This window comes from Halocynthiibacter sp. SDUM655004 (genome assembly GCF_026015885.1).
GTDB classification, from domain to species: domain Bacteria; phylum Pseudomonadota; class Alphaproteobacteria; order Rhodobacterales; family Rhodobacteraceae; genus Falsihalocynthiibacter; species Falsihalocynthiibacter halioticoli.
Genome location: NZ_JAPDUG010000001.1, coordinates 283,572 through 339,204 on the forward strand (window position 1 = coordinate 283,572; position 55,633 = coordinate 339,204).

Genomic DNA, 55,633 nt, shown 5'->3' on the forward strand with positions numbered 1-55,633 from the left:
TAGCGCGGCGCAGGCTTGATATTAGCTGATTGCGATCTGTTTCGGCTGGAATAAGCCCGACAAGAGAGATGCCATCAGCGTTCTGTAGAATCTCGATCAGGAACTCTGGCGCCTCAAGGCTGATGCCTTCGTCAACTGTTACGAAATCTGTAATTCGCGAAGAATCGACAACTTTTCCCGCCACAGAAATAGCGCGGAAACGTGTCGCTTCGGTTGGCGCGGTTCCGGAAAGACTGACCTGAAGACCGTCAGCTTCCACATGAATCCAGTCGATCTGTTCTTCGGCCAATGCCGCTTCTACAAGCGCAACGGACCGATCTTCGATTGTATTCACAGCGACCACCGCAGCCGCGACCGAAAGCACTGCAGCAATTAGGAACGCTGCAAAGGCAACCATTGTTTGTAAGGAACGCATATCAGCCGGTGTTTGTTTCTGAGTTGCCCTTGTTTAGGCGCTTCGGCAACGGGGTTCAATCACAGGAAAAGCGCAGCGGCGAAAAACAGCACAGGCAACAGCCCCGCGTCACGGTTGGAACGAAACACGCGCAGGCAGGAATCCGGTTCGTCGGCGTCAAACTGCTTCATCTGCCATGTCATGTGCCATCCAAATGCCCAAGGCCCGCCAAGCGCTATCACGAGTGAAAGGATGTTATTATGTCCTGCCATTGTGAGCACAATCGCAAACCCCATGAGCGCAACAGTCAACATGAGGAAATAACGAAGAGCCGGGAGCGTGTTATCTCCGAAGAGCCGTGCGGTGGATTTTACCCCAATAAGCGCGTCGTCTTCTTTGTCTTGGTGGGCATAGATCGTGTCGTAAAACAGTGTCCAAGTGATCCCTGCCAGAAAGAGCGTGATCGCTGCACCATCAAGATGTCCACGATGGGCGGCATACCCCAAGAGGATACCCCAATTGAAAGCGACGCCAAGGAACACCTGCGGCCACCATGTGAAGCGTTTGGCGAATGGATAAATCGCCACCGGCCCAAGTGCGATGATGCCGAGGATGATGGCGGGCAGTGGGAAAGTCAGGAGAATCGCAAAAGCCACCAGCGCCTGAACCACCATCCAGACAAGCGCCGCTTTAACAGAGACTTGACCAGATGGAATAGGGCGTGAGCGGGTGCGTTCGACCGAGCCATCTATGTTTCGGTCGGTGATGTCATTCCATGTACAGCCAGCGCCACGCATCAAAAACGCCCCGATGCCACAGCCCAAAACGATCCATAGATCGAGAAGGCGAGGTTCACCTGTTCCAAGCATCGCCAGCAAAACGCCCCAGACACAGGGTATATACAGAAGCCATGTACCAATCGGGCGGTCCACCCGCGAAAGCCGCAGATAGGGTCGCGTTGCCACAGGTGCAAACCGGTCCACCCAGTTCCCTGCGACGGCATCTTTGACGGTGCCGGAATTTGCGGGATTGGGCTCTGGAAGTTCGTCTGGCGCGGGCATAAGGTCTGTCCATGAAAGCAAAGATCAGACTGTATGTAGACCATGCGCTCGCTGCTGGGCAATCCATTCCTCTGACCAAGGAGCAGGCGCATTACCTTTTCGGCGTCATGCGACTTGCCGAAGGCGCGTTTGTCGCGCTGTTTAACGGGCGGGACGGTGAGTATATCGCGCGGGTTGCCGAAGCAGGAAAACGACGCGGCATTCTGGTTTGCGAGGCGCAAAGCAAACCGTTGCAAATGCCGCCGGATGTTTGGTTGTGCTTTGCGCCGATCAAAAAAGCGCGCACCGATTTTATTGTCGAGAAAGCCGCCGAAATGGGTGCTGCGCGGATTTGCCCTATGCAGACAGAATTTACCAATTCCGAACGCATCCGGCGCGACCGGCTACAGGCCCATGCCGTTGAAGCTGCCGAGCAATGCGGTGGCACTTATGTGCCCGAAGTGGCGGAGATTGAGCGGTTCGGGCGGATGCTGGATAATTGGCCTGATGATCGGCACATCCTCTTTTGCGATGAGGCGTTGGTTGGCGATAAGCTGGATTTTGAGAGCGCGGCCAAGGGCGGTAAATGGGCGATATTTATCGGCCCCGAAGGCGGTTTCTCTGATGCGGAGAGAACGAGATTGGGCGCACATCCTTTGGCTCGCTCAATCAGCCTTGGTCCGCGCATCCTAAGGGCGGACACCGCAGCGGTTGCGGCGCTCACACTTTGGCAAAAGCAATGTGGGGATTGGCAATGAGTTTTGTGCGCCCAGAAGTGAAACTGGTGCTGGCCCGCTATTCCGAAGTGATTTGGGCGGGGGCGGCGCTTGTTATTGCTCTTTGGCTTGTCTGGCTGGGTGGTATTCTCTTTGTGATGTTGTCATTGCCGTTTTTTGCCGCCGCGCTGGCCTTTGGGCTTTATGGCGTCCGCCGCGCACGGTTTCATAGCCGGCAATCTGCAGCGCCAAAATCCGAAGGCGTTGTCGATCTGATCGAACAGGAGCTGACGTTTTTTGACAGCGGGTATGGCGCAAAAATTGCCCTAAGTGATGTGACCCGAATTGAAATTCGCACCTGTGAGCCAGAAGACGGCGAAGAAGATATGTTCTGGATCATCTCGCAGAAACGCGCGCCGCGCGTGGAGATCCCAGCAAGCGCCGTTGGCGGAGACGAGGTTTTCGACGCGCTGGTTGCGTTTCCCGGAGCTGACTACGAAAACGTGATCACCGCCTCACAGCACAAAGGTGCAAAGCGTTTCCTTGTTTGGGAAGATGACGCCGCCCGCATCGCGCGGGAAAAGGTGGTTAAGTTGCATTGACAATAGCCGCGATAGAAATCACCTATTGAAGCCATTGATCTTTTACAAACGGATGCTCTCATGTCCATTCCACAGTCCGGCGGCGGCCCGATCGAAAATCACGCACAGCTTGCCGAATTGCTGGAGGCGGGCTGTAAACCAAAAGAGGATTGGCGCATCGGAACCGAGCACGAGAAGTTCGGTTTCTGTGAGGAAACGCAAAAACCACTTCCGTTTGAGGGCGAGCGTTCGATCTCTGCGGTTCTGACAGGGCTGCGCGACCAGTTTAATTGGGCGCCGATTGAAGAGTCGGGCAAACTCATTGGTTTGGAGAAAGACGGCGCGAACGTCAGTCTCGAGCCTGGCGGGCAGTTAGAGCTTTCCGGCGCGCCGCTACAAACAATTCACGAAACTTGCGACGAGGTGAACACCCACCTGCGTGAGGTTAAGGCGATTGCCGATAAAGTTGGCGTGAAATTCATCGGACTTGGGGCGGCTCCCGTGTGGAAACACGAGGATATGCCCGTGATGCCCAAAGGGCGCTATAAGCTGATGACGGATTACATGGATCGCGTGGGTACCATGGGCAAGTCCATGATGTACCGGACCTGCACCGTGCAAGTGAATCTCGATTTCGCGAGTGAAGTGGACATGACGCAAAAGCTGCGTGTTGCCTTGGCGTTGCAGCCTGTTGCGACGGCGCTTTTTGCAAACTCGCCGTTTTTCGAGAATAAGGTCAACGGCCATAAGTCTTGGCGTAGCCGAATTTGGCGCGACCTTGATCCGGCGCGGACAGGGACATTGCCGTTTGTGTTTGACGAAGGGTTCGGCTTTGAAGCGTGGGTGCAATATGCGCTCGATGTGCCGATGTATTTTGTTTACCGCGACGGAAAATACATCAACGCCTTGGGACAGAGCTTCCGCGACTTCCTGAAGGGCGAGCTTCCGGCGCTCCCCGGCGAGAAGCCGAACTTGAGCGATTGGGCCGATCACCTCACAACCATTTTCCCAGAGGCACGGATCAAGCAGTTCCTTGAAATGCGTGGCGCGGATGGTGGGCCGTGGCGGCGACTTTGTGCGCTTCCGGCGTTTTGGGTTGGTATGTGTTACGAGCAATCTTCGCTGGATGCAGCATGGGATTTGGCCAAAGGCTGGGATGCGGAAACACGCGAAGGTTTGCGGGTGGCAGCTTCGGTGGACGGTCTGCAAGGCAGTTTCAACGGTGTTCATCTGAGCGATGTGGCGCGCGAATGTGTGAATATTGCCGATGCGGGCCTAAAGCAGCGTGCGCGCAAAGGGGCGGGCGGCATGATCCCAGATGAGACACACTTCCTTAATGCGCTCAAAGACAGCATCGAAACTGGCCGTGTACCCGCTGATGAGTTGCTCGCGAAATACAATGGCGAGTGGGATCACGATCTTAGCTATATCTACGACGAGTACTGTTACTAAGCCGTAGTTTTCCCTTGCTTGAACGAGAGTTCCCGATTCAGTGTTGATGTCTAACCTATTAGGAAAGGACATTAATATGCGTGAATTCTTTATTAACTCGTTCGAGAAGCTTGTCGGCATCATCATTGTTTTGATGGTTATTGGCGTCGTTATCGGCGCGATTGGAACCATGTTTAGCGGTCAATCGGGCGCTTTTTTCGCTGGACTTGGTGTGCTGTTTTTTGGGGGCATTTATGTGGTTATGATGGGCGGCATTCTTTATCTGTCGCTGGGTATTTACCACAACACCATGCGTACCGCAGATGCGATTGAGCGTTTGGAAACCAAAGGTTAAAGGCTTTTGCTCTGTGCGGAGCGAAACTGCGCAGAGCCTATTTCTTCCCGATTTTTGGTTCTGTACCTGCGCGCAGGCGGTGAATGTTTTCCCAATGCCGCCAATAAATCAGGATCGCAAAAATCATCCCGAGGAAGAAGAGTTCTCCCTTTTGCAAGACAACCATCCACAGTGGCGAAAGCCCAGCTGCCATAAGTGCTGCGAGCGAAGAGTAACGAAGCGCGAATGCAAAGAAGAGCCATGTTGCGCAAGCGGCCAATCCGATTTGCCAGCTTAGTGCGAGCATAATTCCAAGGAACGTCGCAACGCCCTTGCCGCCTTTGAACCCAAGCCAAACAGGGAAACAATGCCCCAAAAACGCTGCCAGCGCGGCAATTTGCGCAGCACTTTCGCCCCAAAGCTCGCGGGCGATCAGAACCGCAATTGCCCCTTTGGCGGCATCAAAGAGTAGCGTCAGCGCCGCGGCTTTTTTGTTGCCCGTGCGCAAGACATTGGTTGCGCCGATGTTGCCTGAGCCGATCTCGCGCAGGTTTCCAAGGCCCATGACGCGGGCCAACAATACGCCCGAGGGGATACTCCCGAGGAGGTAGCCCACAATCGCGGCGAGCATGAAAACTTCTGTCGGCACTTCAAACAATGACATCAATCAGCTCCGTAAACCTGTTTTCCTGCAACGAATGTTGCACGGACTTTGCCCTGCATTCGCTGTCCGTCAAAGGGGGTATTTTTGGATTTTGACTTGAGCGAAAAGCGATCAAGCACGAATGGCGCATTCAGATCAAACAAAACGAGGTCTGCTGGGGCATTTTCTGCCAAGCGTCCGGAGGCAAGTCCGAGGCGATTGGCTGGGTTGAGCGAGAGCGCGGCCCAAAGGGTCGGCAGGTCGATCAACTCAGCATGAACAAGGCGAAGCGCGGCAGGCAGCAATGTTTCAAGCGCTACTGCACCGGATGCTGCCTCTTGGAAAGGGAGGCGCTTGCTTTCTTCGTCTTGCGGGGTGTGCATGGACGAGATGATGTCAATCAGACCAGAGGCCACGGCATCAACCATCGCGAGGCGGTCGTCTTCGCTGCGAAGGGGCGGTTTTACCTTAAAGAAGGTGCGGTAATCGCCTACGTCAAATTCGTTGAGCGTGAGGTGATGGATCGAAACACCAGCAGTTACATCAAGACCACTCTCCTTAGCGCGACGAAGTGCCGGCAGGGCGGCGGCGGTGGAGAGTGTATCGGCGTGGTAACGCGCGCCGGTAAGCTCAACCAGCGCGAGATCGCGCTCAAGTCCCATGCGCTCCGCCATCGGCGAAACCGCCGGCAATCCGCGCAGCGAGGCGAATTTGCCCGACGTGACCGCTGCGCCTTTTGATAGGATCGGATCCTGCGGATGAGCGATAACGAGCGCGCCAAGGCTTCTGGCATAGGTCAGCGCGCGGGAAAACACTTTGTTGTCGGTGATGACATTGTCGCAATCGGAAAATGCAATCGCACCTGCATCTCGCATAAAGCCGATCTCGACCATCTCTGCGCCATTGCGCCCCTTTGTTAGTGCCGCCATCGGCAACACGTTTACAGGAGCCGCCTCATTCGCGCGGCGCGCGACGAATTCGAGTGTTTCGGGACTGTCGAGCGCGGGGATTGTATCAGGCCGCGTTGCCATTGTCGTAACGCCGCCAGCGGCGGCTGCGGCGCCTGCGGTGCGGAAGCTTTCTTTATGGCGTTCACCCGGCTCCCCGATTTTCACGCCAATATCAACAATGCCCGGCGCAAGATGTTTGCCATCGCAGTCGATTGCTTCGATGCCCTCGGGAGGCTTCACGTCGCCAGAGTGGATCTCCGCAATCTTGCCGTTGCGGATCGTAAGTGCGCCGAGCGTTTCTGTCTTGGCATCAGGATCAATCAGGCGGGCGTTATGAAGGAAGAGATCGCTCATACCAAAACCTCCTTGGGCTCGGCTCGGAGGTTGCGGGCCAGAAGGTCCATCGCGGCCATGCGAACGGCTACGCCCATCTCGACCTGCTCCTGAATGACGCTGCGGTTGATGTCATCGGCAATTAGCCCGTCAATCTCGACGCCGCGATTCATCGGGCCGGGATGCATGACAATCGCGTCGTCCTTCGCGTAGGAAAGCTTTTCCGCATCAAGCCCGAAGCGATGGTAGTATTCGCGTTCGCTCGGAATAAAGCCGCCATCCATCCGTTCTTTCTGAAGGCGTAGCATCATCACAACGTCCACATCCGCCAAACCTTCGCGCATGTCATCATAAACCTCGACGCCGAATTCGGATATCTGGCTTGGCATAAGCGTTGGGGGACCAACAAGGCGCACGCGGTTTTCCATTTTGCCCAGCAGGATCAGGTTGCTGCGCGCCACGCGCGAATGTGCGATATCACCACAGATCGCCACAGAGAGCCGGTGCAGCCGCCCCTTTGCGCGGCGGATGGTGAGCGCATCCAGCAAAGCCTGTGTCGGGTGCTCGTGATAGCCGTCACCCGCGTTCAGCACGGCGCAGTTCACCTTCTCCGCCAACAGGTTTACCGCGCCCGAATGCGGATGGCGCACAACGAGCAAATCCGGGTGCATGGCGTTGAGCGTGAGCGCGGTATCAATCAGGGTCTCTCCCTTTTTGATGCTGCTTGCCTGCATCGCCATGTTCATCACATCCGCCCCGAGGCGCTTGCCTGCTAGTTCGAAGCTGGCCTGCGTGCGGGTGGAGTTTTCAAAGAACATGTTGATCTGTGTGAGGCCCGCGAGCGCGTCCGAGTGCTTGGACTTCGAGCGGTTTAGATCAACATAGCTGTCGGCCAAATCCAGCAACGTTGTGATTTCATCTGGGGCAAGGTGCTCGATCCCCAAAAGATGCTTGGCGCGGAATGACATGACAGGCCCTTTCGTCGATTTTCTTGCTTATAGAAACAGGATACCAAAGGCGCAAATTATTCTTTTGAAGCCGCGAGTACGGATTCAAGCCTTTACCCCGCTTTAGGGGCGGCATAGCTTTGGCGCATGGAGTCGCAATTGGGAATTCACGAGGCCAAGGCCTTGCTTGACTGGTACATCGAGTTGGGTGCTGATGAGGCCATTCTCGATGCGCCTGTAAATTGCTATGACCTTCCGAATGAACTGCCCAAAGCTGCCTCTGCGCGAAAGCCTGAACGATCGGGCAAACCTAAGGTTGCTGTTCCTGTTATTTCTCAACAGGAAGAAGCAAAGAACGCTTTTGATGCAGCCTGCAAACGCGCCAAAGAAATCGCCGAAAGTTGCGATACGGTTGAGGCGCTCAAATCGTCCATCGAGAGTTTTGATGGGTGCGACCTGAAAAAAGGTGCGCGCAACACGATTTTTGCGGATGGCAATCCGCAGGCGTCGGTGATGGTGATCGGAGAGGTCCCGACCCTCGAAGAAGACCGCGGTGGCGCACCGTTTATCGGGGCCGCAGGACAAATGCTCGACAAGATGTTCGCGGCAATCGGCCTGTTGCGCAGCTCGCCTGATCCGGAAACGGCGTTGTATGTCTCCACTGTGTTGCCATGGCGCACGCCACAGGATCGCCCGCCGAACATGCAAGAGATTGATATGCTGCGATGTTTTGCGAGGCGACACATCGAACTTGCCGATCCGAAAGTTGTTATTTTGATGGGGAATGTTCCGTGCCAGATTTTGTTGGGCAAGGGGAATATCAACCGCCAGCGTGGTCGATGGACCGAGTTAAACGGGCGACCGACATTGCCGATGTTGCATCCGGGGCGACTCCTGCGCACGCCAGCGGTCAAACGTGAAGCGTGGGCTGATTTGTTGGCCCTCCAAGCAAAACTGCGGGATTTGACCTAGGGAGGCAGTATGGCCGAACGTGAATTTATTCCGGTGCGGATTGCTATCCTCACAGTGTCCGACAGCCGCAGTCTCGCCGAAGATCGCTCAGGCCAGACCCTTGTAGATCGGCTGGAAAAGGCAGGTCATGTTCTCGCAGATCGCAAGATTCTCCCCGATGAGCGCGAAGAGATTGCCGATCAATTGCGCGCATGGTGTGCCGATCCGGCGGTAGATGTGGTAATATCAACTGGCGGTACAGGTCTTACAGGGCGCGATGTTACCGTTGAGGCGCATCACGACGTGTATGAGAAAACGATGGATGCCTTCGGAACAGTGTTCACGATTGTCTCGATGAACAAGATTGGCACCTCCGCCGTTCAGAGCCGTGCAACCGGCGGCGTAGCGCAGGGCACCTATCTCTTTGCTCTTCCCGGAAGTCCCGGGGCTTGCAAGGATGCATGGGATGAAATTTTGGTCAAACAGCTCGATTACCGGCACATGCCATGTAATTTCGTCGAAATTTTTCCGCGTTTGACCGAAAAAATGAGACGGAAATAGCGTTTCGGTTCGTATATACCAATAAGCGCCCAATGAACGGCGTGGTCATATGACAATAAAATGACGCGTAATCAATGCATTACGCAATCAAGGAGTTCAACGGATGCGATTTCTGGGCCGTAGTCTGACGGGTGTTTTCCTGCTGGCGGTAACACTGGGGCTTCTTGCATGGGGCGGAAATACCGTGGTTTCGGCATTTCAAAGCCGAAACGCACAGAGTGAAGCCCAGAGACCTGCGCGCGAGCGTGTCTTTTCCGCAAATGTTGTTGACCTCGTGGCCGCAGATCATACGCCGGTGTTCACCGCTTACGGCGAAGTGCGTAGCCGCCGAACGCTCGATTTGCGGGCATCTTCTGCGGGGCGAGTTGTATTCGTTGATCCAGCCTTTGAAGAAGGCGGGCGCGTTACGGCAGGGCAGTTGCTACTGCGCATTGACCCTGCGGATGCAGAAGACGAGCTGCGGCGTGTAGAAGCCGATATCAGCGAGGCAGAGGCAGAAATTCGTGCCGCGGAACTCGCGCTGACTTTGGCCAAAGATGATCTGAATGCAGCCATAGATCAGGCCGACCTGCGCGAAGTTGCATACAAAAGACAGACCGATTTGAAAGAACGCGGTGTGGGCACCGACGCCGCAGTTGAAACCGCCGCACTTGCCGCCGCCTCTGCGCGTCAGGCAGTTGTGTCCCGCCGTCAGGCGCTCGCGCAGGCCGAAGTACGTGTTGAAACTGCGAATGCGGCGCTCGCTCGTCATGCAATCACATTGACCGAGGCCGAACGGCGGTTGGAAGAAACCGAAATCCGTGCTGGCTTTGACGGAACACTTTCGGGCGTTTCCGTTGTTGAAGGCGGTATCGTGACCGCCAATGAACAGGTCGCGCAACTTATCGATCCGAAATCTCTTGAAGTCGCGTTCCGAGTCTCGACAAGTGAATATGCCCGCCTGCTTGATGGCGAAGGCAACCTTGTCGGCGCGCCGGTTTTTGTTGGGCTGGATGTGCTTGGCCTTGACCTTCAGACCGAGGGGAAAATTACGCGTGAAAGCGGAGCGGTTCAGACCGGTCAAAGCGGCCGTGTTCTGTATGCTGAAATGGCCGATCACAGCGGCTTCCGCCCAGGTGATTTTGTCGAGGTTAAGATTGATGAGCCGGAGCTTAAGAACGTTGCGCGCGTGCCGTCTTTGGCGTTGAACGCAAGCGGCGAAGTGCTCGTTTTAGGGCCGGAAGACCGGCTGCAGTCTGTTTCTGTAGAGGTGTTAAGGCGTCAGGATGATGAAGTCCTGATCCGTGCCGATGGCCACTATGGCGAACAAATTGTGGCGGAACGGTCTCCATTGCTTGGCGCGGGCATCAAGGTGCGCCCACTGGTGGCTGGTCAGGAGCAGAGCGCCGAAGGTACGAACGCCGAGGGAGCGCCGCCAGCCGCCGAGATGGTGACCCTGACAGATGAGCGGCGCGCAGCACTTGTCGCCTTTGTCGAGAGTAACCAACGTATGCCGCAGGAAGCACGCGAGCGTATTCTCGGGCAACTTGCGCAGCCTGAAGTTCCAGTGAACGTCGTTGATCGGCTTGAGCAGCGGATGGGAGGCTAACCATGCGCAATACCAACAAAATGGCGGGCGGAATCCTCTCGTATTTCACACGCCACGCAACCGCTGCGAACCTCTTGCTTGTGGTCCTTATCGTTGCGGGTCTTGCGGCGGTTCCAAACATGCGCGCGCAGTTTTTCCCCGATGTTGTTATCGACTCGGTTTCCGTTTCGGTCGATTGGGAAGGCGCAGGCGCGGAGGACGTGGATACTGCTATTGTCCAGCTTTTGGAGCCAGCTTTGCTTGGTGTCGAAGGCGTTGAATCTTCCTATTCCACATCACGCGAAGGCTCCGCGCAGATAAGCCTCGATTTCGAAGATGGCTGGGATATGTCGCGCGCGGCGGATGAGGTTCAGGCGGCCGTTGATTCCGTGTCTAACCTGCCTGAAGACGCTGAAGATCCGAACGTCCGCCGCGGTGCTTGGCGGGATCGTGTTACCGATGTCGTGATCGAAGGGCCTGTGGATGTCGAGCAGCTCGGTCGGCTCGCCGACGAGTTTGTTACGCGGTTGTTTTCCGTTGGTGTGACCCGCACAACGCTGCGAGGGTTCGCTGCGCCTGAGACAATTGTAGAGGTGCCGTCAACGTCGCTTATCAAGAATGATGTCTCGATGCAGGCGATCGCGACAGCGATTGCAGCCGAAGTTGATGCTGATCCAGCAGGGGATGTTGAAGGCGCAAACGCGCGCGTCAGAACGGGCGTCGCCAAGCGAAGCGCAGAAGAAATTGCCGATATTATCCTTCGCAGTGAGCCCGACGGAACACAGCTCCGCATCGGTGATGTTGCCTCGGTGACGCAGCAAGGCATCGACAGCGATCGCGCCTATTTTGTCGGAGAGAACCCAGCGATCTCCATTCGGATTGACCGCTCCGCAAGCGGGGATGCGATTGCGATTCAGCAGCAGGTTGAGGATGTCGCGGAAGAAATGCGCATCTCCTTGCCGAAGGACGTAAACATAACCCTAATTCGTACCCGTGCAGAGGCGATTACGGGCCGTCTTGCCCTATTGCTTGATAACGGCCTCATGGGGTTGGGGCTTGTTGTGATGCTGTTGTTCCTGTTTCTCAATGCACGTATTGCGCTTTGGGTTGCCGCGGGGATTCCGGTTGCGATGTTGGCTGCGATATCGCTGATGTATGCGGCGGGGCTCACGTTCAATATGATCTCGTTGTTTGCATTGATAATCACGCTTGGCATTGTGGTGGATGACGCGATTGTTGTTGGCGAACATGCCGATTTCCGTGCGCGTCGATTGGGCGAAAGCCCGTTGGTCGCTGCCGAGAACGCGGCTATTCGTATGGCGCCGCCCGTATTCTCCGCAACGGTTACAACCGTCATCGCGTTCTTTGGGCTCGTTGCAATTGGTGGTCGATTTGGCAGCTTGATCGCCGACATACCCTTTACTGTGATTGTGGTGTTGATTGCGTCACTTGTTGAATGTTTCCTTATCCTGCCAAACCACATGGCTCACGCGCTCCGCCACGCAGGTAAAAACAACTGGTACGACTGGCCCAATCGCGTGGTGAACCGTGGCTTTAGCTGGTTCCGTGACAACATATTCCGCCGATTCATGAGGCTCGTTGTCGTCGCGCGTTATCCGGTGATTGCAATGACGGTTGTGCTGTTGTCGATTCAGGCGGCGCATTTCATCAATGGCGACGTGCAGTGGCGTTTCTTTAACGCGCCGGAGCAGAGTTCTGTCTCGGGCAACTTCGCCATGGTCAACGGCGCGACGCGCGAAGATACGTTTGCGATGATGCAGGAGATGCAGCGCGCCGCAACGGATCTTGGTGCGCGTTATGAAGAAGAGTACGGCACCAATCCTATCGTCTACACCCTTGCTGAAATTGGCGGGAATACGGGGCGAGGCCTGTCGGGCGTGGACACGAAAGATAGCGATCTACTTGGCTCCATTGCGATTGAGTTGATAGATTCCGATTACCGCCCCTATAGCGCCTTTGCCTTTGTGGCCGCGCTTCAAGAAGAAGTGCGCCAACACCCGCTCGCCGAGGTTGTCAGCTTCCGTGGCTGGCGGTCTGGCCCCGGTGGGGATTCGCTTGATGTGCAGTTTTACGGCGCGGAAGCGCCAACGTTGAAAGCAACTGCAGAGGCGCTCAAAACCGCGCTGACGCAATTTCCAGAAGTCTCGGCCGTTGAGGATAGTCTGTCTTATGACAAGGAGGAGATGATCCTTGAACTCACCCCGCAGGGTCAGGCTATGGGCTTCTCGATTGATACACTTGGCCGCGTGCTGCGTGATCGGCTCAACGGGATTGAAGCCGCCACCTATCCAGACGGGCCGCGCAGCGCGAAAATCCGAGTTGAATTGCCAGAAGGCGAACTTTCAGCCGACTTCCTAGAACGCTCCTACATGAGAAGCGAAACGGGGGATTACCTAAAGCTTGCCGACATCGTTCGTGTCGATCAGCAGAGCGGATTTTCCACCGTTCGCCGAGAGAATGGCATACGGGTTGTTTCGGTAACGGGTGATATTTCCGAAGACGATCCCGACCGCGCCAGCGCGATCATGACACAGCTTGAAGAAGAGATCCTTCCGGAGTTGGAAAGCGAGTTTGGCGTCGGTTGGCGGCTTGCAGGATTGGCTGAGCAAGAACAGGAATTCCTGACCGATGCGCTTGTTGGTTTCGTGATGTGTCTAACCGGTATTTACCTCACATTGGCTTGGGTCTTTAGCAGTTGGACGCGGCCAATTGTTGTGATGGCCATTATTCCCTTCGGCCTTGTCGGGACGATTTACGGCCATCTTGTATGGGAAGTGCCGCTCTCTATGTTCTCTGTTGTCGGGCTGATCGGCATGACGGGTATCATTATCAACGACTCGATTGTTTTGATCACGACAATTGACGAATACGCCGAAGAGCGTGGCTTGTTCCCCGCTATCATTGATGGCGTGGCTGACCGTTTGCGTCCTGTTATGCTTACAACGCTGACAACGGTGCTTGGCCTCGCGCCTCTGTTGTTTGAATCCTCAAGTCAGGCGCAGTTCCTGAAGCCAACGGTTGTAACGCTTGTTTACGGACTTGGGTTCGGGATGGTATTGGTGTTGCTTGTTGTGCCCTCGCTTATCGCAATTCAGAGTGATTTCTCGGGACGGATTGCCTCGGCGCGCCGTGCATTCCGTTTCCCTGAGGGCGGGCGACTTGTGTCGTTTGTATCGACAGCGGTGGCGCTGTTCGCGTTGCTTGCATTTGCAGTAACAATGGGCGTTTCGATTGTTACCGGAGAATTCGCAGGGGTCTTGTTGGCGCTCATGCCGGGATTGGCCAATGCGCCGTTGATCGCAACAAGTTTCGCGCTTTTTGTCGGTCTGACGCTTTTGGCAACACTCATCGGCTTCTTCATCGGCGCGGTTCTGTTTGGCCGAAGCGAACCGCGAAGCGTTCAGGACTCTCCGACGCAGCCTTGAATGTCGATTACTTCCCGCGTGCCAAGAAGAGTGATCCTTACGTCTTGCCGTTGAATGGAAACGGGGCTGCCGGTCTCACTTTCAATCTCTGCAACAGCGTGGACGGTTTGGCCCTTCTGGGCGGTACTTGTGGGGCCGACCCAAAAGGATTGATCCGCGTGCTCAATAACCGCATGAACCTTACCGATGTCTTGGTTCATTTTAGTTGTTGTGTTGATGGAAATGCCGTTCTCTGTTGGCGAAATTCCACATTTTGTCGCTGATAATCCGGCCTGCCGCGCGCTTTTGGGCAAGTCCTTTAGCGCTGCGTTGATCTCTGCTGATTTTCGCGTGTTTTCTGGCTTCAATGGTTGCGAGATATCGAACTGCACCGGAACGCAAATGTCCTTGCAAACGCCAAGCTCGATAGTTCCTGCCAACTCTGCGGCTTGGCCTTTGTTGGTTGGCACTACAATGATCGGTAAAACCACGCGGTCGCGGTACACAAAAGATGTCAGGCCGTATTTCTCATCGATTTCCGGACGGGGCCATACGATAGAGGCGCCGCCTACATTTTTGCTCGCGGTCCAGTCGTATTCCATCGGAATGCCGGAATCCCCGGGAATTCGCCAATATGTAACCCACCCGGGCGCTAGATCGACCTTGAGGGCAGTAACATAAGTGCCGTCGGTATTCTTCCAGCCCGAGAGCGTACTGACTTTAATCACCTTGTCCGCGTCAAACCCACCCGCAATCGCAGGAGCGCTAATAAGCAGCGCGAGACACGTGTTTTTGAGCGTGCGCAAGGCAGAATTGGTGCGATTTCTGGGGTGTTTCATAGTGTTGCTCCTTGAGCCGAACAATAGAGATCAGCTTTGAAATAGGAAGTCACAATGCGATGAAGTGCTTGTGAAACAGAGTGGATCGCCTCTTGAAAACTTAAGCCATTGAGCGCACCATGACCCCATGGACATTGAAGACCATAGCCTTTGTGGAAAGCTTCTCATCGCCATGCCTGGCATGGGGGACACAAGGTTTGACCATAGCGTAATCTATCTTTGCGCCCATTCTGACGAAGGGTCGATGGGGTTGATCGTCAATAAACCCTCCCTTGATATCAAGATCGACACGCTGCTTGAGCAACTCGATATTCCAAAAGGGGAGCAGAGCTCTGATATTCGCGTACACTTTGGCGGCCCTGTCGAACATGGGCGCGGATTCGTGCTGCATTCGCGTGATTATGATGCCGGAGATTCCACGCTTCATGTGGATGATAGCTTTGGAATGACCGCAACGATCAGCATTCTTGAGGACATCGCCCAAGGACAGGGACCAAGAAATGCAATTCTTGCACTGGGTTATGCGGGGTGGGGTGCTGGGCAGCTTGAAGGTGAGATTCTAGCAAACGGATGGCTCACAGCCGATGCAGAGCCGGAATTGGTTTTTAATATGGAGAACGATGAAAAGTGGAGCGCCGCCCTTGAAACGCTTGGGGTAAGCCCGCTTGTTTTGTCTTCTACGTCCGGTAATGCCTAATACTTGACACGCGGCGCGGCGGCGCGACGAAGTCTGTCGTTAATGGCTTGGCCGAGGCCGTGTTCGGGGATCGGCGCAAAAGCAATCTTCTCGGCTTCCATTGCGTTCGCTTGGTGCAATATCTCAAACAGATTTGTTGCCGCCTCATGGAGGTCACCAGAAGCAGAAAGTGTGAGATCTGAGCCTTCACAGGGGCCAAACCCAACATAAATTTCGCCGTCTCGCTTCTTGTCGGCGTTAAGGCGAACCGGTGCGTTCGGCGCATAATGGCTGCTCAACTGGCCGGGTGCTGTTATTTCCCCGTTGGCGGCTGGTTCGGCCAGTGGTGCTCCAAGACATGCTTCAACCGCTTCGCGCGGCAACCCGCCGGGGCGCAGGAGCGTTGGGGCGTCGATACAGCCGATGATCGTACTTTCCAGACCGATCTCGCAGGGGCCACCGTCAAGGACGGCTTCAATCTCGCCGCTTAACCCTGCAAGCACATGATCCGCCGAGGTCGGGCTGACTTTGCCAGAGGGGTTGGCCGAGGGGCCGGCAACGGGCCCGTCAAATGCCGCAAGCAATTCGTGAGATAGTTCAGAACCAGGAATGCGAATGCCGACGCTATCAAGCCCCGACGTGACCAGTGGAGAAAGGCCGGAATTTTCGCGCAAAGGAACAACTAGCGTTAACGGGCCGGGCCAAAAAGCCTGTGCGATCTGCTTGGCCGCACCGTTGAACACGCCATATCGTTCGGCAATTTCGAGATTGGCCACATGCACGATCAGCGGGTTAAATTGCGGGCGACCCTTAGCGGCAAAAATACGCGCCACAGCATCAGAGTTGCGGGCATCTGCGCCGAGGCCGTAAACCGTTTCGGTTGGAAACGCGCAAAGCCCGCCAGCGCGCAAGACATCAAGAGCCTTGGCAATGCCGTCTTGCATAGGATTTAGGCGTTCAGTTGTAAGCATGCGGTCTCTGACGTGGCGTTTCTATTGCTGGACACCTACGATTTAGTAGGCTCGCTTTTGAAAAAGAGACATAGCGACATGCCCTTGCTTTGCCAAGTCGCGGAACGGAGACCGAATGACATACACAGCACCAACCAGAGAGATACAATTCATTCTTGATCATATCGTGGGGCTGGATCAGGTGCGCGAAACAGAGCGTTTTGCCGATGCAACCGCCGATGTTGTCGAAGCGATTCTCCAAGAGGCAGGCAAACTCAGCACCGAGGTTCTTGCGCCACTGAATCGCGTGGGAGACCTTGAGCCCGCAACATTGGAGAACGGTGTTGTGCGCTGTTCCACCGGTTTTGATAAAGGTTACGAAGCTATTGCAGAAGGCGGCTGGGTTGGCATGGCGGCCGATGCGGAATTTGGCGGCATGGCGCTGCCAATGACGGTTGCAACTGCGGTTAACGATATGCTGTCTGGATCGTGTTTGTCGTTGTCTCTCAACCCGTTGATGAGCATGGGGCAGATCGAGGCACTAGAGCATCATGCGAGCGATCACCTCAAGTCGGTTTACCTTCCCAAACTGATTTCGGGCGAGTGGAACGGAACAATGAACCTGACCGAGCCGCAGGCCGGATCGGACGTGGGCGCGTTGGCCTCGAAGGCCGTTGATAATGGCGATGGCACCTATGCGATCACAGGCCAAAAGATATTTATCAGCTGGGCCGACAACGACTTTACTGCGAACACCTGTCACCTCGTGTTGGCGCGTTTGCCGGATGGTGCCAAAGGAACGAAGGGCATCAGCCTATTTATGGTGCCGAAATACATCCCAGATGAAGACGGAAACCCAGGCAAGGCCAACAGCCTTCGGGTTGTGTCGCTAGAGCATAAAATGGGCCTGCATGGCTCTCCGACCGCGGTCATGGAATATGATGGCGCGACCGGTTGGATCGTGGGCGAAGAACACGCGGGCATGAAGGCGATGTTCACAATGATGAACAACGCGCGCCTCGGCGTTGGCGTTCAGGGTGTCGGAATTGCCGAAGCGGCGTATCAACATGCGCTGGCTTATGCGAACGAACGCAAACAAGGCCGCTCGCCGATTGAAAACGGAACAGGCACCATCATCGATCATGCCGATGTGCGCCGGATGCTTGCAACGATGAAGGCCCAGACCTTTGCCGCACGATCAATCGCGCTCTACTGCGCTGTGTCGATTGATATGGCCACCGCGACAGGTTCGGCAGATTGGCAAGCACGCGCGGCTCTGCTGACGCCGATTGCCAAAGCTTTCGGCACAGATGTGGGCATTGATGTTGCAAACCTTGGCGTACAGGTTCACGGCGGCATGGGCTTCATTGAGGAAACCGGCGCGGCCCAATTCGGGCGCGACGTGCGCGTGACGGCGATTTACGAAGGTACAAACGGCATTCAAGCGATGGACCTCGTTGCGCGCAAGATGATGGATGGCGGCGAGGCGGCATTCCGGCTTCTTGAGGATGTGCAGAAGTACTCCGAGAAGGCGCGCAGCCAGTTCCCCGAGCTAACGGAAAGCGTTTGGAGCGCTGCGGAATCCCTGCGCGAAACAACGGAATGGTTGGTGGCGCAGGATGATCTTGCGGACCGGTTTGCGGGGGCGGTGCCTTATCTGCGTGCCTTCGCGCTTGTTCTTGGCGGGTTTGCGCATCTGAATGCTGCATCTGTTGAAGGTGGCGATGGCGCGCGGACACGACTTGCACAGTTCTTTGTGAAGCGTTTGCTGCCAGAGCACGCGGCTCTGTTGCAACACGTCCGAGAGGGCGCGTCAGACCTTTATGCAATAACGCCCGAGGACCTCGCGCTTTGAGTTTGGACGATACGCTAGACCCAAGCGGTATTCGCTATCCATTTGAAACCCCGCCCGCCGAGGGAGAGGCGATCGAAGTCGCCGAGGGCGTGCATTGGATGCGGCTTCCTCTGCCGATGAAGCTGGATCACGTGAATGTTTATGCGCTGGATGATGGCGCTAGCTGGACGATCGTTGATACGGGTTTTGATACCAAACGCACGCGACGTATTTGGGAGAAGCTGCTGAGTGGTCCGCTTGCAAGTAAGCCTGTTGAGCGCGTGATCGTGACGCATCATCACCCAGACCATATCGGACTTGCAGGATGGTTTCAGACCGAATTCGGCGCGGAGCTTGTAACCACGCAAACAGCTTGGCTTTCTGCGCGAATGCTAACGCTGGATGAACAACTGCTGCCAACACCCGAAACGCTTACGTTTTGGACGCGTGCCGGCATGGATCCAGAGATATTGGCGAAGCGGGCCAAGGAACGGCCGTTCAACTTTGTGGATATGGTCGCGCCGCTGCCGCTTGGGTTCACACGCATCCGCGAAGGTAGCAAGCTCACAGCAGCGGGGCGAGACTGGACTGTTCGAATCGGTAACGGACATGCACCGGAGCATGCGTGTCTCTTTAGCGATAGTGACCACCTGGTTCTGGGCGGCGACCAACTATTGCCGTCGATCTCTCCGAACATCGGAGTCTACGCGACCGAACCAATGGCGGACCCTCTTCAGGAATGGTTGGATGCTTGCACGCATATGGCCAAGTTTGCGAGAACGGATCAGCTTGTTCTGGGCGGTCACAAATTGCCCTACACAGGGCTACCCACACGGCTTGGACAATTCGTGAAAAACCACGAGGGCGCGCTTGCAAGATTGCTCTCGCATCTTGAAACGCCGAAAACCGCGGTTGAGTGCTTTGATGTCCTCTTTAAACGCCCGATTGGCGAAGCAGAATACGGGCTGGCGCTGGTCGAAGCAGTGGCCCATGTTAATCACCTATATTTGAACGGAAATATCACGCGCACCCTCGAAGAGGATGGCGCTTGGAGGTGGCGCAAGGTAGGGTGACGCATGGATAACGAGATCAAGACAACAGCCGAAGCCCACGAAGGCGAGGCGATCCCCCGCGCGCATGTGGTTCATTGCGATCCACAACCCCGTCAAACCGCAGAGAAAGAGCCGCTCCCGAAGGGTATCGCGAAAACGCCGGTTGCCGAGAAATCTCCGGCGCAGTGGGCGTATGAACGGCTCATCCTCTATATCAAGAACTTCGAAGAGCAGCTTGATAACGAGCATGAGGTTGCCATGGCATTTGTCGGTGGCGATGCGGGTGTTTTGCGGATTGAGGGGCTTGGCTATTTTGACCCTGATATCATTACCTTTTATGGCAGTGACGCGAGCGGCGCAAAGACCCAGCTTATCCAACATGTGAGCCAACTTTCGGTTATGCTTCGTGCCTTGCCTAAAGCGCCAACAGCCAAAGCCCCGAACCGTATCGGCTTCCGGCTTGCTGCAGATTTGGAGCAATCTGCAACACGCGAGGAAACGTGAAATCTCTTAGGGTGACAGCCCGAGATGAATCGGTTATTTGGGCAGAAAGAGGAATGAGGAACGGCAATCATGGCTGAGTACAAACCAGGTGAAATGAACATCGAAGTTCAGGAAAAAACATTCAACGGCTTTATCAAGATGGTGAAATGGGGGACTATCCTCTGCATTCTCATCCTTATTTTCTTGGCGATCTTCAACACCTGATCGAGCGATACCGACATAGGGTAATGTGTGTAATGCGACGTTTTCTTCTTGCTCTCGCACTCCCGTTTTTGCTCGCCGCCTGTGGTGCGGGCGAGTCGGTTTGGGCCCCAGAAGAAGAAGTTCAGCGCGCGATTTATTCGCCTCCGAATGAACCAACCGCGCTTACACTTTATACCGTTATTTCAAATGGCGCGAACGAGGGGCAGCACAGTGCCCTTCTGATCAACGGCAGCCACAGGATTCTTTGGGATCCTGCTGGCTCGTGGCATCACCCGCGCCGACCCGAGCGCAATGATGTGCATTTTGGCATGACAGACCGCACGGTCGAATTCTACGAAGACTACCACGCACGTGAATCCTATCGGGTCGTCGTGCAAAAGAAGCTCGTTTCTCCTGACGTTGCGGAGAAAGCGCTTCAGCTTGCTCTTGCACAGGGGCCAGCGGGCAACGGTATGTGCTCCAACACCACAACCGAAATTCTGTCGCAGCTTGATGGCTTTGAAAGCGTCGGACGAACCTATTTCCCAAAAACGCTTATGAAGCGCTTCGGTGAGCTTGATGGTGTCACGACCTACACGGTTTATGACAACGATTCAGACGACAACAAAAGCGTTCTTGTCGTGCAGGGCGAGTCACCGCTTTAGGGCTGATCAAAGTAGGTAGAGCGCAAGATAGAGCGACGCGCCGCCAGCGAGGATTGCCGGAACAAGGCTTTTGGTGAAGTAACCAACAAGGATTGTGACAACCGCTGCAATTAGGCGCGCAGGGTCTGTTTCTCCGCCAGTGGCCGCAGGCCAGATCACAAGTGGTGCGACGAGCCCCGGAATAAGCGCAACGGGCGTATATCGTAAGTGGCGCAGCACCCATTCTGGCAGTTGGACCCCGCCGAGTAGCCCAAGAAAAGAGAAGCGGATCAGATAAGTGCCTGCTCCAAGCAGCACGATAATCAGCCAAATATTCGCGAGGGAATAGTTCATTCTGCTACTCCTTTCTGCTTTTGTCTGCGCTCCATCCAAAGTTCGGTCTGTGCGCCCGCAATCATTGCGAGGACGCCAGCAACCAGAAGTCCGGTTCCAGCAGGCAAGACACTCAAAACAAGCGACCCGACAACCGAGACAAAGGCAGTGATGATATGCGCAGGCGTGCGCAGCATCGGCGCGACCATAGCTATGAAAGTAATCGGAAGCGCAAAATCAATGGCATACTCAGGGGGAATTTGACTGCCGACAACAGCGCCTACCCAAGTAAAAACATACCAAAGCGGCGCCACAAGAACCATCGTCCCGCAGAAGTAGAGCAGGCGCTCGTTCACGGTCATTTTGGGTTCTTTTTCAAACTTCAGGATGCTGACGGCGTAGCTCTGGTCGAGCAGGATGTAGCTCACCAGCGCGCGCTTCCAAAGCGGCGCGGCTCCAAGATAGGGCACCATAGAAGCGGAATACATCGCCATCCGAAGATTCACGGTCAGCGCCGTTGCCAACACAATCAACGTGGGCGCGTCTTCTGCCATAAGCGAAACCGCCGCAAACTGTGAGGCGCCACCGATCACCAGAACGGAGAAGGCCATTGTCTCCAACACGCGCAGTCCGGCTTCTGTGGCGACGATACCAAACAGAATGGCAAACGGTCCGACCACCAACAAAAATGGGGCCGCGTCAATTGTACCGCGCCAAAAGACGGAATTACGTGTGGAAGTAGGCATTAAGTGCCTCTAAGCTGTTTGAAATTCGCCTCGACCCTATAGAGAGATTGCCCGTGTCAACAACCCCCAAAATTGTATCGACACTGATTGCGCCGGAACCGGAGAAAGCGGGGCTGACGCGGCGTGTGACAGGGCGGGATCATCATGGCGAAGAGGTCGAGATTGCTGTGGTCGAGGAGCGACCTTTGACGATCTATCTCAACAGCCAAGAGATCGTAACCGCTATGACAATTGGGGATTATCCCGAATATCTGGCTCTTGGTTTTTTGCGTAATCAGGGAATGTTGCAGCGCGAAGATGTGGTCACGAAAGTCGATTATGACGATGATCTAGAGGTTGTTGTCGTTCGGACAGAGCGCAAAACCGATTACGAGGAAAAGCTACGTAAAAAGACCCGCACCAGTGGTTGTGCGGTCGGGACTGTTTTTGGTGATATGATGGAGGGGCTGGATCAGATACGGCTCCCCGAAACGCCTGTCAAAACAAGTTGGCTCTATGCGTTGGCCGAAACGATCAACCGTATGCCGAGCCTTTATCTGGCGGCAGGGGCGATCCACGGTACTGTGCTGTGCCATGAGGATAAGCCTTTGGTTTATATGGAAGATGTTGGGCGTCATAACGCCGTTGATAAGATTGCGGGCTGGATGTTTGCCGAAGGGGCGGACCCTGCGGACAAGATCATGTATACAACCGGCCGCCTGACCAGCGAGATGGTGATCAAATGCGCCCAGATGGGCATCCCGACGCTCGTTTCACGCTCTGGCTTTACGGCTTGGGGCGTTGAGATCGCCAATACGCTTGGCTTGACGCTCATCGGTAGGATGCGGGGGCAGCGGTTTGTCTGTCTTTCGGGCGAGAACCGCCTGATCCGCGATGCAGAGGTGCGTGAAAAGCCGAAAGGCCCCAAGGCATGAAGGCTCCTGTTGGTGTAATCCTTGCTGGCGGTGAAGCGCGGCGAATGGGTGGCGGCGACAAAGGGCTATTGCCGCTCTCTGGTGTCTCGTTGCTCGATCATGTGATCGCACGTTTGTCACCGCAGGTGGCTGATCTTGCACTTAACGCTAATGGCGATGCTGCGCGGTTCTCGGGATTTGGATTGCCAATCTTGCCAGACTCTGTTGCCGGATTTGCGGGGCCGCTAGCAGGTGTGCTGGCCGGAATGGATTGGGCCGCAGAGCAAGGCGCAACGCATATTGTGACTGCGGCAGCAGACACGCCGTTTTTCCCATCCGATCTCGTTCCGCAATTGCTTCTTGCCTCTGAGACTGCGGATAAACCCATCGCAATGGCCGCGACCCCGAATGAGTCTGGCAAGCTGATGCGGCACCCCGTATTTGCACTTTGGCCCGTTGAGTTGCGCGATGATCTTCGGAACGCACTCGAAACAGGAGTGCGCAAAGTTGTGGCATGGGCCGAACCGCACGGCATCGCAACCGCGTCCTATTCGGCCACGCCATTTGACCCGTTTTTCAACGTCAACACCCCCGATGACCTAGCGCACGCGCAGCAATTGGCCGGAGAAGCCGAATGAGAGTTTTTGGTGTAACAGGCTGGAAAAACAACGGCAAAACCGGACTGATGGAGCGGCTCATTGCCGAAATCACGCGCCGTGGCTTTACCGTATCCACCACAAAACATGCGCATCATCGTTTTGACATCGACAAAGAGGGTAAGGATTCCTATCGCCACCGTGTTGCGGGGGCAAAGCAGGTATTGTTGTCGTCCAGTCAGCGTTGGGCATTGCTTGATGAGTTGCGCGGAGAGGAGGAGCCATATCTGGCAGAGCATCTTTCCCGCCTTGACCCAGTTGATCTTGTGTTGGTTGAGGGGTTTAAGGCGGCGCGCCATCCGAAGATTGAAGTGCATCGCGAGTCCGCAGCACGCGAACCGCTGATCGCGCTAGATGACCTCACGATCCGCGCAGTCGCAACTGATACCGCTGCGCCGGAAGGGCTTGGGCCCGATGTTCTTGTATTTGATCTCGATGATACGGCTGCAATTGCCGATTTCGTATTGGAACAGGTGGGGCTCGTCACGAAACCCAAACCAGATTTGCCGCCTTTGCGGGATGACTGCTTTGCGTTGCCGGATGGCGTGGAGTGGACACCGGTTGAGACCGCGCTTGCGACACTGCGTGATCGGCTGAAATGCGTTGTAAGAAGCGAAACCGTACCCGTTTCTGCGGCCTGTGGCCGTATTGCCGCGCAAGACATCTTGGCACCGCGGGATAATCCACCAACGGCAAATTCGGCTGTGGATGGATACGGGTTTGCAAACCCAACGGCGCAGGAGGCGTACCACCTTACCCTCGTTGATGGGCGTGCAGCAGCAGGCGCGCCCTATCAGAGCGTGGTTCCAGCGGGCCATGCAGTTCGAATATTAACGGGAGCGGCGCTGCCGGCAGGCGTTGATAGCGTCGTGATGCAGGAGGATGTGCAACTCGTTGGGAATGAGCTTCGGTTCTCCGGTCCGCTAAAACCTCGTGCGAATGCCCGAAAAGCTGGCGAGGACGTACGCAAAGGTTCGGTGATCGTGGCCGAGGGTGAGGAGATTACTCCGCAAGCCATTGCGCTTCTTTCGGCGACAGGATGTGATGAAGTTGAGGTCCGTGCGCTGCTTCGAGTTGGCGTTCTCTCAACCGGAGATGAGCTTGTTCCAGCGGGCGAAGCAGCCTCCCCAACCCAGACCTATGATGCCAATCGGCCGATGCTTTTGGAACTCGCCCGTGCATGGGGATTTGAGCCGGTTGATCTTGGCCATGTGCCTGACAATCGTGCTGCGCTTAAGACCGCTTTAGACCAAGGAGCCGAGAGTGCAGATGTGATTTTTACCTCGGGCGGTGCTTCGGCAGGGGATGAGGACCACGTAAGCGCGCTCTTGTCAGAGCAAGGAACATTGCATCATTGGCGTATCGCGCTCAAACCGGGGCGCCCGCTGGCGCTTGCGATGTGGGGCGGGGTGCCGGTATTCGGCCTTCCTGGAAATCCGGTAGCTGCTTTTGTGTGCGCATTAATTTTTGCGCGACCTTCGCTCGGTGTTCTGGCGGGCGCGCCTTGGCGTTCGCCATTGGCTTTCCAAGTTCCAGCCGATTTCACCAAGAAGAAAAAAGCTGGTCGACGTGAGTATTTGCGAGGGCGCTTGAATTCAGATGGTACTGTCTCGGCCTTTGAGTCAGAGGGGTCTGGCCGTATCTCGGGGTTGCACTGGGCGAACGGGTTGATTGAGGTCGAGGAAGATCGAACTCAGATCAGTGAGGGCGAATTGGTTCGTTTCTTGCCGTTCGCGGGCTTTGGGATTTAGTCGAACGTTCCTGTGACACGGCCAAGCAACATGAACGCGCGAGCGGTGCGCGTATCGGCCATTTCGGCAATATCCTGATCGCTCGCCTCAGCTTCAAACAGCGTGAAGGTCTGATCAAACTGGCGTAGAAAATGATGGACCGTATCGCGGAAAATCGGGTCTTGCCGCATGCGCCCTGCGGTCAGGGCAAGGCAGGAGCGATCACGGATGCCGCCAAGCGCCGCAACTGAGCGGCCGCGTTCGCCTTTGGCAAATTGCCGCCAGATTTCGGGGCGGGCGCGATCAGGGCGCAGGTCATCCATGTATATTCCGTCCTGCGACAACAGAGTGAGGATATCTTGCGCCGATTGGATCAGACGCGAGGCTTGCCTGTCTTTTAACGCGCGGCGTAGCGCGGCAAACCCTTCTGCGTCATCGGCGTTTTCGGGGAAGTTGACCGCACGGATAAAATCTTCGGTCGAAAGAGGCGGAGCGATGTCTTCGGCTCGGGTACCAAGCGCGAGGGCCGTCTGATCATCGACAATCTGTGTTGAAGTGGCGGGAGCAGACAGAGTTTTTGGTTGTTCGTTTTGGGGGCGGCTGGTTGCAAAAGTCGCGATTGCGGTTTCCGTCATTCGCTGGGCGGTTACGATTTGGTCCAGAGTGTCTTTGACGGATGGATCATTTGCAATCGCCGCTTCGGTTTGTTGGGCCACATAGCTTTGGCGCAGAGCATCAATCGCGGCCTGAAGACGGGCGGTTTCATCCCGTACGACCCGTGCGCTTCGGACAGCCAGCGCGCCGACCCAGATGACCGCGACGGGCAGGAAAATCGCCACCAAAACCATGACGAATTGCGCCGCTGTTAGTTCGGAGATTGCAAGCCCGTCGCCGGCAAACAAGATAAAGGAGCCAAGGCCCAAAAGCCAAACAGCAGACAATGCCAAAGCGATGACCTCCGCCCGATCCAAACCCGCCGAATCCCGCTTTTGCGGGGCGGCATTGTGTTCGACTGTTTGGTGATCGGGGGCCTTGGTCATCGGGCCGCACTCCGAATTTGCGCTATTTATAGGCGACGGTCAGAATTTCGAAATCCTTGGTGCCACCGGGTGCGCGGAACTCGATGCTATCGCCTTCTTCCTTACCGATCAGGGCGCGGGCGAGGGGCGATTTGATGTTGAGCTTGCCTTTTTCAAGGTTCGCTTCCGGTTCGCCGACGATTTGATATGTCTTTTCTTCTTCGGTGTCTTCGTCAACCAAAGTCACGGTCGCGCCGAACTTGATCGACCCCGAAAGCGAAGCAACGTCGATTACATCAGCAAGCGAAATGATCGCTTCGAGCTCTTTCACGCGTCCTTCGATAAAGCTCTGTTTTTCGCGGGCGGAATGATACTCGGCGTTTTCCGAAAGGTCGCCGTGCTCGCGCGCCTCGGCAATCGCCCGAATAATCGCAGGGCGTTCAACCATTTTCAGGTTTTTCAGTTCTTCGTCGAGTTCGTCAAAACCGGCTTTAGTTAGAGGTATCTTTTCCATAGTGCCTTGTGAAAATTGAAGTGGTTGGCAACATCCTGCTGTTAACTCAACCTTGGGGCACGAAGTCAATAGCAACCGCACCAATAGTCGCCGATTAACCGGAATTCCGCGTGTATTCGCTTATTTGGCCGCCACGTATCCAACGAACGCGGCGGCCAGCACGCGCGGCTAGTCGTATTCGACGACCTCAAACTCAATTCCATCATGGTCGTGGAAGTAAAACCGACGCCCCGGCTCGTAATCAGCGTGGCTTCCCGGAATCAATCCGGCCTGTTTGACACGTTCCTCAGCCGTGTCGAGGTCATCAACGACAACTGCGATGTGGTTCAATCCGTTGACGCGTTCGTAGTTGTCTTTGGAATGGGGAAGTGTTTGTTTTGGCTGGTATAGTGCGAGGTAGCTGTTATCGCCGCCAACATGGATCGAATAGCCGTCGTGAATAGAAGCGCCCTCCCAGCGGATTTTCCAACCAAAGAGTTCCCCAAGAAGCGCCGCAGTTTTCTGGGCATTAGAGACGGTAAGGTTTGTGTGTTCGAGAATTGCCTGTGACATTGTTTGGTCCTTTAAATTTTGAATGTTTGTCCTGTGTAATTCCTCAAGTTAACTTGAGGTCAAGGGCTGTTTTCGGAGTTCTGCCTCTGTTTTTCGGTTTAAATTCTGGTGAAACAGCAAACTAACGCGGTGTCGTGATTGACCCCTTTTGCCCATATCGGATAACGAGTGGAGCGGAGAGCGAGCTTTGATATGCGCAGGGCGCGAAAGGGTTAGGGATGACTTCACCTGAACGGGAATCGATGGAATACGATGTTGTGATTGTTGGGGCGGGGCCTGCTGGCCTCTCTGCGGCAATCCGGCTCAAACAGTTGGACGCTAACCTTGAGGTGGTTGTCCTTGAAAAAGGCAGCGAAGTTGGCGCGCATATTCTATCCGGTGCGGTGCTTGATCCTTCTGGTCTGGATGCTTTGATCCCTGATTGGAAAGAGAAGGGCGCACCGATCAACGTGCCAGTTCGCAAGGACAACTTCTTGTTCCTCGGGCCAGCAGGACATGTTCGCGTTCCGAATTTCCCGATGCCGCCATTGATGAGCAATCACGGCAATTACATCGTGTCTATGGCGAACGTCTGTCGCTGGATGGCTGAACAAGCTGAAGAGCTTGGTGTTGAGGTCTTCCCTGGCATGGCCTGTTCTGAATTGATCTATGGCGAGAACGGTGAGGTTGCGGGCGTTGTGGCCGGTGAATTCGGCAAGAACCCTGACGGTACACCAGGCCCGGGATATGAACCGGGCATGGAACTTCGCGGCAAATACGTGTTCCTCTCTGAAGGTGTGCGTGGGAGCTTGTCAAAAGAGGTGATCGCCAAGTTCGATCTGGGCAAAGATTCGGATGTCCAGAAATACGGTCTCGGCATGAAAGAGATCTGGGAGATCGACCCTGCGAAGCACAAAGAGGGCACTGTTACCCATACGATGGGCTGGCCTCTTGGCAAAAACGCTGGTGGTGGGTCATTCATTTATCACCTTGAAAACAATCAGGTCTTCGTCGGGTTCGTTGTGCACCTGAACTACAAGAACCCGTATCTTTTCCCTTACATGGAATTCCAGCGCTTTAAGCATCATCCCGAAATTGCCAAGCTGCTCGAAGGCGGCAAACGCGTTGCCTATGGCGCGCGCGCAATTTCCGAGGGGGGCTATCAATCCATGCCTAAAGCGGTGTTCCCGGGTGGGGCGCTCTTGGGCTGTTCGGTCGGGCTTGTGAACGTGCCGCGGATTAAGGGCAATCATAACGCCATGTTCTCTGGTAAGTTTGCTGCCGAGGCCGCCTATGAGGCGATCAAAGAGGGTCGTGCGGGTGATGAGCTTGGGGCCTATGAAACCGAATTGAAAACTGGTGTTGTCGCCAAAGATCTTAAGCGTGTGCGCAACGTGAAACCGCTTTGGTCCAAGCTCGGTCTTACGGCGTCGTTGGCGCTGGGCGGGTTTGATATGTGGACGAATAACCTCTTTGGTATTTCGCTCTTCGGAACGCTCAAACACGGTAAGTCAGACGCGGAATCAACAGGTTATGCCGCGGATTACAAAGAGATCGACTATCCGAAACCCGATGGCGTTTTGTCGTTTGATCGCCTAACCAACGTGAGTTTCTCGGCCACGAACCACGAGGAAGAGCAGCCCTGTCACTTGAAGCTGGCTGATCCAACGATCCCGATTAACGTGAACCTGCCGAAATATGACGAGCCAGCACAGCGGTATTGTCCCGCAGGTGTTTACGAGGTCATTCAGGAAGCCGGATCAGAGCCGCGTTTTCAGATCAACTTCCAGAACTGCGTGCATTGCAAAACCTGTGATATCAAGGACCCGAGCCAGAATATCACATGGGTTACGCCGCAGGGTGGCGATGGGCCGAATTATCCAAATATGTAACAAACACGTGCGGGGGAGGCTGAATGGCTGCCCCCGCATTGCGTTGGGGGCTGCAAGTGACTAGTTTACCTGCAACTGTATATTTATTGAGGCCTCACGTTTTGTCTAATTCCCTCTTGCGGTCGTTTGCCCTTTCCGCGCTGTGCCTGTTTCCGTCGCTTCCCGCGAGTTCCGAGGGGTTTGTTGGGGCCTACCTTGCTGGCCAAAGCGCGCGTTTCTCAGCAGATTTTGAAGCCTCCGCGCTTTACTACACGCGCGCACTGGCGCTTGACCCGACCAACGCTCACCTGATGAACGTGGCTAGTGCAGCCTATGTTTCCAAAGGGGACTTGGCCTCGGCGGTGCCAATTGCCCGCTCGCTCGATCAAACCGGAACTGATAATCTGATCGCGAACATTGTGCTTGCGTCCAACGATATCATTGAGGGCGATTACGCTGCGGTGACCAAACGCCTTGAGGCTGGCGGCGAAGTTGGCCCGATTGCAACAGAGTTGCTCGCGGCATGGGCGGCGATTGGCGAAGGCAAAATGTCTCGTGCGCTTGAGCTTTTTGACGAGATGGCATTAGAGCCCGGGCTTGGCGGTATTGCTGCATTCCACAAGGCGCTCGCGCTTGGCTCCGTTGGAGATTTTGAAGGCGCCGAAGCCATACTAAGCAACTCTCAAGGCACCAATCTTGAACACACGCGCCTGAGCCTCATTGCGCATTTGCAGGTTTTGAGCCAGCTCGAACGCAATCAGGACGCGCTTGATATCCTCAAGCTGTTCTATGGCGACGGCGATGTTGATCCGGAGTTCTCCGCAATCAAGGAAAAGCTGGAAGCGGGTGAAACTGTGCCGTTTACCGCTGCACGCAATCCAAGAGAGGGTGCCGCGCAGTCGTTCTTTACGTTGGCAGAGATTTTCGCACAGGAAGCCGCGCCCGATCATACGATCCTCTATTCCCGCGCGGCGGAGTTCCTTAACCCTGAGCATTTGCCTGCATTGCTTCTAACGGCGGGGCTTCTAGAGGAGCTTGAGCAATACGAGCTTGCCAATGCAGCCTATGCGAAAGTGCCCGAAGGCAGCGTTGTGTACCATGTTGCGGAAATGGGTCGTTCGGAGACTCTGCGCAAAGCAGGAAAGCCGGACGAAGCGATTGAGGTTCTGACAGCACTTGCTGATGAATATCCAACCTTGCCGTCCGTTAGTATCGCGCTTGGCGATCTATATCGAAGCGAGGAGCGTTACGCCGAAGCGGCCGAGGCTTATGATGCGGCTTTGGCGTTGTTCCCTGATGACCTGCCTGGAACGTGGTTCATCTATTATTCGCGCGGTATTTGTTACGAGCGGTTGGATGAATGGGAAAAGGCCGAGGCGGATTTCCGCAAGGCGCTGAGCTTTAACGAAAACCAGCCACAAGTCTTGAATTATCTTGGTTACTCCATGGTTGAGAAGAATATCAATCTTGATGAAGCGCTGGAGATGATCGAAACAGCCGTCGCAGCGCGCCCACGCGATGGGTACATCATCGATTCTCTTGCATGGGTTTACTACAAACTCGGCCGTTTCGAAGATGCTGTCGCCCCAATGGAAAAGGCTGCTGTGCTTGAGCCGCTCGACCCGATTGTGAGCGATCATCTTGGCGATGTTCTATGGATGGTCGGACGCAAGAACGAGGCTAGCTTCCAATGGCGCCGCGCTTTGTCGCTTGAGCCGGAAGAAGAGGAAGCCGATCGGATTCGCCGCAAGCTTGAGGTCGGACTTGACGTTGTGCTTGAAGAAGAAGCGCTTGAGACTGACAAAACCCAATAGCGCCGATGCTCGCCCCTGCTAAAATCAACCTGTCGCTTCATGTAACGGGCAAACGATCCGACGGGTATCATCTGCTTGATAGCCTTGTCGTATTTGCTGATGTCGGCGATCAGATCGACGTGCAGCCAGCGGACAACATCTCGCTTCGGATTGCCGGACCGGAGGCTGGCGGTTTGGAGGCGGAGGCTGACAATCTCGTTCTGCGTGCTGCAAGACTTATGCAGAACAAAGGACAGGGTGCCGCGATCACGCTTACGAAAAACCTGCCTGTTTCTTCGGGTATTGGTGGCGGATCAAGCGATGCGGCCACCACTATTTCTGCTTTGGCCGGACTCTGGGAATGTTCACTGCCCCGGCCCGAGGATGTGGTGGGGTTGGGTGCGGATGTTCCTGTTTGTTTGGCGCAACGCCCAGCTCGGATGACAGGGATCGGCGAAGGCGTTGAGCCAGTCGCCGACTTGCCGGATATGGCGGTTGTTTTGGTCAATCCGCGCGTTTCCGTTTCGACGCCTGCGGTATTTGCTGCTTTGGAACGTCGTGAGAATTCGGCGATGGATTATGTGCCCAGCGGTATGGGCTACAGCGCGTTTTGTGAGTGGCTTGCCGCGCAGCGCAATGATCTTGAAGCGCCTGCATGCAGCCTCGTGCCCGAGATTAACGATGTTCTCGCCGCGCTCGAGGGCGCAGATTTTGCGCGCATGTCGGGCTCTGGCGCAACGTGTTTTGGACTATTTGAGACCTTGGAGCAGGCAAGTGCCGCGGCGCAATCCATTTCCGCCGCGAAGCCAGATTGGTGGGTGAAAGCCGCCCGAGTTTTGCCCTAAAACTCGACGCCGATCTGCGCTTTGATGCCAGAACGGAAAGGATGTTTCACAAGCTCCATTTCTGTGACGAGATCAGCCGCTTCAATCAATTCGTCCTTGGCGTTGCGCCCCGTCAAAACGACGTGGGTCATTTCGGGCTTTTCGCTTTGAAGGAAGGCGACCACTTCGTTCACATCGATATAGTCATAGCGGATTGCGATGTTGATCTCGTCCAATAGCACCATCTTGTTTTCAGGGTCGCGGATAAGCTCTTTTGCTTTTTCCCATGCCGCAGTCGCCATCTCGATATCGCGCGACTTATCTTGGGTCTCCCATGTAAAGCCTTCGCCCATCGTGTGAAACTCGCAAACATCCGAGAACTTTCCAATGATCAGATCACGCTCGCCTGTGCTCATGCCGCCTTTGATAAACTGAACCACGGCGCATTTCATATCGTGCGCGATGCAGCGAAAAATCATCCCAAAGGCCGCGCTGGACTTACCTTTGCCCTTCCCAGTGTGGACAATAATCAGGCCCTTTTTATCGGTCTTGGTGGCCATGATCTTGTCACGGGCGGCCTTTTTCTTGGCCATCTTCATGGCGTGGCGATCTGTGTCTTCGCTCATGCTGCGCTCCCTTGGTTTCAACGCGATTTTGCGGTGCGTTGGCATGGGATGCAAGGGGAAAGCCGCGCGAGGTAAGGTTTCGTTAACCATGCGGCAGTAGCCTTCGAAGGTATAGAAGCGAGGTGCTGATGCGGCAGATTTTACTGGGACTGTTTGGCGTTTTATTGATTGCCGGTTGTGATAGCCCGCATCCCAAAATGATGGGTGTGAAGGCGCAGGAAATCACAGTTGAAGGCAGCACCTTCCGTGTCCGAACCAAAGGTGAGATCGCAGAGGCTATTCGCGTTGGTTTCGTACCGTTCTCGGAACATGCTCAGATACCGATGCGTGCCGTTGTTGCGATGGAAGAGGCAAGTGGATGTGACGTTGATCAGCGATCCGTAAAAGGCGATCCCGCACTCATCGTGGCGCGATTGAAATGCCCAAAATCCTAGTTTGGGGTGTTGCGAGCAAGCGTTTCAAGCAATGCACGTGCTGAATTGCTCCGCGGCATCCAAAGGCCTCGCTCAATTGCTTCGTTCAACCGCTCTGCGATTTCTTTTAAGGCGGGGGCGTTATGTTCTTCAATAAACGCGCGCACGTCCTCGTCCTCTAGAAACGCAGCGTGGACCGCATCGAAATGGTGGCCCTTAACTGCGCCCGTCGTTGCGGCAAAAGCGAACATGTAATCAACAGTTGCTGCCATCTCGAACGCGCCTTTATAGCCGTGGCGCATCACCCCTTCGATCCACTTTGGGTTAACCACACGGCTTCGCACGACACGGGCGATTTCCTCATCCAACGTGCGGATTACGGGCCGCTCCGGGCGGGAATGGTCGTTATGATAGATCGGGCGGTCTTGCCCTTGAAGGGTATTAATCGCGGCGGCTGCTCCGCCCTCGAATTGATAGTAATCATCGCTATCAAGCAGGTCGTGTTCGCGGTTGTCCTGGTTTTGTACAATCGCTTCGGCCTGTTTCAGACGGCTTTCAAACTGCGGACGAGCGCGTGTTCCCTCGGCGTTCTTGCCATACGCATAGCTGCCCCATTCAAGATAGGCCTCGGCTAGGTCTGATTTGTCAGCCCAGAGATGTTCGTCGATCATTGCCTGAAGCCCTGCACCATATGCGCCCGGTTTAGAGCCGAATACGCGGTAGGCACTTTGATCTCCCTCTGCCAAAAGGCGTGCACGGGCGGGGTTGAGGTCGGCCGGCTCATCGAGTTCCATCACGGCGCGCGCCGCACTATCAACAAGAGCAATCAACTGCGGGAACGCATCGCGGAAGAATCCCGAAACGCGAAGGGTCACGTCAACGCGCGGTCGACCAAGTACGCCTTGCGGCAAAACCTCGAAGCCTGTGACGCGGCGGTTTGCGGCGTCCCAAGTGGGCTTTACCCCCATGAGCGCGAGGGCTTGGGCAATGTCGTCGCCGCCCGTACGCATATTGGCGGTTCCCCATGCCGTAAGCAGTAGGGCGCGCGGCCAGTCGCCGTGGTCCTGTAGGTGTTTCTCAATGAGCAAGTTGGCCGATTTCCACCCGAGCGCCCAAGCGGTTGGCGTGGGCACCGCGCGGCTATCGACCGAGTAGAAATTGCGCCCCGTGGGAAGCGTATCAAGCCGCCCACGCGTTGGAGCGCCAGAAGGAGCAGGGGGCAAAAACTTGCCGTTCAGTGCGGTCAAAAGCCCGCTCATTTCCGCAGGGCCGCAAGCGGCGACGCTCGGGCGAACATTGGTTTTTATGCCCTCAAGAACAGTGGTGCTTTTGGGGCCGGGGCAGGCTGCCTCACCGTCAATCAAAGCAGAGGCAAGCAGCTCTATCCGCTCGACAGTGTCTCCAAAACTGCGCCAAGCATCAGCTAACACTGAACCTAGCGCATCGGGTTTCGCGCTGTCCCATGTCGCGGCCATGTCGCAATTGAGCGGATCAAACCCAAGCGCAAGGTCATCCGCAATCGCGCGTTGAAGCGATGCATCCGCTCCTGTTCCATCACCGCGCGGCACGCGGACCAATGCCTGAACCAGATCGCGCTCCAGTCGCCCCGTCGGGCTTTCGCCGAAGATATGAAGCCCATCGCGGATTTGCGCTTCTTTCAACTCACAGAGGAAAGCGTCGAGCTTGGCCAGATCACTTTCCTCATCCTCACCCGAAAGCCCCGCATCCTCGCCCAGTCCGGTGGCGCTGGTAAGGGTCAGAATTTCGCGCTTTAGATGTTTAATGCGGCGGGGATCAACGCCCGCTGCTTCATAATATTCATCCACCAAAGCTTCGAGATCACGCAGCGGCCCATAGGATTCCGCACGGGTGAGCGGCGGTGTCAGGTGATCAACAATAACGGCCTGCGCGCGGCGCTTGGCCTGTGTTCCTTCGCCAGGATCGTTGACGATAAAAGGATAGATATGCGGCGTGGGGCCAAAGACGGCTTCGGGGAAGCACTCCTGCGAAAGTGCAACTGATTTGCCAGGGAGCCATTCAAGGTTGCCGTGCTTGCCCATGTGAACAATTGCCTGCGCGCGGAAGGTATGGCGCAGCCAGAAATAGAACGCGAGGTAGTTGTGCGGCGGCACGAGGTCTGGCGAATGGTAGGTGTCTTCTGGGTCGATGTTATAACCGCGTGCGGGCTGCACACCGACAACAACATTCCCGAATGTCAGCACCGAGAGCTTGAACCGCCCGCAATCAACTTCGCCCGCCTCGTAAAATGGATCGGCCTCTGGCTTGCCCCAACGCTCTTCGATCTGCGCACGAACCTCATGGGGCAGCGCACCATAGGAAATCTGGTAGTCCGCCATTGAGAGATCGACGCCGCCAGTTCGCACGCGTCGATCTGTAAGCCAGTTCGTCGGTCCGGCAAGAATGCGTTGCATCAGGTCGTCACTGTCTTCTGGAAGATCGCGGGTTGAGTATCCGGCCTCTGTTAGCGCGTTAAGAGTATTACAGGTCGCGGCGGGGGCATCTAGGCCAACTCCATTCGCGAGCCGACCGTCCTTGTTCGGATAGTTGGCCAAAACCAGCGCCACGCGGCGGTCTTTTGCGGCGGTTTTGCGCAGGTCGGCCCAATTCGCGGCAAGGTCAGCGACGAAATCAATGCGGTCGCCTTGAGCGCGGTAACTGGCGATGGCGCATTCGGTAGCCTCATCGAAAAACGCTTCGCCCTTGAAGCTCACGGCGCGGGATAAGATGCGGCCGTCGACCTCTGGGAGGGCTACGTTCATCGCGATGTCACGCGCGGAAAGCCCGTTTGCGCCCTCGATCCACGAGGCTTCGCTGCTGGCGGAGAACACGATCTGAAACACGGGGGCTTCGTTTGCGGCGTCCATCTGGAAAGGATTGGTGGCCTGATCGTCGCCTTGATGAGGCGAGCCAACGGCAAAAGACGTGCCGTTCAGGATTACGGATGGCGGAGCTTCTGAGAACAGATGTTCGAGCGTTGCAACCGATACTGGGTCTTTGAGCGAGGCGACAAAAACAGGAAGTGGATTCAATCCGCGGCGTAGGAGCGCTTTGACAAGGCGGTTGACCGGATTTAGTCCCGCGCCCTGCACCAAAGCACGATAAAAAACGATCGGAACAACGGGAGCGTCCGCAAGCCAGTTTTCTTGCGCGGCCTCTAGGTTTGCGATCCCTGTACCGGGCCAATAGACGCCAGCACGAAGGAGCGCGCGGGCAGGCTCTGGCTTTTCCGCTCCTGTGAGCATCGCCTTGGCGTACTCAAGGAAATGGCTGGCGTTTTCCGGCCCTCCCTCGACCATATAGGCCCAAAGCGCTTGGTAATCTTCGTCTGAAACTGTGGAGAGTTCGCGCAACTCCGCGTCTGGCTTATCGTCACCGGGAAGCGCCACAAAGGCAACGCCCGCCGCGTGAAGATGTGCGGCGTACTGCGTGAGGCCATACTTCCAATATCCCGCCCCACCAAGGCAGCGCGCAATCACCAATTTACTCTTCGCGGCGCAATTTTCGATATGCAAATCCACAGACATCGGGTGCTGCAGATGCATGAGGCTCGCAAGCCGCAAGGTTGGCGGTGCGGCCATTTCGGAACGCGCTTCAGAGAGCGCGGCAAGTTCCGTGTCCGCGGCGGAGATAAACACGATATCCGCAGGGGTTTGCCCGAGGTCTACGGGCTCCGAGCCGTCAGAAATTGTGCCGGGTGTTGCCGCGAGAAGATGCATCAGAGAGGGCGTTCCATAAACAGGCTGAGCGGGTCATCCTCGTAGTCGCCGAAAGGGCCGCAATATGTAAACCCGTGTTTTTCATAAAGCTTATGTGCGGCAGTGAGGCTGTTTCCTGTCTCAAGCTTCAGCGTCTTCAAACCTTCGGCTCGCGCGGTTTCGATGAGTGCTTCCATAAGTTTATTTGCGACGCCACGGCCCCGCGCTTCGGAAGCGACGAACATCGATTTAACTTCGCCGTAGTCTCCCTTAAGCGCCACCGCACCGCAGCCGAGGGTATGTTCGCCGTCTTGCGCAACAAGAAACCGGATATCCTCGCCACAGAGAGCATCGACCGACAAGTAGTGGTTGGATTCCGCCGGAAACAACTCCTGCATCAGCGCATGGCTTGCTTCAAGCAATGCTTGCGCTTGCGGGGCGCGGGGATCACCGGTTTCGACCGTAATGCTCACGCTTGAAGAGCCTTTTCAATGGACGCGCGGTCAAGCCCGCTTTCGCCAATGACGACAAGTCGCGTTTCGCGAGGCGCTGCGCCGAAAGGCTGGTCAAAGTAGGTGTCCACTCGTGGGCCAACAGCCTGAAGCGTGAGGCGCATCGGCTTCCCTTCGACAGCGGCAAATCCTTTGAGACGCAAAATATTGTTCTGACGGATCACATCGGCGACTTGCTCGGCAAAAGCGTTCGGGTCTTTGATTTCGCCACGGGCAACAACAAAGCTCTCAAACTCGTCGTGACCATGCGCGTGCTCATGGTCGTGGTGATGATCGTCGTGGTCATCATGGTCGTGGTGATGGTGGTGGATTTCGTGGCGCGAAGACAGGTCGCTCTCCGCACCAATGCCCTGACCAAGCAGCACATCAACGGGCAAAGCGCCCATCGTGGATTTCACAACCTGAACCCCATCGCGGCTTTCGGTGCGAAGTTTGCCGACGAGCACGGAAGCGTCCTCCTCGCCCAACAGGTCAGCCTTGTTCACGACAATCATATCCGCACAGGCGATTTGGTCTTCGAACAGTTCCGAGAGAGGCGTCTCATGGTCGAGGTTTTCATCCAGTTTGCGCTGGGCATCGACGGCGGCAACGTTATGGGCAAATTGCCCGTCAGCAACGGCACGGCCGTCCACCACAGTCACAACGCCATCGACGGTAACTTTGGTGGCGATTTCGGGCCAATTAAATGCGCGCACGAGTGGTTGAGGCAACGCAAGGCCAGATGTTTCGATAACGATGTGGTCGGGTGCATTTTCACGGGCGAGGAGCTTTTCCATCGTCGGGATAAAATCCTCAGCAACAGTACAGCAGATACAGCCGTTAGACAGCTCCATCACGTCATCATCGGTGCATGTTTCGTCACCGCATCCCTTGAGGATATCACCATCCACACCAAGATCGCCGAATTCGTTGATGATAAGGGCAATGCGCTTGCCTTCGGCGTTTTGAAGCATGTGGCGGATCAGAGTGGTCTTCCCCGCTCCAAGAAAGCCGGTAACGACGGTGGCTGGAATTTTTTGTGGCATGATGGCCTCGTTTGTTAGGCGTGACGCTCAGGGCTTAGGCTCCGAGCGTTATTTTTAAACTGCGTGTTTGTGCCAAGCGTACCCCGCAACGCCACCAAGAACCACCCAAGTGGCACAGGCAACCGCGAGGGTTCGCGAGACGAAAAGAGCGGCAAGTTCGGGCGGGGCGACACCGGCATAGAAATCAAGATGCGGCGCGCCGATCACATGGGGCAGGGCGATGAATGCAGCGCCCGCAATTCCCCACCAGAGGTTGGCACCGAATGTAATCATGCCGATCCCGACAGCGGTTGCGATCACGGTTGTGATCCACCACATCTGGCGCAGGGTGACATCATCCGCAGGTGTGCCAGGAAGCTCTGGATAAAGTCCGGCTGCTGGCGCGAGTTGGATTACAACAAAGCCCACAAGCCCCCAGATAAGTCCCGTTCTTGCATTGACTTCGAGCCCAGCCATCTGCGCCGTTCCGAATGCCGCAGCAACGATCAGGCCAAATCCAGTGAACACAAGTACGTTCATCGCAACAGTCATTCCGTGCCGCGCAAGTTTTTCCGAAGTTGTCGGCGGCGCTTCCACCTCTTCTTCCTCTTCGGATGCGGTTACATCTTCACCGTCCACGATCAAAACACCGGCGTAATGCGATTTCGCACCGGTTTCGTATTCCTCACCCTCAAGAAGCAGAGGGGTGACGAGCCAAAACTGAAGCAGCGCGGAAATCAACCCTGCGATCAGACCAGCGTACAGCGCGCTGGAAAAAATTTGTTTGAACATCTGCTTAGTGGCAGGGGAACGCGACTGCGTGACGTGTGTCGTGTGCTGCGTCGTGCAGAACAGCAGACTGTGCAAAGCCAGCCGCGCCAATCAGCATTACACCCGCAAGAGCCGCCGCAAAGATCGGCAGGAATGCAAGGTTTGCTTTTTCCGCAGGAGCCGTGGCCGCTTGAGCTACTACTCTGGGTTCGTTCAGATCGTTCTTCATATGTCTCCTTTTCCCGTCACACCCGACGGTTGGCTAAACTCTACGCAAGGCTGGTCTCCTGGCTCGCGGGTCGCTGCGCTGTGTCGCCTTCCCGGATTGCTCCAGTGACATATGACACGCGCTCGCCGCATACAGTCGCGGGGGCGGCTGTGGCCTCTGGTCCCTGTTTGGGTCACCATCACCACATTCCCATTTATCCCCAACCGCTCAAGCGGCGCTATGGGGATACCATGCAAGGCTATGTGACGGTTTTTGCGCGGGTGGGTCAAGCTGCATTTGGCATCCCCGATGAAAATATGGCGGATGGCAGCGCAAACATGCATGGCAATTCACATTCTGCCTTGCAGGACCGTGAAAGAATGCCCCAACTACTCCCATGACACATCCAACACTCCGCCCTGCAACACATGATGATTCGGAGGCCATCCGCACTTGTATTGCTGACGCATTTACCAAGGCTCGCGCCGAGATTTCTGACTTTCCTGATGTCACCTTTGGCATCGAAGAGAGCATCGGGGCGGGGCTTGCATTTGTAGCCGAAGCGGAAGGCTGTGTTTGTGGCGCGCTGACTGTGCATGTCACCGACGATTACCTCAAAGTTGAGGTTGTCGCGGTGGACAGCGCCTATCGCGGTTTTGGCATTGGACGATTGCTCATGGAATTTGCAGTTCAAGAGGCCAAGCGCCGCGGCGTCAGGGAGCTTCGACTACGTACGCATATCTTGATGCCAGAGAATGTCGCTCTGTATCAGCATCTGGGTTGGGAAGTTACTTCGGAAGATGAAACCGGAGTTAATATGGCCTTTAAACTTTAAAATGCGGCCGTCAGACGCAATATCTTGTGGATAACTCCGCCGATTATAGCAGATAGTGGGGTAAACCGTTGACACACACCCCCTCTGGCCCAAACGATGGTGTATCTGGAGGAATCACTTAAAGGTGCGCGTTTGCAGTTTTCCAAACTCAAGCTGAACGGTTTCAAAAGCTTCGTTGACCCAACCGATCTTATCATCGCGGATGGGCTGACGGGGGTTGTCGGGCCGAACGGGTGCGGGAAATCCAACCTGCTTGAGGCGCTGCGATGGGTGATGGGCGAGACCCGCCCCAAAGCGATGCGCGGCGGCGGCATGGAAGATGTGATTTTTGCCGGAACCGCAACACGGCCTGCGCGCAACTTCGCCGAAGTGTCGCTCACCATTGATAACAGCGATCGCCTCGCGCCCTCGGGGTTCAATGATTCCGATACGCTTGATGTGGTGCGGCGGATTACGCGCGATGCGGGCTCTGCGTTCAAGGCCAACACCAAGGATGTGCGCGCCCGCGATATTCAGATGCTCTTTGCCGATGCCTCGACCGGCTCGCACTCTCCTGCGCTTGTCCGTCAGGGCCAGATTGCGGAGTTGATCAACGCCAAGCCCAAAGCGCGGCGGCGTATCCTCGAAGAAGCCGCAGGGATCTCGGGGCTTTACCAACGGCGGCACGAAGCCGAACTCAAACTTAAGGGCACGGAAACCAACCTGTCGCGGGTTGAAGATGTGGTTGAACAACTTGCCAGCCAGCTTGGTCAATTGGCGCGGCAAGCGCGTCAGGCAGCGCGTTATCGCTCCATTGGCGAGGAGTTGCGGCACGCAGAGGGGCTTCTGCTCTATCGCCGCTGGAAAGAGGCGGACGAGGCCCGCGCAACTGCGCAGGCTGATTTGACCGAGCGCACGAAGCTGGCAGGAGCCGCAGAGGGAGAAGCAAGAACAGCGGCGAAGGCTCGCGCCGCCGCCGAAGACCGTTTGCCTCCGTTGCGCGAAGAAGAAACCATCGCAGCCGCCGTTTTGACCCGATTGCAAAACCAGCGTGAAGCGCTGTCCGAGCAAGAGGCGCGCGCAATTGAAACAATTGAAACTCTAACGCGGCGTATTGAGCAACTTGCCCACGACAAATCCCGTGAGCAGGAGCTGAACAAGGACGCAGGCGAGACAATTGAGCGGCTTGAATGGGAGCAAAACCAGCTTGCCGCCGCTGCCGAAGGATACGCCGAAAAGCTCGAAGAAAGCGCCAACGCGGCCTCTGATGCCGCAAGTGTTTTGCAGGAACGCGAGGCCGCGATTGGGCAACTCACCGAGGATGTCGCACGGCTTGCGGCGCGTCACCAATCGGCGCGGCGGTTGGTTGAGGACAACCAGAAAACCCTTGATCGCAGCGAAGGAGAGGCCGCTCGGGCGCGGGAAGCTTCTGCCCTCGCCAAAGCCGCTCTGACCAAGGCCGCTCAAGACTTCACAACAGCAGAGCAAGCACAAGATGCGGCCGCATCAGCAGCGAAAGTTGCAGAAGAAACGCTGATTGCCTGTGACAATGCCCGAGCCACCGCACAGAGCCGCGAAGCAGAAGCCCGCGCAGAACGCAGCGAGGCGGAGGGTGAAGCAAATGCGTTGCGGGCTGAAGTTTCCGCGCTTGCCAAGCTCGTGGAGCGAGACACTGCTGAAGGCGGTCAGGTCTTGGACGAATTGCGCGTTGAGGGTGGCTATGAGAAGGCGCTTGGGGCTGCTCTCGCTGATGACTTGCGCGCGCCATCTGTTGGGCCTGAGGCTGTATCTGGCTGGGCGACGTTGCCGGGATATTCCGCGCCACAAGGATTGCCCGAGGGCGTTTTGGCGCTGACCAATCACGTTACCGTGCCTGAAGTTTTGGTTCGTCGTATGGGGCAAGTCGGGCTCGTTGATAAAGCCGACGGGCCGCGCCTTCAGCCCGAGTTGAAGCCCGGTCAGCGGCTTGTAAGCATTGAGGGCGATCTTTGGCGCTGGGATGGGTTTCGTGCGGGTGCTGAGGATGCGCCGAGTGCTGCTGCGCTTCGGTTGCAGCAACTTAACCGCCTCGTGGAACTTAAACGCGATCTGGAAGAAGCAAGCGCGCGCGGCGACGGCGCGAAACGGGCGCATGAGATGCTGTCCGAAGAACTTGCGCGCTGCACGCGTGAGGATCAGGAAGCCCGAGAAGCGCGTAAGAACGCTGACCGTGCCCTGACCGAAGCAGCGCGCGCCCTGTCGCGCGCGGAAGCTGACCGCAACATTGCCGAGGGTAAACTTGAGAGTTTGTCGATGGCCGTGTCCCGCCACGAAGAAGAGGCAATGGAAGCGCGTACGCGCGTGAAGGAAGCTGAAACCGCGCTTGCAGACCTGGGTGATCTGGACGCCGCCCGTGCTGAGGTCGAGGACGTGAAAATGACCGTCGAGGCCGCGCGGATGACAATGATGTCCAAGCGCTCCGCATACGAGGAATTGCGCCGTGAGGGCGATGCCCGCACAAAGCGTCGGCAGGAGATCACGAAAGAAATTAGCGGCTGGCGGCTTCGTTTGGAGAACGCTGAGAAGCGGATCGGCGAGCTTGAGGAACGCCGTGTTGCAAGCGAGGCCGAGTTGAAAGAGGCCAGTGCTGCACCTGAGGAAATCGCGGCCAAACGCGAAGAACTTGCCGGAGCGATCGACACCGCCGAAAAACGCCGCCAAGAGGCCGCGGATAAGCTGGCGATCGGAGAAACAGAGCTTCGTGAGGCGATCAATGCCGAGCGTGATGCAGAGCGCGCTGCCAGTGAGGCCCGCGAAAGCCGCGCACGCGCTGAAGCGCGCGCCGACGCGGCCCGTGAAACCGTTGCTTATGCCGCCGAGCGAATTTCCGAGGCGATGGAAACTACGCCACAAGACTTGCTTGCGACTCTGGATGCTGATCCAGAGAAAATGCCGTCGGCGGAGAGCATTGAGGCTGATGTAAACCGCCTTAAACGGCAGAGGGACTCGCTCGGTGCGGTGAACCTACGGGCCGAAGAGGACGCAAAAGAAATTCAGGAAGAGCACGACAACCTCGTGTCGGAGAAAGCGGATCTGGACGAGGCAATCCGCAAGTTGCGAACAGGCATTGCCAGCCTGAATAAAGAAGGCCGCGAGCGTTTGCTGACGGCGTTTGAACAAGTGAATAGCAACTTTACTCTGCTGTTCCGACACCTGTTCGGAGGCGGAGAGGCCAACCTTGTATTGGTCGAATCCGATGACCCGCTTGAAGCAGGACTTGAGATTATGTGCCAGCCACCGGGCAAGAAACTCAGCACATTGAGCCTGCTTTCTGGCGGTGAACAGACCCTGACGGCCATGGCGCTGATCTTTGCGGTTTTCCTCGCGAATCCAGCTCCGATCTGTGTTCTCGATGAGGTGGACGCGCCGCTTGATGATGCGAACGTCACCCGTTTTTGTGACCTGTTGGATGAAATGACCCGCCGCACAGAAACACGCTTCCTGATCATCACACACCATGCGGTGACGATGGCGCGGATGGATCGGCTCTTTGGTGTCACAATGGCCGAGCAGGGCGTAAGTCAGCTTGTGTCTGTGGACCTCAAAAAAGCCGAAGCGCTGGTCGCTTAGTCCTGTCTAAAGCCGGTTCAACAGGTCTGTTGTTGGCCACGCATCCGCAGGAAGGCCAAGGCGCTGTTGCTCTGCCTGAACTGCCGCGCGGGTTTTCGCACCAAGGATCCCGTCGATCTTCCCAACATCATGGCCCCGAGCCACAAGCTTTTTCTGAAGCGATTTCATTTGCGCATCGTTGAGGCTTGGGTCTGGGTTGCCGAGATCATAAATCGGTGCACCCTCAAGGCGTGTCGCGAAATAGGCGGCTGTGGTCACGTAGACAAAGCTCTTGTTCCACTCGAAATAGACGCGGAAATTTGGATAGGCGAGGAAAGCCGGCCCCTTGCGCCCCATCGGGAGGAGTACGCTGGCTTGTAGGTTGCCGTTTGGCAATGAACCGTGTTTGGCCTTAACCCCGCCAGCTTTCCACGCCGAAACGGGGGCGGTTTTGTCTAGGCCCGTTTTGCTCCAGTCCAGATTGCTTGGAACGCTGACCTCCTGAAGCCATGGCTCGCCCGCACGCCAGCCCAAAGATTTAAGCATGGTGCCACCAGAGAGAAGCGCATCAGGTGGGGATGTCTTGAGGCTTACTTGTCCGTCACCGTCACCATCGCGGCCGTTCTCGATAATATCTTCGGGAAGCATTTGGACCATGCCGATTTCGCCAGCCCATGCGCCTTTGGTTTTGGTCGGGCTGAAATCGCCGCGTTCATAAAGTTCCAGCGCCGCGAAGATTTGAGGGCGGAAAAGTTCGGGGCGGCGACAGTCATGGGCGAGTGTCACCAGCGAGTTAAGCGTGTTGAAATCGCCCTGCACCGCGCCATAGTCGGTTTCGAGCGCCCAGAAGGCCAGCAAAACGCCTCGCGACACACCTGTTTCTCGCTCGACCCGATCAAAGACCGAAGCGTATTTCTGGGCGTTTTTGCGGCCATGATCCATGCGGTTTTGGCTGATAACGGCGCGCGAAAACTCGGCGAAGGTTTTCTTGAAGATGCCCTGCGAGCGGTCTGCGCGGAGTGTGCGTGGGTCTTGCCGGACAGAGGCGAAGAATGCATCAACGTTGGCTTTGCTGTGGCCCTTGGCCATGGCTTCCTGTTTCAGTCCGCTGACAAACCCAGAGAAACTCCCGCCGCATTGCGCCTGTGCGGATGTCGTTAAGGTGGCCAGTGAAATAGCGAATGCAGCAAGCGAAATACGGAACGTCATGAAATCCTCCGGTCTGAAAATATCGTCACAGTATCAGGCCACGCAGGTGGGGCAAGCCTCAGAACAGCGCGAGGATGCCGCAAGCGCCCAACACGATCAGCCAGCTGCGCCAAAGCAACGAAACCGAAGCGTCGATTTCCTTCGCGCCGATGTCGCGTCTGCCGCTTTCATTCACGAAGGGGTAGTCGCGCAATTGGCCGTGATAGCTCCGTGGCCCCGAAAGTGCGATATTGAGCGAGATCGCCATGGCCGCTTCGGGCCAGCCCGCGTTTGGAGAACGATGCTTTGGGGCATCTTCGAGCAATGTGCCGATACCGTTGCGAAAGCCTTTTGATGCGAGGATCAGGAGCGCGGTAAGCCGTGCTGGAATGAAATTCAAAACATCGTCAAATCGTGCAGCAGCCCAGCCGAATTCTTCATGGCGCGGGGTTTTGTAGCCGATCATGCTGTCGGCGGTGTTGACGATTTTGTAGATCAACAAGCCGGGGAGGCCGAAGATCAGGAACCAGAACGCAGGCGCGACCACACCATCAGAGAAGTTTTCCGCGCCGCTTTCGATTGCTGCGCGCGAGATTTGCGGGCCGTCCATATCTTTGGTGTCCCGCCCGACAATACGTCCAACAGCGGCGCGCGCGGATGCGTTAGAGAGCCGCAAGCCCTGCGCAACGGCAGAGACGTGATCAATCAAACTGCGGTGCGCCAAAAGGATCGCGGCGATCACGATCTCGAAAACCTCACCGAATGGGAGTTCTGAAATAATAGCGCCAGTGATCCACGCGCCGACCACCAGTACGCCGAGCGTGACCGCGCCTTTGGTCTTGCGATTTTCGCCGGTGTTGAATTCGCCATCGGCCCAATCGATGAGCTTGCCCATCAAAACCGCCGGATGCGGGATTTTGGTCCAGATCGATTTGGGCTCGCCGAATGCGGCATCCAGCGCCAGAGCGAGAAACAACGGTGCGGCAAAACTCATAGCGCGGCCTCCAACTGGGTCCAGCGGTCACGGGGCGGAAGCCCGATACGCAGGAAGGTTTCGGAATACGGGAACACCCGCGTAAGAACTTTGCCACGGGCAAGCCTGTCTTGCCAAGCCGCAGCGTTGTCCACGGAATAGAGACGGAAAAGAGTGGTGCCGCCAACGGCCTTGGCGCCTTTGGCTTGCAACAGCTCGTCGAGCCGCGCGGCCTCTTGAGTGAGAATTTCGCGCGTGTCGGCGGCCCACGTTGGGTCATTGAGTGCCGCGATGCCAGTCGCCAGCGCAGGACCTGAGACTTGCCACGGGCCAATCATATCGCCGAGTTTCGCGATCAGCTCTGGATCTCCTATCGCAAAGCCAAGCCGTAGCCCCGCGAGTCCCCAGAATTTGCCGAAACTCTTGAGGACGAGCGTGCCGCTTTGCGCGGTCCGCGCGATGTGGCTGGCTTCTGGCATCGTCTCGCAGAAACTCTCGTCAATTATCGTCAGCTGCGTATCAGGGATTTCGGCGGCGGCGGTTAGCTCGCCTGTAGGATTGTTCGGGTGGACATGAACGCTCGCGTTTCCACCGTTTGGGCGCACCGTCCATCCGGCCATACGAAAGCTGGCGGCGTGTTCGTTATAGGTGTCCTGACGAATGGCAACTGTGCCCGATGTCGGCGCAAGATGGGGAATGCGCGCAATAAGGGCGCTGCACCCAGGCGCGGCAAGAACTGCAGCACTTTCGGGGATGTTCCAAAACTTGCGTGCAGCCGTTTCCAGTTGGGTAAACAATCCCTTGTCTGGTAGCGCGTTCCATAAGTCGGGCGCGAAGTTGGGCAGCGGATAGGGTGTCGGGTTGATGCCCGTCGAAAGGTCGAGCCACTCGGATTTTGCCCCGCCATAGCGCGCGCAAGCGGCATCAAGATTGCCGCCATGATCACGTGGCGCGGGCGATTGGCTCACGACTCGGACCCGTTTTTGGGCAGCGGTGGGTGGCGCGTAATGAAATGGCCTTTCACGCCTTCGGGCCATGTGCGGTAAGGCACTTGCCCCGTCTCGCTCGCTTGGTGAAGGGCGGCATAGTCAACAATAGCTGTAGCGGACTCTTCGTTCGGTTCGAATTTGCCGAGCGTGTAGGAAAGCTTCCCTTCGGCCTGAATTGCAATGTTGCACCCGTGTGAACAGCCCATAAGACAGCTGACCCGTCGCGTTTTAACGCGCCCTTCGGCGGTTTCTTCAACTTTGGCAGCCAACACTTCCCCATCGGTAAGCGCAGCACCGCTTTCGGCCCAGTCGTCGCGCTTGCAGGTGTCGCAAATTGTAATCCAAGTGGTCATGGCATTCCCTTTTTGCGTCATCTCAATCCGATTTTCGGGTTGAACGCAACCGGTCTTGCCATGCCTTTTCCTGCGTCACCTAAGCTTCAAAGCGGTCCCGATCATGGGGTTCGGTGAATTCAAGGATCGGGTTGATCGGGATAATCCGGTTCGGATTAATCGTGTCGTGGCTATAGTGATAGTGGCGAACGATGTGATCCAAATTGACGGTTTCGGCCACGCCCTCTGTTTGGAACAGATCGCGCGTGTAGCCCCAAAGATTGGGGTAATCGATGATCCGCTTTCGGTTGCATTTGAAATGCAGGTGATAAACAGGGTCAAACCGTACGAGCGTTGTAAACAGCCGCCAATCCGCTTCGGTTACGCGATCTCCCATCAGGTAGCGGGATTTTCCAAGGCGCTCTTCTGCCCAGTCGAGCGTTTCAAAAAGCGTGTGCACGGCCTCGTCATAGGCCTCTTGGCTGGTGGCAAAGCCGCTTTTGTAAACGCCATTGTTGATGCCGCTGTAGACGCGGGAGTTCACCTCTTCGATCTCGTCGCGCATCTCTTCCGGCCAATAATCTGCGGTGTTGCCGGTAATGTCGTCAAAAGCAGAGTTGAACATGCGGATGATTTCGCTGCTCTCGTTGCTGACGATTGTGTTTTGCTTCTTGTCCCAAAGAACAGGGACGGTCACACGCCCGCTCACGTCCGGCACGGCTTTGGTATAGACATCGCGCAGGAATGGCAGGCCAAAAAGATCATCGCCGGTTGTGCCATCGAAATCGGTGCTGAATGTCCAGCCCTCATCAAGCATATCGGGATGAACAACCGAAACGCTGATGTGATCTTCGAGGTTTTTGAGTGCTCGGAAAATCAAGGTGCGATGCGCCCAAGGGCAGGCATAGCTGACGTATAGATGATATCGCCCGCTTTCGGCCTTGAAACCTCCCTCGCCAGAAGGTCCGGCGCTGCCGTCTTTGGTGATCCAGTTTCGGAAGCCAGCGGTTGAGCGTTTGAACTTACCGCCAGTTGATTCCGTATCGTACCACGTTGCTTCCCATTTGCCGTCTACTAGCTGACCCATGTTGCCTCCTGAGTTACTGTTGGACCTTACATATGCGCGCTTTCGAAGAACATAACCTTCATCAGCGCGCAGCTTCTCTGCATGGTTGCACATGCGTCAGCTTTCGGCGAATCCGATTGCGTCGCTTTATCCCTTTGGTTAGGGTCTTCGCACGACGCCCGAACGGGCCAGAGAGGTTGGTTGTGAACGCTCGACCCAGACAGGGGAGCCGAAGCAACATCGTGTAGCGTAGAGTTCTACGGTTGCTTCCCTCTGCAATTCTAAAACTGGAGGACATCATGTCATATCTGAAATCATCTTTTGTTGCAGCGGCAGGCGCCATCGTTGCATCGCCTGTTCTTGCGCATCCTGGCCACGTTGCTGAATCGCATGGTCACACACATTGGCTGGCAATTGCGGCTGTTGGTGCGGCGGTTGTTGTGGGCTTTTGGGCCGTCACGCGACGCACAAAAGACGAGACGCTTAAGGCAGAAGCTGAAGCGAAGCCTTCCGACAAAGACGACCTTCAGGAAGCGTAATGGCCAAGACAGGCGTAATGATTTGTGGTCATGGCTCACGCAGCCAGGCCGCCGTCGACGAATTTGCGGTGCTGGCCGAGAAGCTTCCGCCGCTATTGCCGTCTGACTGGATGGTGGATTACGGCTATCTTGAGTTTGCTAATCCGGTGATCCGCGACGGGCTAGACCGCCTGCGCGAGGCTGGATGCGAAAAGATTGTGGCCGTTCCGGGGATGCTGTTTGCGGCAATGCACGCAAAGAACGATATCCCAACTGTACTCAATACTTATGCCGCCAAACATGGAATCGATGTGTCCTATGGCCGCGAGCTTGGGGTTGATCCCAAGATGATCGCCGCCGCAGGTGCGCGGGTTCAAGAAGCCGTGGACAAAGCGAATGCAGAGCATGGCGAACTGCCGCTTGAGGAAACCTGCCTCGTGGTCATTGGCCGCGGCGCGAGTGATCCGGACGCCAACGGTAACGTGAGCAAGATCGCACGGATGCTTTGGGAGGGTATGGGATTTGGCTGGTGCGAAGTTGGCTATTCCGGCGTGACCTTCCCGCTGGTGGAACCGTGCCTGAATCATGTTGCCAAGCTCGGCTACAAACGGGTCATCGTGTTTCCATACTTCCTGTTCACAGGTATTCTGATCGACCGGATCTACGGCTTCACAGATCAGGTCGCCGAAGCGCATCCTGATATTCAGTTTGTTAAAGCCGGATACCTTAACGATCACCCAAAGGTGCTTGAAACATTCGCCGAGCGTGTGACGGAGCAATTGGGCGAAGTGGTGCCGCCAACCTGCGGAACCTGCAAATATCGCACACAGGTTTTGGGCTTTGAGGCTGAGGTAGGCGCGGTTCAGGAAAGTCATCACCATCATGTTGAAGGGCAGGGCGCAAGCGCTCCTGGTTCGAACGTAGAGGACTGTGACCTGTGCGATAGTTTCTGCACGGGGGAGTGTCGGTTGGATATGGATCCCCACCACCATCACCACCACGATCACGACCACAGCCACGCGCATGGCCACGCACACGGCCACGATCATCTCCATGACCACGATCATGTGCATCCTGAGTATCCTCATGCGAAACACCCTCACGGGCCTGAAAGTGCGCGCAAGAAATGAGTGATCACCCGCATAAGCCGCCCCTGCGCTATATCCGCGAGCCACGCGAGATCTATCGTCAGAGCTTTGCGACGGTCTCGGAAGAGGCGCGTCTGGAGCGGTTCGATGCGGGGATGGCCGCGCTTGCCACGCGGGTCATTCATGCCTGCGGTATGATTGAGGTCGCCGACCGGTTGGCCTATTCGGAAAACGCCTTCGCAGCAGGGCGCGCCGCGCTTGAAGCTGGGGCGCCTGTTTTGTGTGATTGTGAAATGGTCGGCGCTGGGATCATCCGGCGCTACCTTCCCGCCAAGAACGAAGTGATTGTTACGCTAAACGATGCTTCCGTTCCCGAGCGGGCCAAAGAGATCGGCAATACACGCTCCGCAGCGGCGGTAGAGCTTTGGGCCGACCATTTGGAGGGCGCTGTCGTGGCCATCGGCAACGCGCCAACTGCACTGTTTCATTTGCTTGAATTGCTGGACCAAGGCGCGCCGAAGCCTGCTGTTATCCTCGGGTTTCCGGTTGGATTTGTCGGAGCTGCCGAGAGTAAGGCAGAGCTCGCCGCACGTCCGCGCGGTTGCGATTTCGTTGCGTTGCGCGGGCGCCGTGGTGGTTCTGCGATTGCTTCGGCTGCCGTTAATGCTCTGGCGGCAGGGCTTGTGGAAGTGTCGGACCGCTAGATAGGAGGGCGTCATGAAGGCTTGGTTACATGTTGTCGGTATCGGTGAAGACGGGCTTGAGGGGCTCACCCCCGCGACCCGCGCAGTTGTTGAAGCCGCAGAGGTCATTGTCGGTGGCGACCGCCATCACGAGCTTGCAGGCGAGAATAACGCCGAGCGCCTTGCGTGGCCCTCACCCTTTGATGCGTTGATTGATGTGCTCCACGCCCACAAAGGCAAGCGGGTAGTTGTTTTGGCAACGGGTGATCCGCTTTGGTATTCCGTTGGCGCGCGGATTGGTCGTGAAATCGATCCGTCCGAGATTATTTATCATCCGCAAGTGGGCGCGTTTCAGCTTGCCGCCGCGCGGATGGGGTGGAGCATGGCCGATCTTGAAACGCTTACGGTGCATGGCCGCCCCGTTGAGCAGATGATCGCCTTTATCCAGCCGGATCAACGCTTGCTCATCCTGACCACAGGCGCAGATACTCCCGCCCAGATTGCCAAGTTCCTGACCGAGCGCGGATTTGGCCGCAGCAAGATGGTCGTGCTGGCGGCAATGGGCGGTGAGAATGAGGAACGGTTCGAAGGGCTGGCGGAGAGTTGGGATCACGAGGTGCCAGCTTTCAACACTTTGGCTGTTGAATGCGTGGCCGCGCCTGATGCTGCGCTTTTGCCCCGTGTGCCAGGTCTTGAGGACGAGCTTTTCGTGCATGACGGCACCATGACGAAGCAGGAAGTTCGCGCTGTTACCGTTGCGAAGCTGATGCCGATGCGGGGCGCACTGCTTTGGGATATCGGCACGGGCTGTGGCTCTGTAGCCGTCGAGTGGATGCGCGCGGCGCGATACGCAAGAGCGGTCGGGATCGAGCCACGGGCCGATAGGCGCGCGATGGCGGCGGCGAATGCGCTTGCACTTGGTGTGCCCAAGCTGGAACTGATCGAAGGCACCGTCCCCGCTGCGCTCGAAGGGCTTGATGCGCCCGACGCGATTTTTATCGGCGGCGGCCTGAGCGAGGAAACTTTTGCGGCTTGTTGGACTGCATTGCGCCCGCTGGGACGGTTGGTCGTTAACGCGGTGACGCTCCAGAGCGAGGGGCTGCTCACGCGGCTCCATGGTGAATATGGCGGTACGCTTGTGAAAATCGCGATCAACCGCGCAGAAGCCCTCGGCCCCGAGGAGCTTGGCCACAAGGGCTGGAAACCGCTGATTCCAGTGACGCAGTTAAGTTTGGTCAAAAGATGAGCGGTGTTTTCTATGGCGTTGGGCTTGGTCCCGGTGCTCCCGATTTGATGACCCTGCGTGCGGCCAAACTGATTTCGGAAGCGCGCGTGATTGCATATCCGTCGCTTGAGGGTGGCGATAGTTTTGCCCGCTCGATCGCGGCAGAACACATACGCGACGGCATTCAAGAAATCCGCCTAGATATCCCCATGACCGTTGCTCGCGAACCCGCCCAAGCCGCCTATGATAAGGGCGCAGCAGAGATTTCGGCTGTGCTGGAAACGGGACAGGATGTGGTTTGCCTTTGCGAGGGTGATCCGTTTTTCTACGGCTCCTTCATGTATCTTTTTGCGCGCGTATCCAAACGGTTTGAAACGGTCGTCGTTCCTGGTGTTACGAGTGTGACGGCCTGTGCCGCTGTTTCGGCCTCTCCGCTTGCTGCACGAAACGAGCGGGTCACGATCCTTCCTGGCCCGCTCCCCGAAGAAGAGTTGCGCCACCGCATTGAGGGCGCCGAGAGCGTGGCCGTGATGAAAGTCGGGCGGCATCTGCCCAAGATACGCGCTGTAATTGACGAGTTGGGTTTGCTGGCGCAGGCCACATATGTCGAGCGTGCGAGCCTGCCTGATCAGGTCGTTTGCCCGCTCGCCGAAGCGCCAGACTCCGCTCCTTATTTTTCTATGATCTTGCTTACGAAAGGCGCCGACCCATGGCTCTGACGCCCCGCTCTAATCCGGTAGCTCCGGTGGTTATTTGTTTGTCGCGCTCCGGAGAGCCTGTGGCCCATCGTGTTGCGAAGAGCCTTGGCGCGAAACTGCATGGCCGCGAGGGCCGCGTTGATGTTGCCGATGCGTTTTTCGCCAATGCCTTGGACCACGTGCGCACTTTATTTGCGGCGGGAACGCCCGTTGTGGGTGTTTGTGCGAGCGGCATATTGATCCGCGCAGTTGCGCCGCTTTTGGCGGATAAAACGGTAGAGCCGCCTGTTGTTTCAGTGGCTGATGATGGTTCTGTTGTCGTGCCGCTTTTAGGGGGGCACCGAGGCGCGAACCGGCTGGCCAAGGAGATTGCAGAAGCGCTCGAAAGCAAAGCGGCGGTAACAACCGCTGGCGATGTTGCGCTTGGCGTCGCGCTTGATGCGCCGCCTGCGGGATATCGGCTTGCGAACCCTGAAGCGGCAAAGCCCGTAATGGCCGCGCTTTTGGCTGGTGGCGGAGCACGGCTCGAAGGCGAGGCGTTGTTTGACCTTGAGCATGACGCAAACGGGGATGTTGCGCTTGTTGTCACTGAGGCACCTGTAAAAGGCGACGACGCGCAACTTGTTTATCATCCGCAACGTTTCACACTTGGTGTCGGGTGCGCGCGGAACGCTGACCCTGAAGAGCTATGGGAGTTGGTGCAAAAAACACTGGCCGATGCTGGGATTGCTGAGGGCGCGATTGCCTCTGTGAACTCGATTGACCTTAAGGGCGACGAGCCTGCTATGAACGAGGTTGCAAAACGGCTTGGCGTGCCGTTGCGATTGTTCACAGCCGAGGAGTTGGAGGCCGAAGCCTCGCGCCTTGCGACCCCCTCGGACGTGGTTTTTGCCGAGGTCGGCTGCCACGGTGTAAGCGAAGGTGCCGCACTGGCTGCGGCGGGCGAAGATTCCATACTGACCGTTCCAAAACAAAAGACAGCAAACGCCACTTGCGCCATTGCGCGGACCGGCGAAGTTATCACCGAACAAAAAGGGCGCTCGCGCGGGCGGCTCTCGATTGTCGGCATAGGTCCAGGCCAGCATTCATGGCGTACACCAGAGGCGAGCCAGTTGATTGCGGAGGCCGAGGAACTCGTTGGTTATGGCCTTTATATTGATCTGCTGGGCCCGCTGGCGCACGGAAAAACGCGCTCTGACTTTCCGCTTGGCGGTGAAGAGGACCGCTGCCGCTATGCGCTAGAGCAAGCGGCGAAAGGCAAGAACGTCGCGCTTGTATGTTCGGGTGACGCGGGTATTTACGCGATGGGCGCTCTTGTGTTTGAGCTTCTGGATCGTGGCCCTGATGAGATGGGCGTTTCGGGTGCCGCACATCGGGTCGATGTGATTTCAACGCCGGGTGTTTCAGCGTTGCAAGGGGCTGCGGCACGCGCGGGCGCGCCTCTGGGGCATGACTTCTGTGCCATCTCGCTTTCCGATCTTCTGACGCCACGCGAGGACATTGTGAAGCGCCTTCATGCTGCGGCGGAAGGGGACTTCGTGATCGCATTCTACAACCCCGTTTCTATGCGTCGCCGCACGCTTTTGGCCGAGGCGCGGGATATTTTGTTGAAACACCGCCCTGCCGATACCCCTGTGATGCTTGCCAGTTCGCTTGGCCGTCCGGAGGAGCACGTGCGGTATCGCAAACTCTCCGAGCTTGAGGTGGATGAGGTCGATATGCTGACCGTTGTTTTGGTCGGCTCAAGCCACTCGAAACTCGCCCAGCTTGGTGAAGGGCCGCGCATGTACACGCCGCGTGGATATGCCCGCAAAATTGATGGCGACTTGGCAAGCTGACGCGTCCCAACCAATGAAGATTGAGAGAGCAATATGACCGTATTTTTTGTTGGTGCCGGACCGGGCGATCCAGAACTCCTGACGCTGAAGGCCGCTCGGATTATCGGGGAATGTCCGGTGTGTCTTTATGCAGGAAGCCTTGTGCCGCCGGAGGTTGTTGCTTGTGCCCCTGAAGGTGCCAAAGTGATGGATACCGCGCCGATGACGCTGGATGAAACTCATGCAGAAATATTGGCGGCGCATAAACGTGGCGAGGACATTGCGCGGGTACATTCAGGCGATCCGTCTCTCTATGGAGCAATCGCCGAGCAAATCAGACGCTTGCGCGAAGACGAGATTGACTATCAAGTCGTGCCCGGTGTTCCGGCCTATGCCGCAGCGGCAGCGGCATTGGGGCAGGAGTTGACCATCCCAGAGGTGGCGCAATCCATTGTTCTCACGCGCATGTCTATGCAAAGCACATCCATGCCTGAAGGTGAGACACTTGAGAATTTCGCCCGCACGGGTGCGACCTTGGCGATCCACCTTGCTGTGCGGAATATGCGCGAGATCGAGCGTGTTCTGACGCCGTATTATGGCGCTGATTGCCCTGTTGTGGTGGCCTATCGGGTTGGGTGGCAGGACGAGCTATTTCTGCGTGGAACCTTGGCAGATATTCGCAAGAAAGTCCGCGCCGAGAAGATTACACGCACGGCACTCATCCTAGTTGGTCCTGCGCTTGGTGGCGTGCGAGACTTCAAGGATTCCGCGTTGTACGACCCCGACAAACCCCATGTTTTACGGCCTGTTGCGGGCGTTGATCTTGTTGAAGATCACAACACATAAGCGCAACACATAGCGCAAAAACGCCTGTCACATAACGTTAACTTGACCGAAACCCCTCCGGTGTCATGCTAGAGTAGGATGCTGCTCGCGCATTGCGATTCTGGAGGGAACATGTCTGATTTTTTGCCCAAAGAGGTCCGTGAAGGCTTGGAACAAGCCCGCATGGCCGACCTCAAAAAGAAGAGCCGTCTGCGTGTGCAAACTGGTGAGCGGAGCGTGCCGATCTTGCGATTCTGGGAAAGCGGATTTGCGATTGAAGCGGAAAATGCGCCGAATATCCGTGGCCTTGTCGATGTATTCGATGGCGCACGGCATCTCTATCAATGCTTGATCGTTGCGTCGGAAACGCAGGACAGCGAGATTGTGTTTGATTTCAAAAGAGCGACCGCCGCTATGAAGGAAGCCGCTCTTGATTTCGCGCCACCAGACGATGCGCCGGTTGCCCTGATCGGGCGTTAACTACTGCAAATCTGAGAAAGCATTTTGAAGGCGCTCAACCGCGTCTTCAATCCGCGACGCAGGAAGGCCTAGGTTGAAGCGCACATGATGTTCGCCGCCTTTCCCGAAAACATGGCCAGGGGTAGCAGCGATCTTGGCATCTTGCGTTATGCGCTTTTTGACTTCAGCAGCACTCATACCGGTATCGGAAAAATCCACCCATGCAAGATAGGTGCCTTCGAGGTGCATCGGTTTGGCGCCCGGGATTTTTGCCACACCCTCTTCAAATATTTTGCGGTTTTCCCCTAGATATTTACAAAGCGCGTCTACCCATTTGCCGCCCTCTTCATTGTAGAGGGCTTGTGTGAGTTTTACGCCGAAAACATTCGGTGAAAGACCGAGGGACTTCTTTCGAGTAAAGAATTTGGTGCGGATATCTTCGTCGGGAATGATGACATGCCCGCAGTTCGCTCCAGCGACATTGAACGTTTTTGACGGTGCATTAAGCGTAATCAGCCGTGGCAGGGCGCCTTCGATCAAAGCGGTTGGGACATGTTTATACCCGTCATATACGAGGTCTTGGTGGATTTCGTCGGAGATAAGCAGTTGGTCGTGCCGCTTGGCAAAGGCCACAACTTCGCTCAGTTCCTCCTTG

General features: G+C 56.3%; 55 protein-coding genes and 1 riboswitch (2 of these 56 only partly in view). Of the genes, 31 read left to right on the forward strand and 24 right to left on the reverse strand.

What is annotated here, in order from left to right:
- A protein-coding gene (locus N9C89_RS01375; RefSeq protein WP_263952021.1) for an OmpA family protein crosses the window boundary here: on the reverse strand, positions 1-415 show its 5' portion. Its footprint begins 1,520 nt before the window's first position; only the first 415 of its 1,935 coding nucleotides appear in the window; it begins with the start codon at positions 413-415; its stop codon lies beyond the left edge, outside the window.
- 59 nt (positions 416-474) lie between these two features.
- Positions 475-1,455, reverse strand: coding sequence for a 4-hydroxybenzoate octaprenyltransferase (gene ubiA, locus N9C89_RS01380; RefSeq protein WP_263952023.1), 981 nt, complete (start codon positions 1,453-1,455; stop codon positions 475-477).
- Between the two features lie 11 nt (positions 1,456-1,466).
- Here ubiA and N9C89_RS01385 point away from each other — a divergent pair, with 11 nt between their 5' ends.
- The 4 genes from N9C89_RS01385 to N9C89_RS01400 all read left to right on the forward strand — a co-directional run bounded on the left by N9C89_RS01385 (position 1,467) and on the right by N9C89_RS01400 (position 4,517).
- On the forward strand, positions 1,467-2,192 hold the full coding sequence (locus N9C89_RS01385; RefSeq protein ID WP_263952024.1) for a 16S rRNA (uracil(1498)-N(3))-methyltransferase: 726 nt from the start codon (positions 1,467-1,469) through the stop codon (positions 2,190-2,192).
- Complete coding sequence (locus N9C89_RS01390; protein WP_263952025.1) at positions 2,189-2,752, forward strand: hypothetical protein; 564 nt, start codon at positions 2,189-2,191, stop codon at positions 2,750-2,752. The genes N9C89_RS01385 and N9C89_RS01390 overlap by 4 nt, the downstream gene beginning before the upstream one ends.
- 60 nt (positions 2,753-2,812) lie before the next feature.
- Entirely contained in the window at positions 2,813-4,183 is a 1,371-nt protein-coding gene (locus tag N9C89_RS01395; RefSeq protein ID WP_263952026.1) for a glutamate--cysteine ligase, read from the forward strand.
- A 76-nt stretch (positions 4,184-4,259) separates the two neighbouring features.
- Positions 4,260-4,517 (forward strand): hypothetical protein, encoded by a 258-nt coding sequence (locus N9C89_RS01400; RefSeq protein WP_263952027.1) that lies wholly within the window; start codon positions 4,260-4,262, stop codon positions 4,515-4,517.
- A gap of 37 nt (positions 4,518-4,554) precedes the next feature.
- On the opposite strand, the gene plsY is transcribed toward N9C89_RS01400, so the two are convergent.
- From plsY to N9C89_RS01415, 3 genes are read right to left on the reverse strand one after another with little or no spacing between them, the layout of a single operon-like run.
- Positions 4,555-5,160, reverse strand: a complete 606-nt coding sequence (gene plsY, locus N9C89_RS01405; RefSeq protein WP_263952029.1) for a glycerol-3-phosphate 1-O-acyltransferase PlsY — start codon at positions 5,158-5,160, stop codon at positions 4,555-4,557.
- Complete coding sequence (gene pyrC, locus N9C89_RS01410) at positions 5,160-6,443, reverse strand: dihydroorotase (protein WP_263952030.1); 1,284 nt, start codon at positions 6,441-6,443, stop codon at positions 5,160-5,162. Before pyrC ends, plsY begins: the two co-directional genes overlap by 1 nt.
- A complete protein-coding gene (locus tag N9C89_RS01415; RefSeq protein ID WP_263952031.1) occupies positions 6,440-7,390 on the reverse strand; it encodes an aspartate carbamoyltransferase catalytic subunit in 951 nt (316 codons plus the stop codon). The genes pyrC and N9C89_RS01415 overlap by 4 nt, the downstream gene beginning before the upstream one ends.
- Before the next feature lie 138 nt (positions 7,391-7,528).
- Between N9C89_RS01415 and N9C89_RS01420 the strand changes: the two genes are divergently transcribed.
- The 4 genes from N9C89_RS01420 (at position 7,529) to N9C89_RS01435 (ending at position 13,894) form a co-directional block, all read left to right on the forward strand.
- On the forward strand, positions 7,529-8,341 hold the full coding sequence (locus N9C89_RS01420; protein ID WP_317134918.1) for a uracil-DNA glycosylase: 813 nt from the start codon (positions 7,529-7,531) through the stop codon (positions 8,339-8,341).
- 9 nt (positions 8,342-8,350) lie between these two features.
- Positions 8,351-8,881 carry a molybdenum cofactor biosynthesis protein B gene (gene moaB, locus N9C89_RS01425; protein WP_263952033.1) on the forward strand — a complete coding sequence of 177 codons (531 nt, stop codon included), beginning with the start codon at positions 8,351-8,353 and terminating at the stop codon, positions 8,879-8,881.
- A gap of 103 nt (positions 8,882-8,984) precedes the next feature.
- Positions 8,985-10,469, forward strand: coding sequence for an efflux RND transporter periplasmic adaptor subunit (locus N9C89_RS01430; RefSeq protein WP_263952034.1), 1,485 nt, complete (start codon positions 8,985-8,987; stop codon positions 10,467-10,469).
- A gap of 2 nt (positions 10,470-10,471) precedes the next feature.
- Entirely contained in the window at positions 10,472-13,894 is a 3,423-nt protein-coding gene (locus N9C89_RS01435) for an efflux RND transporter permease subunit (protein ID WP_263952035.1), read from the forward strand.
- Here the strand turns inward: N9C89_RS01435 and N9C89_RS01440 are convergent.
- Positions 13,870-14,712, reverse strand: coding sequence for a protein-disulfide reductase DsbD domain-containing protein (locus tag N9C89_RS01440; RefSeq protein WP_263952036.1), 843 nt, complete (start codon positions 14,710-14,712; stop codon positions 13,870-13,872). The two genes, N9C89_RS01435 and N9C89_RS01440, sit on opposite strands and share 25 nt — an antisense overlap.
- 127 nt (positions 14,713-14,839) lie before the next feature.
- Between N9C89_RS01440 and N9C89_RS01445 the strand changes: the two genes are divergently transcribed.
- Entirely contained in the window at positions 14,840-15,409 is a 570-nt protein-coding gene (locus N9C89_RS01445; RefSeq protein WP_263952037.1) for a YqgE/AlgH family protein, read from the forward strand.
- Here the strand turns inward: N9C89_RS01445 and N9C89_RS01450 are convergent.
- Positions 15,406-16,359 carry an L-threonylcarbamoyladenylate synthase gene (locus tag N9C89_RS01450; RefSeq protein ID WP_263952038.1) on the reverse strand — a complete coding sequence of 318 codons (954 nt, stop codon included), beginning with the start codon at positions 16,357-16,359 and terminating at the stop codon, positions 15,406-15,408. The genes N9C89_RS01445 and N9C89_RS01450 overlap by 4 nt on opposite strands.
- Before the next feature lie 115 nt (positions 16,360-16,474).
- Here N9C89_RS01450 and N9C89_RS01455 point away from each other — a divergent pair, with 115 nt between their 5' ends.
- From N9C89_RS01455 to N9C89_RS01475, 5 genes are all read left to right on the forward strand, one after another.
- Positions 16,475-18,193 carry an acyl-CoA dehydrogenase gene (locus N9C89_RS01455; protein WP_263952039.1) on the forward strand — a complete coding sequence of 573 codons (1,719 nt, stop codon included), beginning with the start codon at positions 16,475-16,477 and terminating at the stop codon, positions 18,191-18,193.
- Between the two features lie 2 nt (positions 18,194-18,195).
- Positions 18,196-19,245: an MBL fold metallo-hydrolase gene (locus tag N9C89_RS01460; protein ID WP_394358476.1), complete on the forward strand. Its 1,050-nt coding sequence runs from the start codon at positions 18,196-18,198 to the stop codon at positions 19,243-19,245.
- Positions 19,246-19,248: 3 nt separating this feature from the next.
- Positions 19,249-19,728: a DUF6173 family protein gene (locus N9C89_RS01465; RefSeq protein ID WP_263952042.1), complete on the forward strand. Its 480-nt coding sequence runs from the start codon at positions 19,249-19,251 to the stop codon at positions 19,726-19,728.
- Between the two features lie 69 nt (positions 19,729-19,797).
- Entirely contained in the window at positions 19,798-19,932 is a 135-nt protein-coding gene (locus N9C89_RS01470) for an aa3-type cytochrome c oxidase subunit IV (RefSeq protein ID WP_263952044.1), read from the forward strand.
- 32 nt (positions 19,933-19,964) lie between these two features.
- The gene (locus tag N9C89_RS01475; protein ID WP_263952045.1) at positions 19,965-20,576 is read left to right on the forward strand and encodes a hypothetical protein; all 612 of its coding nucleotides are present in this window, start codon (positions 19,965-19,967) and stop codon (positions 20,574-20,576) included.
- Between the two features lie 6 nt (positions 20,577-20,582).
- Here the strand turns inward: N9C89_RS01475 and N9C89_RS01480 are convergent, their stop codons facing one another.
- Both N9C89_RS01480 and N9C89_RS01485 read right to left on the reverse strand, forming a co-directional pair.
- Positions 20,583-20,909 carry an AzlD domain-containing protein gene (locus tag N9C89_RS01480; protein WP_263952046.1) on the reverse strand — a complete coding sequence of 109 codons (327 nt, stop codon included), beginning with the start codon at positions 20,907-20,909 and terminating at the stop codon, positions 20,583-20,585.
- Entirely contained in the window at positions 20,906-21,634 is a 729-nt protein-coding gene (locus tag N9C89_RS01485; RefSeq protein WP_263952047.1) for an AzlC family ABC transporter permease, read from the reverse strand. The genes N9C89_RS01480 and N9C89_RS01485 overlap by 4 nt, the downstream gene beginning before the upstream one ends.
- Before the next feature lie 38 nt (positions 21,635-21,672).
- Between N9C89_RS01485 and N9C89_RS01490 the strand changes: the two genes are divergently transcribed.
- From N9C89_RS01490 to N9C89_RS01500, 3 genes are read left to right on the forward strand one after another with little or no spacing between them, the layout of a single operon-like run.
- On the forward strand, positions 21,673-22,548 hold the full coding sequence (locus N9C89_RS01490; protein ID WP_394358477.1) for a formate dehydrogenase accessory sulfurtransferase FdhD: 876 nt from the start codon (positions 21,673-21,675) through the stop codon (positions 22,546-22,548).
- Positions 22,545-23,165, forward strand: a complete 621-nt coding sequence (gene mobA / locus N9C89_RS01495) for a molybdenum cofactor guanylyltransferase MobA (protein WP_263952049.1) — start codon at positions 22,545-22,547, stop codon at positions 23,163-23,165. Before N9C89_RS01490 ends, mobA begins: the two co-directional genes overlap by 4 nt.
- Positions 23,162-24,934, forward strand: coding sequence for a bifunctional molybdopterin-guanine dinucleotide biosynthesis adaptor protein MobB/molybdopterin molybdotransferase MoeA (locus tag N9C89_RS01500; protein WP_263952050.1), 1,773 nt, complete (start codon positions 23,162-23,164; stop codon positions 24,932-24,934). The genes mobA and N9C89_RS01500 overlap by 4 nt, the downstream gene beginning before the upstream one ends.
- Here N9C89_RS01500 and N9C89_RS01505 read toward each other — a convergent pair.
- The 3 genes from N9C89_RS01505 to N9C89_RS01515 all read right to left on the reverse strand — a co-directional run bounded on the left by N9C89_RS01505 (position 24,931) and on the right by N9C89_RS01515 (position 26,998).
- Complete coding sequence (locus N9C89_RS01505; RefSeq protein WP_263952051.1) at positions 24,931-25,953, reverse strand: hypothetical protein; 1,023 nt, start codon at positions 25,951-25,953, stop codon at positions 24,931-24,933. The genes N9C89_RS01500 and N9C89_RS01505 overlap by 4 nt on opposite strands.
- Before the next feature lie 22 nt (positions 25,954-25,975).
- The gene (greA, locus tag N9C89_RS01510) at positions 25,976-26,446 is read right to left on the reverse strand and encodes a transcription elongation factor GreA (RefSeq protein ID WP_263952052.1); all 471 of its coding nucleotides are present in this window, start codon (positions 26,444-26,446) and stop codon (positions 25,976-25,978) included.
- 168 nt (positions 26,447-26,614) lie between these two features.
- A complete protein-coding gene (locus N9C89_RS01515) occupies positions 26,615-26,998 on the reverse strand; it encodes a VOC family protein (protein WP_263952053.1) in 384 nt (127 codons plus the stop codon).
- A 218-nt stretch (positions 26,999-27,216) separates the two neighbouring features.
- Between N9C89_RS01515 and N9C89_RS01520 the strand changes: the two genes are divergently transcribed.
- From N9C89_RS01520 to N9C89_RS01530, 3 genes are all read left to right on the forward strand, one after another.
- A complete protein-coding gene (locus N9C89_RS01520) occupies positions 27,217-28,869 on the forward strand; it encodes an electron transfer flavoprotein-ubiquinone oxidoreductase (RefSeq protein ID WP_263952054.1) in 1,653 nt (550 codons plus the stop codon).
- Positions 28,870-28,970: 101 nt separating this feature from the next.
- The gene (locus N9C89_RS01525; protein ID WP_263952056.1) at positions 28,971-30,662 is read left to right on the forward strand and encodes a tetratricopeptide repeat protein; all 1,692 of its coding nucleotides are present in this window, start codon (positions 28,971-28,973) and stop codon (positions 30,660-30,662) included.
- Complete coding sequence (locus N9C89_RS01530; protein WP_394358478.1) at positions 30,659-31,486, forward strand: 4-(cytidine 5'-diphospho)-2-C-methyl-D-erythritol kinase; 828 nt, start codon at positions 30,659-30,661, stop codon at positions 31,484-31,486. Before N9C89_RS01525 ends, N9C89_RS01530 begins: the two co-directional genes overlap by 4 nt.
- Here the strand turns inward: N9C89_RS01530 and cobO are convergent.
- Positions 31,483-32,091, reverse strand: a complete 609-nt coding sequence (cobO, locus tag N9C89_RS01535; RefSeq protein ID WP_263952058.1) for a cob(I)yrinic acid a,c-diamide adenosyltransferase — start codon at positions 32,089-32,091, stop codon at positions 31,483-31,485. The two genes, N9C89_RS01530 and cobO, sit on opposite strands and share 4 nt — an antisense overlap.
- 128 nt (positions 32,092-32,219) lie before the next feature.
- Here cobO and N9C89_RS01540 point away from each other — a divergent pair, with 128 nt between their 5' ends.
- Positions 32,220-32,525, forward strand: a complete 306-nt coding sequence (locus N9C89_RS01540) for a hypothetical protein (protein ID WP_263952059.1) — start codon at positions 32,220-32,222, stop codon at positions 32,523-32,525.
- Here the strand turns inward: N9C89_RS01540 and cobN are convergent.
- From cobN to N9C89_RS01565, 5 genes are read right to left on the reverse strand one after another with little or no spacing between them, the layout of a single operon-like run.
- Positions 32,522-36,241 (reverse strand): cobaltochelatase subunit CobN, encoded by a 3,720-nt coding sequence (gene cobN, locus N9C89_RS01545; RefSeq protein WP_263952060.1) that lies wholly within the window; start codon positions 36,239-36,241, stop codon positions 32,522-32,524. The two genes, N9C89_RS01540 and cobN, sit on opposite strands and share 4 nt — an antisense overlap.
- Positions 36,241-36,693, reverse strand: coding sequence for a GNAT family N-acetyltransferase (locus N9C89_RS01550; RefSeq protein WP_263952061.1), 453 nt, complete (start codon positions 36,691-36,693; stop codon positions 36,241-36,243). Before N9C89_RS01550 ends, cobN begins: the two co-directional genes overlap by 1 nt.
- Positions 36,690-37,757, reverse strand: coding sequence for a cobalamin biosynthesis protein CobW (gene cobW / locus N9C89_RS01555; RefSeq protein ID WP_263952063.1), 1,068 nt, complete (start codon positions 37,755-37,757; stop codon positions 36,690-36,692). The genes N9C89_RS01550 and cobW overlap by 4 nt, the downstream gene beginning before the upstream one ends.
- A 54-nt stretch (positions 37,758-37,811) precedes the next feature.
- Positions 37,812-38,528, reverse strand: a complete 717-nt coding sequence (locus N9C89_RS01560) for a CbtA family protein (protein WP_263952065.1) — start codon at positions 38,526-38,528, stop codon at positions 37,812-37,814.
- Positions 38,529-38,532: 4 nt separating this feature from the next.
- Positions 38,533-38,736 carry a CbtB domain-containing protein gene (locus N9C89_RS01565; RefSeq protein WP_263952067.1) on the reverse strand — a complete coding sequence of 68 codons (204 nt, stop codon included), beginning with the start codon at positions 38,734-38,736 and terminating at the stop codon, positions 38,533-38,535.
- 30 nt (positions 38,737-38,766) lie between these two features.
- A riboswitch (cobalamin riboswitch) is annotated at positions 38,767-38,984 on the reverse strand.
- A gap of 128 nt (positions 38,985-39,112) precedes the next feature.
- On the opposite strand from N9C89_RS01565, the gene N9C89_RS01570 reads away from it, so the two are divergent.
- On the forward strand, positions 39,113-39,550 hold the full coding sequence (locus N9C89_RS01570; protein ID WP_263952068.1) for a GNAT family N-acetyltransferase: 438 nt from the start codon (positions 39,113-39,115) through the stop codon (positions 39,548-39,550).
- A gap of 96 nt (positions 39,551-39,646) precedes the next feature.
- Complete coding sequence (smc, locus tag N9C89_RS01575; protein ID WP_263952069.1) at positions 39,647-43,138, forward strand: chromosome segregation protein SMC; 3,492 nt, start codon at positions 39,647-39,649, stop codon at positions 43,136-43,138.
- A 6-nt stretch (positions 43,139-43,144) separates the two neighbouring features.
- Here smc and N9C89_RS01580 read toward each other — a convergent pair whose 3' ends face one another.
- The 5 genes from N9C89_RS01580 to N9C89_RS01600 all read right to left on the reverse strand — a co-directional run bounded on the left by N9C89_RS01580 (position 43,145) and on the right by N9C89_RS01600 (position 47,686).
- On the reverse strand, positions 43,145-44,326 hold the full coding sequence (locus N9C89_RS01580) for a lytic murein transglycosylase (protein ID WP_263952070.1): 1,182 nt from the start codon (positions 44,324-44,326) through the stop codon (positions 43,145-43,147).
- Positions 44,327-44,384: 58 nt separating this feature from the next.
- Complete coding sequence (gene cbiB, locus N9C89_RS01585; protein WP_263952071.1) at positions 44,385-45,299, reverse strand: adenosylcobinamide-phosphate synthase CbiB; 915 nt, start codon at positions 45,297-45,299, stop codon at positions 44,385-44,387.
- Positions 45,296-46,246 (reverse strand): threonine-phosphate decarboxylase, encoded by a 951-nt coding sequence (locus N9C89_RS01590; RefSeq protein WP_263952072.1) that lies wholly within the window; start codon positions 46,244-46,246, stop codon positions 45,296-45,298. Before N9C89_RS01590 ends, cbiB begins: the two co-directional genes overlap by 4 nt.
- Positions 46,243-46,620 carry a DUF1636 domain-containing protein gene (locus tag N9C89_RS01595; RefSeq protein ID WP_263952073.1) on the reverse strand — a complete coding sequence of 126 codons (378 nt, stop codon included), beginning with the start codon at positions 46,618-46,620 and terminating at the stop codon, positions 46,243-46,245. The genes N9C89_RS01590 and N9C89_RS01595 overlap by 4 nt, the downstream gene beginning before the upstream one ends.
- A 79-nt stretch (positions 46,621-46,699) precedes the next feature.
- On the reverse strand, positions 46,700-47,686 hold the full coding sequence (locus N9C89_RS01600; protein WP_263952074.1) for a glutathione S-transferase family protein: 987 nt from the start codon (positions 47,684-47,686) through the stop codon (positions 46,700-46,702).
- Positions 47,687-47,964: 278 nt separating this feature from the next.
- Between N9C89_RS01600 and N9C89_RS01605 the strand changes: the two genes are divergently transcribed.
- From N9C89_RS01605 to N9C89_RS01640, 8 genes are all read left to right on the forward strand, one after another.
- Positions 47,965-48,204, forward strand: coding sequence for a DUF6732 family protein (locus tag N9C89_RS01605; protein ID WP_263952075.1), 240 nt, complete (start codon positions 47,965-47,967; stop codon positions 48,202-48,204).
- Positions 48,204-49,313 (forward strand): sirohydrochlorin chelatase, encoded by a 1,110-nt coding sequence (locus tag N9C89_RS01610; protein WP_263952076.1) that lies wholly within the window; start codon positions 48,204-48,206, stop codon positions 49,311-49,313. Before N9C89_RS01605 ends, N9C89_RS01610 begins: the two co-directional genes overlap by 1 nt.
- Positions 49,310-49,975 (forward strand): precorrin-8X methylmutase, encoded by a 666-nt coding sequence (locus N9C89_RS01615; protein WP_263952077.1) that lies wholly within the window; start codon positions 49,310-49,312, stop codon positions 49,973-49,975. Before N9C89_RS01610 ends, N9C89_RS01615 begins: the two co-directional genes overlap by 4 nt.
- Positions 49,976-49,988: 13 nt before the next feature.
- On the forward strand, positions 49,989-51,200 hold the full coding sequence (cbiE, locus tag N9C89_RS01620) for a precorrin-6y C5,15-methyltransferase (decarboxylating) subunit CbiE (protein ID WP_263952078.1): 1,212 nt from the start codon (positions 49,989-49,991) through the stop codon (positions 51,198-51,200).
- Positions 51,197-51,898 (forward strand): precorrin-2 C(20)-methyltransferase, encoded by a 702-nt coding sequence (cobI, locus tag N9C89_RS01625; RefSeq protein ID WP_263952079.1) that lies wholly within the window; start codon positions 51,197-51,199, stop codon positions 51,896-51,898. The genes cbiE and cobI overlap by 4 nt, the downstream gene beginning before the upstream one ends.
- Positions 51,889-53,715 (forward strand): precorrin-3B C(17)-methyltransferase, encoded by a 1,827-nt coding sequence (gene cobJ, locus N9C89_RS01630; RefSeq protein ID WP_263952080.1) that lies wholly within the window; start codon positions 51,889-51,891, stop codon positions 53,713-53,715. The genes cobI and cobJ overlap by 10 nt, the downstream gene beginning before the upstream one ends.
- 33 nt (positions 53,716-53,748) lie before the next feature.
- Positions 53,749-54,540, forward strand: coding sequence for a precorrin-4 C(11)-methyltransferase (cobM, locus tag N9C89_RS01635; protein ID WP_263952081.1), 792 nt, complete (start codon positions 53,749-53,751; stop codon positions 54,538-54,540).
- A 111-nt stretch (positions 54,541-54,651) separates the two neighbouring features.
- On the forward strand, positions 54,652-54,999 hold the full coding sequence (locus N9C89_RS01640) for a hypothetical protein (RefSeq protein ID WP_263952082.1): 348 nt from the start codon (positions 54,652-54,654) through the stop codon (positions 54,997-54,999).
- On the opposite strand, the gene N9C89_RS01645 is transcribed toward N9C89_RS01640, so the two are convergent.
- A protein-coding gene (locus tag N9C89_RS01645; RefSeq protein WP_263952083.1) for a MalY/PatB family protein crosses the window boundary here: on the reverse strand, positions 55,000-55,633 show its 3' portion. It continues 536 nt past the right edge of the window; 634 of the gene's 1,170 nt are visible here — the last part of the coding sequence; its start codon lies off the right edge, out of view — the gene reads right to left on this strand; it ends in the stop codon at positions 55,000-55,002.

What these genes read in the sequence shown, in the direction of transcription:
- ubiA (WP_263952023.1), bottom strand. Translation starts at nt 1,455, where the DNA reads ATGCCCGCGCCAGACGAACTTCCAGAGCCCAATCCCGCAAATTCCGGC.
- N9C89_RS01385 (WP_263952024.1), top strand. Translation starts at nt 1,467, where the DNA reads ATGAAAGCAAAGATCAGACTGTATGTAGACCATGCGCTCGCTGCTGGG.
- N9C89_RS01390 (WP_263952025.1), top strand. Translation starts at nt 2,189, where the DNA reads ATGAGTTTTGTGCGCCCAGAAGTGAAACTGGTGCTGGCCCGCTATTCC.
- N9C89_RS01395 (WP_263952026.1), top strand. Translation starts at nt 2,813, where the DNA reads ATGTCCATTCCACAGTCCGGCGGCGGCCCGATCGAAAATCACGCACAG.
- N9C89_RS01400 (WP_263952027.1), top strand. Translation starts at nt 4,260, where the DNA reads ATGCGTGAATTCTTTATTAACTCGTTCGAGAAGCTTGTCGGCATCATC.
- plsY (WP_263952029.1), bottom strand. Translation starts at nt 5,160, where the DNA reads ATGTCATTGTTTGAAGTGCCGACAGAAGTTTTCATGCTCGCCGCGATT.
- pyrC (WP_263952030.1), bottom strand. Translation starts at nt 6,443, where the DNA reads ATGAGCGATCTCTTCCTTCATAACGCCCGCCTGATTGATCCTGATGCC.
- N9C89_RS01415 (WP_263952031.1), bottom strand. Translation starts at nt 7,390, where the DNA reads ATGTCATTCCGCGCCAAGCATCTTTTGGGGATCGAGCACCTTGCCCCA.
- moaB (WP_263952033.1), top strand. Translation starts at nt 8,351, where the DNA reads ATGGCCGAACGTGAATTTATTCCGGTGCGGATTGCTATCCTCACAGTG.
- N9C89_RS01430 (WP_263952034.1), top strand. Translation starts at nt 8,985, where the DNA reads ATGCGATTTCTGGGCCGTAGTCTGACGGGTGTTTTCCTGCTGGCGGTA.
- N9C89_RS01435 (WP_263952035.1), top strand. Translation starts at nt 10,472, where the DNA reads ATGCGCAATACCAACAAAATGGCGGGCGGAATCCTCTCGTATTTCACA.
- N9C89_RS01440 (WP_263952036.1), bottom strand. Translation starts at nt 14,712, where the DNA reads ATGAAACACCCCAGAAATCGCACCAATTCTGCCTTGCGCACGCTCAAA.
- N9C89_RS01445 (WP_263952037.1), top strand. Translation starts at nt 14,840, where the DNA reads ATGGACATTGAAGACCATAGCCTTTGTGGAAAGCTTCTCATCGCCATG.
- N9C89_RS01450 (WP_263952038.1), bottom strand. Translation starts at nt 16,359, where the DNA reads ATGCTTACAACTGAACGCCTAAATCCTATGCAAGACGGCATTGCCAAG.
- N9C89_RS01455 (WP_263952039.1), top strand. Translation starts at nt 16,475, where the DNA reads ATGACATACACAGCACCAACCAGAGAGATACAATTCATTCTTGATCAT.
- N9C89_RS01465 (WP_263952042.1), top strand. Translation starts at nt 19,249, where the DNA reads ATGGATAACGAGATCAAGACAACAGCCGAAGCCCACGAAGGCGAGGCG.
- N9C89_RS01470 (WP_263952044.1), top strand. Translation starts at nt 19,798, where the DNA reads ATGGCTGAGTACAAACCAGGTGAAATGAACATCGAAGTTCAGGAAAAA.
- N9C89_RS01475 (WP_263952045.1), top strand. Translation starts at nt 19,965, where the DNA reads ATGCGACGTTTTCTTCTTGCTCTCGCACTCCCGTTTTTGCTCGCCGCC.
- N9C89_RS01480 (WP_263952046.1), bottom strand. Translation starts at nt 20,909, where the DNA reads ATGAACTATTCCCTCGCGAATATTTGGCTGATTATCGTGCTGCTTGGA.
- N9C89_RS01485 (WP_263952047.1), bottom strand. Translation starts at nt 21,634, where the DNA reads ATGCCTACTTCCACACGTAATTCCGTCTTTTGGCGCGGTACAATTGAC.
- mobA (WP_263952049.1), top strand. Translation starts at nt 22,545, where the DNA reads ATGAAGGCTCCTGTTGGTGTAATCCTTGCTGGCGGTGAAGCGCGGCGA.
- N9C89_RS01500 (WP_263952050.1), top strand. Translation starts at nt 23,162, where the DNA reads ATGAGAGTTTTTGGTGTAACAGGCTGGAAAAACAACGGCAAAACCGGA.
- N9C89_RS01505 (WP_263952051.1), bottom strand. Translation starts at nt 25,953, where the DNA reads ATGACCAAGGCCCCCGATCACCAAACAGTCGAACACAATGCCGCCCCG.
- greA (WP_263952052.1), bottom strand. Translation starts at nt 26,446, where the DNA reads ATGGAAAAGATACCTCTAACTAAAGCCGGTTTTGACGAACTCGACGAA.
- N9C89_RS01515 (WP_263952053.1), bottom strand. Translation starts at nt 26,998, where the DNA reads ATGTCACAGGCAATTCTCGAACACACAAACCTTACCGTCTCTAATGCC.
- N9C89_RS01520 (WP_263952054.1), top strand. Translation starts at nt 27,217, where the DNA reads ATGACTTCACCTGAACGGGAATCGATGGAATACGATGTTGTGATTGTT.
- cobO (WP_263952058.1), bottom strand. Translation starts at nt 32,091, where the DNA reads ATGAGCGAAGACACAGATCGCCACGCCATGAAGATGGCCAAGAAAAAG.
- N9C89_RS01540 (WP_263952059.1), top strand. Translation starts at nt 32,220, where the DNA reads ATGCGGCAGATTTTACTGGGACTGTTTGGCGTTTTATTGATTGCCGGT.
- cobN (WP_263952060.1), bottom strand. Translation starts at nt 36,241, where the DNA reads ATGCATCTTCTCGCGGCAACACCCGGCACAATTTCTGACGGCTCGGAG.
- cobW (WP_263952063.1), bottom strand. Translation starts at nt 37,757, where the DNA reads ATGCCACAAAAAATTCCAGCCACCGTCGTTACCGGCTTTCTTGGAGCG.
- N9C89_RS01560 (WP_263952065.1), bottom strand. Translation starts at nt 38,528, where the DNA reads ATGTTCAAACAAATTTTTTCCAGCGCGCTGTACGCTGGTCTGATCGCA.
- N9C89_RS01565 (WP_263952067.1), bottom strand. Translation starts at nt 38,736, where the DNA reads ATGAAGAACGATCTGAACGAACCCAGAGTAGTAGCTCAAGCGGCCACG.
- N9C89_RS01570 (WP_263952068.1), top strand. Translation starts at nt 39,113, where the DNA reads ATGACACATCCAACACTCCGCCCTGCAACACATGATGATTCGGAGGCC.
- smc (WP_263952069.1), top strand. Translation starts at nt 39,647, where the DNA reads ATGGTGTATCTGGAGGAATCACTTAAAGGTGCGCGTTTGCAGTTTTCC.
- N9C89_RS01580 (WP_263952070.1), bottom strand. Translation starts at nt 44,326, where the DNA reads ATGACGTTCCGTATTTCGCTTGCTGCATTCGCTATTTCACTGGCCACC.
- cbiB (WP_263952071.1), bottom strand. Translation starts at nt 45,299, where the DNA reads ATGAGTTTTGCCGCACCGTTGTTTCTCGCTCTGGCGCTGGATGCCGCA.
- N9C89_RS01595 (WP_263952073.1), bottom strand. Translation starts at nt 46,620, where the DNA reads ATGACCACTTGGATTACAATTTGCGACACCTGCAAGCGCGACGACTGG.
- N9C89_RS01600 (WP_263952074.1), bottom strand. Translation starts at nt 47,686, where the DNA reads ATGGGTCAGCTAGTAGACGGCAAATGGGAAGCAACGTGGTACGATACG.
- N9C89_RS01605 (WP_263952075.1), top strand. Translation starts at nt 47,965, where the DNA reads ATGTCATATCTGAAATCATCTTTTGTTGCAGCGGCAGGCGCCATCGTT.
- N9C89_RS01610 (WP_263952076.1), top strand. Translation starts at nt 48,204, where the DNA reads ATGGCCAAGACAGGCGTAATGATTTGTGGTCATGGCTCACGCAGCCAG.
- N9C89_RS01615 (WP_263952077.1), top strand. Translation starts at nt 49,310, where the DNA reads ATGAGTGATCACCCGCATAAGCCGCCCCTGCGCTATATCCGCGAGCCA.
- cbiE (WP_263952078.1), top strand. Translation starts at nt 49,989, where the DNA reads ATGAAGGCTTGGTTACATGTTGTCGGTATCGGTGAAGACGGGCTTGAG.
- cobI (WP_263952079.1), top strand. Translation starts at nt 51,197, where the DNA reads ATGAGCGGTGTTTTCTATGGCGTTGGGCTTGGTCCCGGTGCTCCCGAT.
- cobJ (WP_263952080.1), top strand. Translation starts at nt 51,889, where the DNA reads ATGGCTCTGACGCCCCGCTCTAATCCGGTAGCTCCGGTGGTTATTTGT.
- cobM (WP_263952081.1), top strand. Translation starts at nt 53,749, where the DNA reads ATGACCGTATTTTTTGTTGGTGCCGGACCGGGCGATCCAGAACTCCTG.
- N9C89_RS01640 (WP_263952082.1), top strand. Translation starts at nt 54,652, where the DNA reads ATGTCTGATTTTTTGCCCAAAGAGGTCCGTGAAGGCTTGGAACAAGCC.